Raw genomic sequence first — 57,671 nt, forward strand, 5'->3', positions numbered from 1 at the left:
CCCCCAATGGCAAACACGCCACATTTGCACGGCTTCGCCAAACGATGGGAACGTGCTACTATGATTCATGGATATTTCATACTCCATTGGAATTACGGGACGAAAACCGCAATAATAAATTCTGTATAAATGTTTATGACAGAATTAATACAGGCGAAATTTACCCACGTCAGAAGCTAATCCCTGAACTCAAAAGAACAGGCTATAAAAATAGATTTTACAGACAAAAGCCCTTAGAGCTATTTCGTATCCTACTAACCGACAGCAGAGCCGAAACCTTGATAAAAGCAGGATATAAAAAGCTACTCCAACGAATCATGGACAGCGGTTGGACACTAAGTATTGACAACTATTTCCAATCCATCCGCATTTGCATCCGTAACGGATACAAAATTAAAGATGCGATTATGTGGTGCGATTATGTAGATATGCTTCGCTTTTTTGGAAAAGACCTGCATAATGCAAAATATGTATGCCCCACCGACTTAAAAGCCGAACACGACCGCTATGTGATCAAGAAAGCAAAAGCGAATGCACGTTTGGCAATCGAAAAGCAATTGGAGAAAGAAGCCGATTACAGACAAGCCAAGGAGAAGTTTTTCGGACTGATGTTTTCGGATGGACTTATCAGCGTCCGTGTACTTGAAAGCGTAGCTGAGATTGTAGCTGAGGGTAGAGCCATGAAGCACTGCGTGGCAAGCTATCACTCAAAAGCCGATTCACTTATTCTAACGGCTTGCATCGATGGGAAAAAGATTGAAACCATTGAACTCTCGTTATCTCAATTGCGAGTTATTCAAAGCAGAGGGAAATGTAATAAATGTACCGAATACCACAGTCAAATTATCAACCTTGTAGAGAGCAATATATCTCAGATTCAGGAACGATTAGCAGCATAAATCAATTAAATAGACCATAATATGAAAACAACAAAATCAATCAACAGCAACGGCTGTTCCGTTTGTGCAAAAGGTAAAGAGAATTACACAACCTTTATCGCAGGTGCATTTCGGGGAACACTATACTACCAATATGATTATCGCCACCCAGATGACAAATTGTTTACCTGCATTGGTAAATCACTCGAAGAATGCTGACAGAAGCGAGACGTATGGCTAACTGAAAATGCAGAAAAATAACAAGGTAACGGCGGAGAGAAATTTCCGCCGCTTCTTTTTTCGGTGAGCCTGATGCGGAAGAAAAAGAAGCAAAAAACCAGATTCTCTTTTCCTGTTTTAAAAAAGTATTTGAAACAACAAATAAAAAATGAAGAATAGAAATAGTTTTATTATTTCCTTTATTCCTTCTTTAATAAGGTCTATTATTGATGCTTTAATAAGATTCAATATAATACTAACCAAAGTCCTTCTTTAGATTTTTGCGATGCGTACAGCCTTTTTTACTACGATTTCGTTTCTTCTTAGACATAATTATTCAATAAAAAAATGAAATCGAAAGCCCTGCCTCGCCCTGCGAAAGTCAGAAAAGAATTTTAATTGTCAAAGGACAAAAAACAACACTTATTTTTATGTAAATAAAAATTCATAACTACTTATTATTTAATGCTTTGCTGAAAAATATTTAAATGTATAATAGTTTGATTTTTAGTAACTTATTGATAATTAGCAAAAAGATTCTTCAAAAAAGGACAAGAACACGACCTTTGTCGTCTTTTTTCATGTGAAGTTGTCCTTTTTTCGGACAATGTTTCCAAAAAAGAAAAACACATTGTCCTAAATTTAGGCAATGTGTTCATAGCTAAATTGAGTTATAGTTCAACACTCCATTTAGTTATATTTTAGATAATTCTATTTATCTCATATTTTTACTACGGCTTATTTGTGGATTTGTAAAATATCCCAATTCTTGTTGTACTATTTCAATTCTACGTTTTGCTTCTTCATTAAGTTCTGGAAGATAAAAATAAGCTAAATCAAACATATCATTTCCATTCTCATCTATTCCAAAAGTCAAACCGATTATTTTAGTAACGTTTGGATTATCTTTTTTAGCTATAAAACATCTTAGTTGCAATTCGCTTTCCTTTGATTCCCAATTTTTTTTATCAGCACGGAGTAGTACATATGTATGATTTGTATGAGGCTGTTCTTTTAACATCCTTGCTCTAATATTCCTTTTTAGCATATCTTCTAGAACTATGCCTAATTCTATCCTATTCATCCTTGATTCTAAGTTTATAGCTCTAGTTGCAATTTCAAGTTCAGAATGTTTTTCAGAGTTGGCTTTTCCTTCGATATGCAATTTATAAAGGGTTGTTATTATTTCATCCCAAATATAGCTTGGTTTTATATCTTTTTTCCATTTAATATATTCGTCAGACTTGGTATATTCATTCCACAAACCTTCGTCTATTATTATTGTATCGGGAGTATAATCAAATTCAAGAGAAGTTTTTATATATAGGGCTAAGAAATCAACTTCCTTAGGAACTTTTACAATTTTACCCTTGGTGAATTGTTCTTTAGCTTTTAAATAGTTTATAAAATCTGGAAATGTATCCAATTCATTTATGACTGTGAAAGTTGAATCTTCGTCAAAAACATGGACATATCCATTACCAAAATCTCCAGTATTTAATGGAAAATCCTTTTTACTTCCGAAAGCTACAGCTACCCGAAAAATTACTCGATCCTTTTTTTCGGGTAGCTTTATTTTAGTTATTCTATTATTGAGAGTAATCTCTTCTACACTTTCTATAAATCTTTCAGCTCCGTATATTTGACTTAATGATCCATCTATTGCTTTGCTATGCCAACGATTATATTGAACCGATGGGTCTGGATGATCTGAAACTTTAATATCCTTTATGGAAATAATTACAATATCATTTTCACAAATTAATAATACGTCACATAATTCTTTATTATTTTTTCCTAATGGACTTAGATAGCTCCAAAATGGGAGAAAAGATTTTTCACACAATTCAGATACATATTTTTCAGATGGTGTCATATTGTATTTTATTCTTTTGATGAATCTGAAAGAACTTTTCTTATAAAGTCAGAGAAGAAAACTCTATTATAATGATATCTTCCAAATGATATTATATGATTAATGAGTTTTTGTTTTAATGTTTCTGTTATAGTAAAAGATAAAGGTACAAATATTTCATCTTTATAAAGTAACTTATCATATCTGTGTTTCTTGCCAAAATTACTATAATTATCCTCAATCAAAATTCGGCAATAAGAACTTAGGCTTCTCCTATTTTTCTGGGAATATTTCACTAAGTCCTCTCTCAAATTTTTAGGGACTCTAATAGATATCGGTTTTAATTTTTCTAAAGTATTTTTAATCATAGTATTATCATTAAATTGTATTAATTATTATACAAAGATACTGTTTTGTCCTTTAATTTTTATCATTCTGAACTTACATTTGAGCTGTGGCAGTAGCGTATTGAAAATTTTAATTTTTAAATACGTGAAGCCATGACTAAAAAGAATAAAAAAAGAGAAAAAAAATTATTGAAAAAAGCAAATAGATTTTATAATACTATTCTATTATTACAAATTTGCTATTCATTCATTGAATTTATTATTGTCTTAAAGAATGAAACAGCCATATCAAATATTATTCTAAAAATGATGTCAATAATTATCATATTGGTTATTTCAATTTTAGAGAAACAAAAAAGCAAATAGAAACCTCAACAGGCTATCCCGATAAGGAATAGCCTGTCTTAAATAATTTCATTCAACTTTTTTGTCCCACAACTCGACATCATTTTTTGCAGTCAGATACGAGTAAATAATACTACCCCAAGTGGAAATATACGAAATAACAAACAGTGTCATCATGGCTCACCCTCCGTTGAATTATCCGGATTAAACGAGAACTGAAGCGTGTAGTTATTGCCTGCCTTATCGAAGAAATATACATCCAAACTTTGGGCATCACTACTCAGAGATGTATAATACAATCGAAACGTCTCCTCAGTCAGATCATAATAATCATTGGGCAGGAGAACCACTTCATTATCCATTTTCAGCTCACCAACCCCATCGAATTGGAAAAACCGAAAACTGTACCTCGCCTGATCAAACCTGCCCGAACGCTCCAACTGACAGCGAATCTCAATTGTTTCCCCTTTCTTTACCTTTTTGGGAACAGGCAAGTGAGTAACCTTGAATTTATAATCTTGGCGAATATCAATATCGCTAGAACAGGCACATGCGATACAGGCAATCAGTATCGCGTAGATTAAATAAGATGCAAATTTCTTCATGTTTGTTTTATGCTTTTAATTTATAAATATTCTGACTCCAACGTTTATTTGCGTATGGAATTTACTAATCGAAGAACCGAACAAGACCCGTTCCCTGACGTTTGCCAGCAATACAAGCCTATCCGTGATATACGTCTCCACCTCAAAAGACACTGCACCACCATAGATCGCATTATCTTTACTTTCAATTGTTGCTCCATCGAATAAAAGCTGTTTCCCCCAATTGATAGTCTCGTAGCCAGCAACCGCCGAAGCACCTACCGAAAAGGCTACTGTTTTTGAGGGATCGGATAAGACCTGTTTGTAATATCCCCCTTCCCCTGTTATCTGCGAAACAGGGATCAATATATCCCGATACAAATGCTGTTTTTGCAGATACTCTGCTCCGAATACCCACCGATTACCTCCTTTAGTGTAAGTAGAATGAGCAATACCCAAACAAAAAGCCTGCTTGTCTCCTTTTTTCAGATTGAAGCCATCCACTGCTCCGACAGTTACCTGTATGCCTCTCTGTCCCGGTAAGCATCGTTGAGCCTGAGCCTGCCCGACAAGGACAAGGCACAGTGTTATACTCAGATAGATTTGTTTCATCTTACTTGATCTTTAGCTCGTTAATTACTCTAGCACGAATCAAATCTTCATTTTCAATCACAAAAGACTGATTTCGTCCACCGTTCTTTTCAAAAAGTTCGATCAGCAGTTGCTTGTCATCGGGAATGGTAATCTTATCAATTGTAAAGACGGTTTGTTCAGCCTTATTGCCACCAACCTGAGAAACGAAATTATAAGCTCTCAGCGGATAGATAACCGTCTCCTGTATGGCAGTCTGTTTGCTCATTTTCTTATCCACTATTTTAATTCGCACAAAATCTATATCGAAAGGCACATTCGATGCGTTCTTTATCTGTGTATGCAGATACAGTAAGCCGTTATGCGTATAAATACCTTTGAGTAAGTATTGAACACCAAAACGCTTACTCCCGATATGCTTTACCAATCGCTTATCGTTCTGATAAATGGAACGGTTAATCAGGTAAACCAGGCGGGGCGATTCACTTCCCAATTCTTTGAGATAAATCTCCATCGAATTATTCGGTTTATTAATGGCTATACCATCGTGCATAAAATCCTTCATCTCCACATTTAGTTTCTCGGGTTCATCCGCATACTTGATATTGAAAGTATAATAGCTACCTTCTTCGGTAATAACCGCCATATTGGTCTCCGTCTCAAAGTTTCGAATAGCAGCCTTTATCCGGATTACATTCTCCGAAGTTCCGGCTTTGCCTGCTACAATAGTATTCGAACCCAGATCGACATACCTGATGGCAGAAGGAAAAATAACATGCACTGTTTTCTCAAAAGTTACCTCCAAGCCATAAGGCGGAATCATTCGGTCGAAGGTTATTTTCTTGGATAACCCTTCATAATAATCTCCCGATGACGGTTTAAGAACTTGCTGCAATTCTTCTTGAAGAAGTTCATTTGTAGAATCTTCTGTTTGTGCATCTATCGAAACAGTTCCGATAATCAATGCGAATAGAATTAGATATTTTTTCATTTGAATTGAAATTTTAGTTGAATTAAAGACTTGTTGTTCATTGATTTATTTAATTGGCACATTTGCTAATCTGCTAATTAATTTGCTTTCGGCATCAGCATTATCTTATACCCCGCCTTTAGCGTAACTTTAATCTGTTTGATCTTCTTCTGCATATAAGCCGAAGCTCCCTGAATAACACCTTTGGTCAGGTCGGATGCAATCTGCTGGCTCGCACTCTGCGTCATCGTAAAACTTGTACCTGCACTACTGCCCATATTGGCAGCAATCTCTTTGACAGCATTCATTTCCAGAGACCCCGGAATGTAAATACCCTTTTGCCCGTCCGAATCAAAAACCGTCATTTCCACAGGAATAATTGTCCCCTGATGCTCCATATTGGAAATCAGAATATCCAGCCGTTCGCCTTGGATCTGCGCCATGCCCGTAATAATCGTATTCTCAGGAATAATAGTACTGCCTGCCATCAAAGGTTCAGTCAAACGAAGCCGGACACTTTGCCCGTCAACAACCGTTTGGTCATTATCGACAATGGCGGAGATGGTATTCTTTTCAGAGACTCCCATTCTGGCATCCATGGTATTAAATCCGACATTGCGTGCCTGGTCGTATTGTACAAATAATTCTTCATTGCTGATATTCTGAGCCAATGCCGATACCGTTTGCTGTTGAAGCTGACGCACAGGGCTAATCTTTGTTTTACCATTATTCGAATTATTGGAAGTTCCTTTGACAATCTTCTTACTCAGGCTTTCATTACCTGTACTCATAGGTTGGTCTTGAAACGGCTCTCCCTGATTCTGTCTCTGCGGCATATACTTAGCTGCCAGTTGATAGGATTTCTCCATCAATGCGAGTTGTTCGTCCATAGCCGATTGCTTATCGTTTTTTTCATTTTGCTTCGCTTCCAATTCATCCAGTCTCTTTTTCAATTCAGCTTTCTCAGGATCATCTTTCGGTTTTTCATAGAAATTACCGAGTGTCTTGTTGATGTCCTGATAGGCAGCTACCGAATTGTTGATAGGAGCTTTTTGATTTTTCTGCTCTTTCCCCGATGTTGCGGTATTTCTTTCAGGTTCATCGGCTAATGAAATGCTGACAGCTTTATTATTGGCTTCCGCTCCCAAGATGTCGGCATATCCCTCTAACGACTGCATCCTGTCTTTTTGTTTCTGCTGCATCTGCTCCTGCTCATAGGCATCTTTCTTGTCTCCGATGATACCGTTTGCTTTCGGATCGGGTATATCCGAGTTGAAGCCCATACCCACCTGTTCTTTGGCTTTATCGGATGCTGACGGTTTAAAGATCAGCCAAAGGGAGCCTACACAGATAATTGCCATTAAGACAAAAACAGTGTACTTTTTCAGTTTCTGTTTTATGAGTGTATTATCTTTCGTTTGTTCGTCCATAATCGTAATTGTTTTGTTGATTAATACTATCAGAAGCATTATTGATATCCGGTATTGTCAAATCCGAATCAATCAAGTCTTTCCGTTTTAAATCTAAATTTCGGATATGTTCTATTTTCAATTGCTCCTGTCTCTCTGATTCCCTGCCCCAGTTATAAATGGAACTGATGGTAAAATACAGATTGCCGAGGGTGAAAATCAGAAGCATAATCAGAATAACAGTCAACCGTTTATCGGGAGTAATTTCTCCGCACAGGTCTTTGAGCCTGTCTTCAAACCAATAACCCAGTTCTTTGATTCTCTCTTTCATAATTCTTTCGTTATGAGTAATAAATTTGATTTTATTTCTCGAGGTTTACTCTTTTCTCCCCTTTGGGGAGATCAAGAGGGGCTATCGGTTAAGAACCCGTATATCCTTATTCTCCTTAATTTCAAAACCTTCAATCGTAAATCCATGCGGATTGTTATCGGATCTGACGGAGTTCAAGAGTTTGGAGTGTGTAATAAGACTGCGTTCAGTGATATTACTTTCCCGGATGATCATTTGTCTGGAGTAGGTTGCCACATCGTATGGGTACACATCGAAATTGCAGATAACGCTATCTACCAGAATAGTTTGATTGATGTTTCCCGAAATTATACGATTGTAGTAACCTTTCTCCGATAAATCCTTATAGTAGTTGAAAGCACTGCGATCCGACAGCAACAATGCTCGCTCTATATTGCTTTCAATGGCTAATTTATCGGGAGAGAGCGTAAAGAACAGTTCATGAAACCGCTTGATATGTTCCCGGGCTTCCACAGGTCTGTTTTGCGACAGGTCTTGAGATAAAGCCAGCATAAGCGACTTTCCACCATCCAGTACATAGATCTTTTGCCGTTGAGCCTCCGCAAAATCATAGGCACTCCACATGGAGTACCCTGTTATGGCAGCACACAAGCATAGAAAGACAATCCCGAACAGACGGATTTGCTTAAAGCTCGATTCGATATTTTTTAATGATTTAAATTCCATAGATTTATTATTACATTTGTATTACTATCGTTAATTATGAAAGAATTTATCAGACTTGGTTTTTGGTTCTCTATCACAAGCATTTCTGTCAATATGTTTGCCATTATACTTGCATTCATTTTTGCAGATACATTACAATTCTTGATGTACTTTTTCACTTATTCATGTTTTCTGACTCCCATACTAAGCTTTATGCTAATCTTCTTTAGTCTCTTTGCTGCTTTTCTCAATAAAGAAGTCAGAAAGCCACTATTGATAAATTGCCTGATCTTACTGCTTGGTAGTTCTATCCCAATAATTCTGATGTTTCATATTATGTTCTCCGGTGGTTGGAGCTAGTTATTTCCCCAACAATCGTCCGCCGATATTCCCTGCGGCAGCACCCGCAGCCCCTCCTGCGACAGCACCTGCTTTAGTAGCTGTATTATTGATGTTCTTACCCATATTGCCCATGCCTCCTGCTTGAATAATCCAGCCTGCAACAGTCGGAATCGTGAAATAGCCGATGATGCCGATAATGAGAAACACAATATAAATTGCATCTGAACTGTCCAGCGAGAAATTCGGATCGGCCTGCATCCGCTCTATGTCCGCCTGCAACATCAGCGACTGTAAGCGTGCGATAATCGTACTGAACAAGTCCGATACAGGCAACCACAGATAGACCGAAATATATCTGGTTATCCATTGAGTAAGTGTTGACTGAAACCCATCCCATACCGATATGGCAAACGCCAATGGTCCGAGAATGGAAAGAACAATCAGAAAGAAAGTTCGTATCACATCGATAACCAAAGCCGCCGCCTTGAAAATCAGTTCCAGTATATCCCTGAATGCTTCCTGAATTGCTTTCTTGGCATTGTATAATCCCCGTTCGATATACATTCCCGCTATCTGCCCCGCATCGGTAATTCCCAGTTCATCAAGTTGTGCCTCAAAGACAGCATTGTCTACCAGATAAGCTGTTTCGGGATTACGCCGCAGGGCTTCATACTCCAGCCTGTCTTTCTGCTCGGCATATCTTTGCATATCGAAGGTTTCGGATTCCAACATTCCATGTGTACCCTGCACTACAGGACTCATAATGCTGTTAATCGTTCCCAGAACAACAGTCGGAAAGAACATGATACACAAACCAATGGCAAAAGGACGTAGAAGAGGGAACACATCGATAGGTTCGGCACGGGCTAAGGACTGCCAAACCCGAAAAGCCACATAAAATAAGGCTCCCAGACCTGCAATCCCTTTGGATACACCGATCATGTTACCACATAGTGGCATCATCTGTTCGTAGAGTGTCCGTAATGTTTCGTGAAATTGATCGAAATTCATATTCTTTTTTTAATTTGAAAATGAGTTAATTTGAAAATTAGCAAATGATAGCTTCGCTTTACACCATTGTTGGTAAATTGGCACATTTTCATATTTGCTAATTTTTACATTTGCTAATTGAAAGTTTTACCAGTAACGCTCACTCGGATTCCCATACAAAGCCGTAACCCGTGCCGTTTCGCCTTTCTTCTTAGCTCTGAGATAAGATATACCGATGTTCTTATTGGTATAATACTGTACCAGGTTGCGGTAGTTGAGCATGGATTCGTAGGACTTATCCACAATATCCAGCCGTTCCTTATCCGAAAGAGACAGCGTGCTGATATTGACCACTCCTCTGAGTTCGTTCAGCACATCGTTGCTTTGTTCCAACAATCGGGCATATCCCGAAGCGATGGCATTGAGTTCCTCGATCGAGTAGTTGGGGTCGGACATCATCTTTTGAAAACTGATGACATAGATATCCGAGATTTCGCCTACCATCAGGATCGTGCGTTGCACTTTACGGGCATCTTTTACTAAATTATTGACAGCTTTGAGTGCATCGTAGTACTCTTTGCCTTGATTATAAACCTTTTGAACCTCCTTGAAATTATTGACCATATTTGTTGCGGTCGTTGTCGTCTGTACCACCTGACGAGTCGTATTAACTATACCCTGAGCTAAATTACTCGGGTCAAAAACAGCCCATTGAGCCTTGATTTGCGTTGCGATAAGCGTAAGGCTTATACACAACATGAAAATTCTTGTTTTCATATTGCTAAAGTTTTAGATAAATAATTCTGATTACTTGTGTTCTCTATGCCCGGAGAACTTTTTAGAAAATAGTACTGTGTTTTTAATTGTCAAGTAATTTACTTAGACGGATGTAAATACATAAATCGAGCTTCGAGCTGCATATCCGATGTGATCGGTAGTTCAAAAACAGGATTAGGAAATGCTATTTGATTGCCGTCTTTATAGAACCAACCGATGAATTTCCACCAGGTATTCGGCTCAGCTATAAATATGCATCTTTCTCCATGTTTATAGCGATCACCTTTGAGAGTATAAGCCACGCCACCCTGAGTCGCAAAAACTACAACCTTATAATATTGTTCATTTGAAAAGCGTGCTTCCAGTTTTCGGTCATTATCAACATTGAAGTTATAGTATTCATGATCGCAGACAGATATATTTTTTTCAAACCAGCCTTCAAACTTAAATCCGGGAAATGGAGTAGCGACTAATTGCACATTTTGACCATAATTATATATCCCGCCTTCGCTAACATATCCATTACCTGTTGCAAAAGTTTCAATTTTATATTGCAAGGAAAAATCGAAGATGTTTTTTTCTCCCGCAACAAGATTGACTTCCTTTAAAGCCTTATACTTTCGTATGCCATTATCCATTTCAATTTCAAATAGAAGATCATCCTTTTTAATGGTTTGACTTGGAACTAATGCCCTAAATTTAATAGTCTTACTCCCCCAGCCACCCCATAAGTGCATGCTGATATCTTTTCTTTCAAAATCAAGGACGCTTATAGTATCTCCGCTCATTAAATTAAAAAGGCTTATCATTTTTGGGTTAAGCATCTTGACACTTCTTACCTCATTTTCAATATCAACGCTGACATTAAACTCAATAAGTGCCATTTTATGTTCAAATACTAGGTATACCGTTTCGTTACTTTTACCGGTCACGTTTTTTGCAATAAGAAAGTCACTTAGCATATACTCATTTAAGTTATCCTGATACGCTGAAACTTTATGATGTAAAGAATGAGGATTTTCTAAATCTTTATTAAAAGGGTAGTATGCGTAAAATTCCAATGCTTTACCCGCAGGAAAAAAGATTTTGTCTTCTTCACTAGCTGCTTCTAATGTTGACCCGTTGAAGATGAATTCCTTATTGTGAGCATAATTACCTGATTCAGTAAGCCCTGGGCTTTGACCTTCCGAAGTTTCTACTACATAAATACCGATTCGGTCACCCACATCAAAATAGGTGTCGGTTGATTTTAATTTTGAAGAGCCGGGAGCAGCCAGGCTAAACCTTACTTCACACGCAGTAAGAGGTTTTGTGTCGGTATCTTCCAATTGTTCGTTTTGACAAGAGCAACAAAACAAGCAGATTATACACATTACAATTAATTGTATGTTCATTAATTTTGTCATAATATTCATTTTTCAAAATCAAGAAGAAAAATCAAGTAAAGAGCATAAAAGAATATGCTCTTTACTTTTTTAATTTTACTTTAGTCTGCCAAGCCGACATTTCCGACGACACCACCCGTCCAATCAGTTATTTTAACGTCTCCGATAGTGAGAGCTGATCCTGTTATTGTTACCGTATAGGTATTTTTTGTTCCTGAACTCCATTTTGTATTAGCTGGAACTTTCCACGAGTAAATACGATCATCGATAGTAAATTTGAATACCACATCGCCCTCAGCACCTGTTGTAGCAACAGGTAAAACAAATAGTTTCAGGTAATCCGCTTCATCACTCAAAAGCTTCTCTGAAATGGTCAGAAGCGGATAGATATCTGAATAGGTCTGAATAGTTGCCGCATAATTTTTACCCGCTGTATTTTTGATAATACCTGTTGAAATGTCCAAAGTACCTTCACTGTAAATGACTGTTTTTGAAACAGAGTTTGCGATTTCAATCTTAGTTAACCTGCCTTCCCACGGATAATTGGATTTACAGATATTAAATTGCACCATAGCCATTGCATGCTTCATGGTCAGGTTTACCGTCGGATTGTTTTTATTAATTACAGCCTGTCCGATTGTATGTGTGCCATACATATAATCCTGTTGCGTTCCATGATCTACCGATATCGCCTTACCGTCAGTGTTAAGGCTGCTGTACGGGTAATACGCATAAACCGTGGCGTTTTCATTCGTAAGCCTAACCACAGGGGTTTGATTCCATACTCCGTTTAAGAAAACTGAACGTACATTGGCATTGGCAGCAAAAGAATCGTACATATTATCCAAAGTACCCGATGTCACGAATAAACCGAGATTCGAACTGTTTGAAAATTCAGAGACAGGTGTGGCACGAGTTCCTGCAACATTTATCGCCGCAATATCGGTACGGATTTTTAACTCCGTTCCATCCGTTTTAACCTGAGAATCGGGCAGTTCATCGTTGTTGCAACTGCTGAAAGTAAATACACAGGCAGCCAGTACCGCCATAAAAAATAATTTTTTCATAACTTTAAAATTTAAATTGTTTAAAATTGGATTAGTTTATAATTCAGACTTTTATATCATGCATTATATAAAGTCACGAGTTATCAGTTGATTATAGTTCGATAATTCCCTGATCGATGGTATACCAGTCGGTAATCGAGATTTTCATTCCCATTGCTGTTAATCTGATCTCCAGTGTCAGGTACATGGATGCCGCAGTAAAATCGCTAAACAGCCCTGTTAAATCCAAGATGTCATTGAATATCCTCCCATCCGATAATTGCAGGGAGAGGTACATTTCCTTTTGGATTTCACTTTGCCCTTCCTGTGAAGGATTTAAACCGAATACACGCAGGTTGGATAAGAAATTCCCGTTGGATAACTTGATAGAGGAAAAAGGCAGAATTGCCGTAGAGCGTATCGCTTCCATTTCAGCAAAGCTGTATCCCGTTGCCACACCGCTTAATTCTCCCGAAATATTTTCTACCTCTGCAAATCCTTCATTGATGACAATGAAATTCACAAAAAGCTGACGTATACAGGATTTAGGGATTAATTCACAAACAGTCGAAGTGTATGGCTGAACCTGAATATCCGTTTTAGCGGCATACAACAAAGGAGCTTGCACCGTATAGAGTTTTCCGTCTTTCTCACTGATAGGAGGTTGTGCTATTGCTGTTTCAATATTATCCAATCCTATAAAATCGATTCCTTTAATAGGATTATAGGCAAGAACCTGATAATGTCCTGTTACAATTTCGGTTAAGAGCGTATCTCCACGTAACATAAAGGATCGGACAGGCAAAGCGGGAGTATAAAACCTCGTATCCATCCATTCGGGTACTTTGTCTCCTTCCGACAAATTCGACCAGTCGAACCTGACTTCAACATTTCCGGTATAAGTGCAATCCTCCGAGAAGTCGATCATACTGCAACTATGAATCAGAAGCAATCCACAAAGGATTATACAGGTTATTTTCATTCTCTTTTTCATTGATTTTCAGTTTTAAAAATTATTCGACATCTTCATCCTCTTGGTGTAAGCCGTAAGCTTTAATCAGCTTGTTGATCTCAGGATCTAAAGCACCCCGCCAGCGTTTAGTAGCATCCAGTTCACAGGCATGGAGGAAACGCTTTACCGCTTCGTCCTCCTTACCCAATCGGGAAGCCAGTATTGCCAACAAATATTCGCAGTCGGCACTTTCTTTTTCATTCAGAAAAATAGTGTACGCTCCCTGATCGTAACCCAATGACATCAAACAAATCCCTGTATTCCAGTCATTGTAATCTGAGAGTATTTGTAGAGCCAGAGAGTATTTACGTTTCTCCATCAACTGGATGGCATCCGCATACATCAGATCGGGTTCAGTGGTATGAATCGTATCTTTTATCATTCCCTTTCGGTGTATATGAAATGTAAAATCTACGGCTCGTAATTTCGGGTACAATTCATTTCGGATTTGATTGTAATCTTCGGGATAACGATTCCTGATTTCAATCTCCTTTTTGTCTGGATCAGTGTTATCCCCGATAATATCCAGTATCGCTTGCTGATTCAGGATATCGGTAGAATCCCGAATCAGGTGGCTCAGCGATTCCCAATCTTCGCCTTTAGGTCGTGCAAATAACATTTTGTCGATACCCTCAATGTCAGAGAGCGAAGTCAATAGGAATTTCTTAATGGATTCCGCTCGTGATTTCGAGAGTAAAAGATTGGAACGATACGAACCTTCGGGCGAACTACTTGCTACCAATGAGATACTGTCCATCACAAATTCACCTGTCTCGGTCAAAGCTTCTACCATTTCCTGCACTTTGTCGATCTCAATCCGATTATTATCGAGGTTTAAATCCAGATCCGATTTCCCGACTTTAAATGTGATATAGGCTTTCAGGGAAGAACTGGCTTTACGTTCGATGATTTTTCGCATATAGCGGGGCGACATATCTAGGAATTGAATCATAGACGAAACCGAATAAATCAAGGTATCCGAAGTGGGTAACAAATAACTCTCTCCCCGTATCGTCTGAGCCGTACCGTCCATATACAACCGCATCCGCTTGGTATCTTCATCCGTTGCGATCTCCTGATGGTAGTAGTACTCAAATTTGCCTTTATTGAATATGACCGTATCCAGCCGTGCGTTCAGGTTCTTCGGAAATTTGACCAGCTTGGCAAACATCAGCTCTTTTTCTGCGATCAGCTTGTCGTTGCGTTCGATTTGCTTGTTGCGGTAAAACTTCGTTAGAAGCACAGTAGAATCAGCAGAGGTAAGGAATCGGTAACTATTTACGAACTCATACCTGTACTTCTCTTTTCTGTATTTGCTGATAATTGTCGAATCGGTAACCTCTCTGAGTAAGTGAAACTGAGGAATGAGGTTTACCAATTGCTCATAGCGTTTATTGTAAAATCGGCTGACATAAGTAGTATCCCGATGAAAAACCTCGTAGCGTTCTTTGATATCTTCAAAACCCAATTGTTTGGCAAGCCACGCCCTGCTGTTATACATCTTACGGTTGAAGATTTCGTAACGGGTGTTCAATCGGTCGATGTACCGTTTATACTTCACATAGTCCATCGAGTCTTTGTTTACACGCCTGAGTTCCGACTTCTCATAATCGGATAGGTATTTATAATACTTTCTCATGTTCACAAAGCGGTCATTAAAAAGGCTGTCGGGTACAATACCTGATAAGTACTTGGCATACTTAGTATATCCTTTCATCCGTTCTTTGTCAAACTCCACACCTGTAATAACTAAGTCGTCAAAAGGGATATGCTCGTCTTTCTTAATCAACAGAGGTGTTAGGTTTAACTGCCAGTACTTATCAATTAATACTTCAGGTACGGAGACTATAAAGTCGATGTCCACTTTTCCGAATCGTTCGGGTACGGATTTGAGCTTTGCCGTAACGGTCACTTCATTGAGTTGAACCGATAGTTGCTGTTTACCTTTCTTGTCCCTTTCGGTTTGCACATAAGTGGTTACATTACCCAAATGGTCTTTCATTTCGATAACTGTTTGCTTTGCTGCTTTTTGTTGCTTTGGAGTTTCAGGTTGCACAGGCAAACTGATATTTGCCCGTGTGTCACCATCGACACGTTTCACCCCGCAAGAATAAAGCAGAACTGCACATAGGATATAGAATAGTATCTTTTTCATAGGGCAGCAGTTTTAAAATAAATAGACCAGTGAAAGGGCAATCTTATTAGGAATAGCATACCAGCGGTTTTCATCCCCGACTTTTTTACCGCACTCTTCACACCTGTATTTGGTGTAATCCGCCCAGACAAGTCCGATACCGCCCTCCAGTTCCAAGTTCCATCGGGGAGAAAGCAGATACGCATAACCTGCACTGATACCTGCTCCAAAGGCTAAGCCTTCATACCGATAGTCTTTCCAAGTGAAATGATACTTGGAACCGATGGTATTGACTCCGACAAAACCGCTGACATAGGATTCAAGCAGCCAATACCTGACTCCCGGCATGACCGTGAAATTCTGTATTTTCCTATTGCCGGAAAACACAAAGGGATTGTAATAGACAGGCAGATGAACGGAGACTTTTCGGTTCAGCGTCATGCTTAATTCCATGTTCAGGGTGGTAGTCGCCAGTGCAGGGATATTGGTGTTTACCGAGTAGAATTGTGCCTGTGATACCCTTGAACAAAGGCAAAAGGCGGTCATTAGAGCATATGTTAATATGATCTTTTTCATACGTTTTATTTGTTATTTAATAAATTCTGAGTGATTCTATAGTCCTCCCTTGGGGAGGATTTAGGAGGGCTTCCTTTTCTTCTCAGCTAGTTGCTTTATCGCCATTTCAATATTCCCATCCAGCTTCTTAGCCAGCTGCATCACTTCCAGTTTCTCAGTCTCTTCGGTGGTGTAACATAGATATTCTTCCATCGAAACTTCTGTGGCATACACAGCCGATTGCATACCACCTAAGCCGATCCACACTTCTTTGTATAGCCGACTCGGGTTATTCGACATATTAATAGACAGAATTTGTGCCTTCTCCTTATCTGTCAGTCCTAACAAAGCCTGTATCGAATCGAACTTATTCATATACTTTCGCTGGTCGAGTAGTATCTTACAATCCGAGTTATTGATAATAGCCTCTTTGACAATGGAGGATGAAATAATATCGTCTACCTCTTGCGTTACCACAATAGCTTCACCGAAGTATTTCCGAACGGTTTTGTACATATATTGAAGATACTCAGCCATATTGGGCGAAGAAAGAGCCTTCCATGCCTCTTCCACAATCAATTGTTTTCGGATACCTTTGAGACGGCGTAACTTATTGATAAATGCCTCCATAATGATAATCGTTACCACAGGGAAAAGTTCTTTATTTTCCTTTATCTGATCTATCTCAAAGACAATAAACCGCTTGGATAACAAATCTATATTCTGATCGGAGTTCAATAAAAAATCATACCGTCCACCTTGATAGTACTGTTTGAGCGTGGTCAGAAAATTGTCGATATTAAAATCGTTTTTTTCGACTCTGATTTTTCTATTTTCCAACTCATCTTTATAATCGTCACGCATAAACTCGTAAAAGGTATTGAAGCATGGTCTGATAGTGTTGTCCGCTTTTAGTCTCTGAATATATTCATTAACGGCACTTCCCAATTCTCCCGATTCTGTTTTCGTAATCTTATCATCATCACTTTTCCATAGCGTCAACAGTAAGGTTTTGAGACTGTCCTTTTTCTCGACATCAAACTGATTGTCATCTGTATAGAACGGATTAAAAGAAATCGGTTTTTCTTCAGTATACGTAAAATAGATACCGTCTAATCCTTTCGTTTTGTTATGGATCATTTCACACAAGCCCTGATACGAGTTTCCCGTATCGACAAGAACCACATGCGTTCCCTGTTCCCAATACTGGCGGACAAGGTGGTTCATAAAAAAGGATTTCCCGCTACCCGAAGGTCCTAACACGAACTTATTCCGGTTGGTAATAATCCCTTTCTTCATGGGTAAATCCGATATATCCACATGAAGCGGTTTTCCCGTTACCCGATCCACCATCTTGATACCGAAAGGCGATGGCGAAGATTTGTAGTTGGTTTCTCCGATAAAGAAACACAAAGCCTGTTCGATAAAGGTGTAATAACTTTCCTCACTGGGAAAATCGCCTGCATTACCCGGAATGCCTGCCCAAAACAAGGTTGGCGTATCCACTGTGTTGTGCCTCGGCTTGCATTCCATTAATGCCAATTGACTACCCACATCGTTTTTAATCCGTTTGAGTTCCTCTTTATCCTCTGCCCATGCCATCACATTGCAATGGCTACGGATAGAGGTTAATCCGAAACTATGAGCTTCGTTCAGGTATTCTTCTATCCAGGCTTTGTTGATCTGGTTCGATCGGCTGTAACGGGAAAGTGAGTGCATGTTACGTGCCTGTTTTTCAAACTTCTTTAAGTTTTCCGAATGGTCATCAATAAAAAGATACTGATTAACCATGTGGTTACAGGATAAAAGCACACCTATGGGAGCGGCAAAGGACAAGCGACAATCGCTCCGGTCAGTCGACAAACGTTCGTAACGGGTATCTGTGGCTACTTTTCCCGGTAAGTCTTCAGTATCCGAAAGTGTATGCAAACACAGATATTTGTCCCCGATCTTCATTTCGCCTGCACCGAGGGTAATATCTTGCAGGCAAGTGGTATCTTGTTGCGAAAGGGAGAAATACTTTTCAACGATACCCGCTTCTTTTTCAGTACCCACTATTTCATCGGTGGTGATACGGGTGAGTTTGATAAATCCGCTGTCATTGATAATGCGTTCGAACTGATCCGCTGATTCGAGAAACTTCAAAGCCGCTTCCTTATCCTGCATTTCCTTGGGTACCATAAATCCACGAGTCAGAGCATTGAAATTGCTTTGCTGTCTGGCTCTGTCTTTGGTCGTTTTAGTTATGAACAGGTAAGAAGTATGGTTCAAAAACGGACGCTCATTGAAATGACGTTCAAACGAACGTGATAAAAAGCTCATATCCTCTTTATCTAACTCCGGTTTGTAGTTTTCTTCGATAAACCAGTCCTGGCGATGCACTATAGAGTAGTTAGGCAATACTTTGATAGCTTTGAGCCACGAGGCGTGCATGGCTTCATACTCTCCCGATGTAACGGTAAACAACTCGGGCAAGTCCACACGATAAGCAACCGACAGGTCTGCGTCTTTACTCAGGATGCAATCGTGTTCGACCGTCAATAGCGGAAACTTACTCTCCAGTGTTGCTGCTTTGGCTGTATTTCTCATGGGTTGACTTCCTTTCTTTTTGTTTGGAATAACCGTTCGATGCGTAGCCGGCTGATAATGTATTTAGGGTGATTGGCTAGGGACTGTACTTTCATCAATCCGTATTCTCCGTATTTGTCGTTCAGGTAAAATGTTCCCCAAACGAGTGTGCCGGCGGTAACGATGCCGAAAACGATACAGACCGCCTGACTGATGCCGATCATATACATAATCACAAATACGATAAAGACGGATAACAAGCCTCCGGCGAAGATGAACAGGTACTGAGATTTTAGTCCGTAGAATTCTGCGGGTTTGCCGATTCCTTTGTTGATTGAATATGCTGCCATTTTTTTCGTTATTAAAAGTAAAATAAAAGGGTCTGTGACCCCTTACAGGAAGAATGATCTGAGGATAGTAGCCGCTACAATCAGAAAGATACAGGCTCCAAACCAGCTGGCGGCTGTTTTTGAGGTGTCGGGGTCGCCGGAACTGAACTTCGAGTACACTTTTACGCCGCCGATCAGCCCTACGACTGCTCCGATAGCATAAATCAATTTCGTGGCAGGATCGAAATAACCGGTTACCATGTTGGTGGCATCGGTAATCCCTTGAATACCGTTACCTTGGGCGAAGAGTGATGTACCGGTTGCTAGTATAGCAAATAGAAATAATAATTTTTTACTCATAAAATTAATTTGAAGAACTATGGGGATTGGATCGTCCCCGTAGTTGGGTTAAACTTGTTAAATTGGAAATTAGTGGACGGTCTCAGACCGTTTTGTTTTTACTACTTCTGCATAGGCGACCTCCTTTCTTTATTTTCCATTGTGCATATCATTAGAAATAATCACTCGCATTAAAATTCTTATACTCTTCCGAATCATTTAGATGAGAAGCGAGACCTGACCCAACATACACCGCATTTTCCTCTGCGTGTTGTTGAAGACGAAGTCCGATCAATGATGTTATTCTGACAGATAGTTCGCCTTGAGCCGAAACCATCTTATCTACCAATTCTGTATTACGGTTCTCATGCAAAACCTTTCCTGCCTTTTGCTCCTCTTCTTTAGATGCGGTCTTGCTGTTTATAACCTCAACAGTATTCATCATTACATCGTAGTCCATCCCTCCGGCGGTATAAATGTCCTCTCCTCCTGTATAAGCAGCAATATCCTCTTCCTCATCAATTACTGTTTCTGTCGGGTCGGCATCTATGACCAAATCTTTTGGTTCAGGCTCGCTTTCATCCTTTGACGGATCAAATGTATGTTCTTTTTCTTTCGCTTTATCAGATTCTAAGTAACTGTCATTCAATGTCATCATTTGTCTGAGATCGGGCATACTTAGACCTACTCGCCCAACTCGTTTTCCCGTATTTTTAGATTTCACTTCGTCTGATTTGGGTAAAACCGTTTTCTTTCGGATGGATATTTTGTATTCCGATAGTTTAATCAGGAGAATAACCACAACACATAGTATAATCACACATTCTACCATAGCCTTATTCAATTAGATCTGTTCTATCTTGCTTATATAAAGCATTTATCTCATCCTTATATTTCTCCAAATGATGTTTCAGTACGTTATCTATATACCCACCAACAGACACATCATTGCTCGCAATCTGTTTTACAATGAGCATAACGGTTTGATGCACCGATTGGCTGATATAGACACTTTGTCGTTGTCGTATCTCATTGCGGCATAAGAAAGCAGCTTCGTAGTCTCCCGTATTGTTGTTGCGCTTATGGCGTTTGTTGCTAACAAAATCTTTTGTTTTTATCGGTTCATCACTCTCTGATTTTTCTTCTTTCACGAGTGGAGCTTTTCCTTCTTTACGATCTCCTATGGAAGCCAGTAAGAAATCCTCATCGATTTCGTGTTCGATTTCTTTTTTAGCCATTGCCGCCTCCCTTTACAATTTTAAGAAACTCGTCCGCCACTTCATCCAAATTACTGCCCTTGATTAAACGTTTGTCCGCAGGCAATAAGGTGGAACGAAAAATAGGTTTGTGCTCCGTTGTTATCTCATGGCGAAAACGTTTGGTGTCGGGTAAATAAGATTTCATAATTTGCAAACCCAATTCAGCTATCACTTGCTCATAGACATCATACAAATGATTATTTTCCCGTGCATCAACCAAATTCCAAAGTAGATGTAAACCTTTGATATTCCCTTTCCCTGTTGTGATGATCTGCTCATTGATAAGTCCTGCATATTCCAGGGAGCTTTCCAAAACCATTCGGTCTGCTGTAATGGGTGTGAAAATATAATCCATCTGAGCAAGAGTACTCAATACGCCTTTGGCATTCATTGTTCCGGGCAAGTCGAAGAAGATAAAATCCAAAGGGATTTCTGATTCTCGGATAATCTTCTTTGCTGTTTCAATGGCTTCGGGTGCTCGGCTTACTTCAATGGGATAAGCTCTTTTGTTCAGGCTTTTGCTTTGCTTGTAGAATAGTGACTTGTAATAGGAGTCTTCTGTAACAGCTTGCTTGTCACGCAATCGCATGCCGTTGATACTATACTGCGGATAATCACAATCAATAACAGCTACATTGTAGCCTTGTGAGTAGTGCAGATAACTGGATAGTAATACGGTTAAAGCTGTTTTACCAATTCCTCCCTTTTGGGTAGAGACGGCAATGAATAATGTTTTTTCTTTCATACAATACTGTTTTAAATAAGTAATTCGACCACTTGTTAATTCTATCAATCACGAGTTAGCTATAGCATTCTTTCATGTATTCCATCAGACATTCATGTATGATATAACTCAATCATTCTCTAATGTTCTAATGAATTAGTGAAGTCATGAGACCATGAATTCATGGGTTAGTTCATTCATTCGGTCATTCAATAAATCAGTATCTATTGTTTATTCTCATTCTTGATTTAAAACATTCACTAATGAAAAAATGAGTGAATGGCTTAGCTCACTAACTCAATGATTAATTCACACAAAACAACATAGAAAACAGAGAGTATTTAGCAGTTTTAAATTAACTGTCATCTAATGACATCTGCTGTCACTATTTGTCCGATAAGTGAATGATAAACATCTGATTAATGGACTCTACCTTTGTAGTGTGATTATAATCTCTCAATTTTTGGAGGGCTAATTCCGTTCCGAAATCAGCTTTTGAGGCAATCCATCAAAGGATGGATTTTGGTATTCGTCAGAATACAGCAAGGTATGTTTTGAGCCGCCCGAAATACTTTCCAGCTGCTCAAAACCCTTGCCCCTTGCGGGGAGAAAATTATTCCGAAGTCATAATTTTTATTCACTAATCTTTTATGTAGTTATGAGTCCAAGCAATGAATTTAAAAGGCGAAAAGGTGGCAGGAATCCAAAGGATAAGCCAGCCGTGTTTCGCTACTCCATCAGAATGAATGTAGATGAGAATGATAAGTTTTTGTCTTTATTTGAGCAGTCGGGAGAAAGTATAAAAGCTCATTTTATAACCTCCTGCATTTTCAATAAGCCCGTTAAAGTTATCAAGATTGACAAGGGGGTGCAGGATTATTATATGCGGATGACGACTTTCTTTGGTCAATATCGGGCGATTGGGACGAACTATAATCAGGTGGTAAAAGCATTGAAATCGAATTTCGCAGAGAAAAAAGCTCTGGCTTTTCTCTACAAATTGGAAAAAGCAACCCTCGAATTAGTTTTATTACAAAAAGAAATGATACAGTTAACGGATGAGTTTGAACGGAAATACGGACACTTATGGTTGCAAAAATAAATAAGGGAAGTTCCTTACATGGAGCATTATCTTACAACCAAGAGAAGGTAAAAGAGGGACAAGCAAAGGTGCTTTTCAGTAATCGAATTATGCTTAATCGTGATGGTTCACTTAATATGTATCTAGCCAATCAGTCTTTTGAACCATACCTCAATGCGAATAAAAATACCGAAAAGCCAGTGCTACATATATCTATAAATCCTCATCCTAATGACGAGGTATCGGATGATGTGTATAGTGACATTGCACAAACCTATATGCAAAAGATGGGATATGGCGACCAACCATACATTGTATATAAGCATGAAGATTTGGACAGACAACACATTCACATCGTAACAGTAAATATTGATGAAACAGGTAAGAAGATTAATGATTCCAACGATTATTACCAGTCTAAAAAAATCACTCGTGAATTGGAGCAAACTTATAATCTGCATACTGCTGAGAAGAAAACTCAATCGGAAGAACTACACAAACTTAAACGAGTGGATTACCAATCGGGAGATATAAAAAAGCAAATAGGCAATACGGCAAAAGCCCTTATCAAAGGTTATCGTTTTCAATCGGTCAATGAATATCGAGCCTTGTTCTCGCTCTATGGTGTTACGGTAGAAGAGATAAAAGGAGAAGCAAAGGGTAAAGCCTATAATGGTTTGGTGTATTCGGCTATAAATGACAATGGAGAAAAAATAGGCAATCCAATCAAAGCATCGGTTATTGGTAAAAGCGTTGGTTACGATGCACTACAAAGGCGATTGGAATATTCCACAAAATATATGAAAGAAAATAAAGTATTCGATTCGCCAAAACTGATTGTCCGTTCAGCGTTTGATAACTACACAGATAAACAAAATTTTCTAAGTGATTTAGCCAAGAATGGAATGAGTGTTATATTTCGGGGGAATGCCGAAGGTCGCATCTATGGGGCAATTTTTATTGACCATCAAAACAGAACGGTTTTCAATGGCTCGAAGATGGGTAAGGAGTTTTCGGCTAATATATTTAACGACCTCTTCAAAAATGATAGTCAAGAGCAGCAGCAAGCTACTACAAGACATTCGGATACTTCTGATAAAGAAACTTTTACTGATATACAAAAAGACAGCTTTGTTGAGAGTGCTGAGCATGAAAATAATAATAACTCAACTCTTATACCTTCTTTATTGGAACAGCACGGAACAGACTATGAAGCAGAAGCTTTTGCCAGACAAAAAGAAGCGGAATATAAGAGACGAAAAAGAAGTTGGTAGGTTTTATTCAATATTCTTAAATCACAAATACAAAAACCTAAATAACTCACAATGCTGACAAATTTATTATATTTGAGTTTTCAATTATAATAAATTTCATATAAATTAAAGATGAAAACACGCACACTTGTTCTGATATTGATTTCTGTATTGACAGTAACTGATTTATACGCTCAATATTTTAAAGAAAAAGATATCAAATGGGCAAAATCTCAATTTATGGCTCGCAGGCAAGATGTTTTAGCTAACCATGAGTTATTGTGGCAAAAAGGAAACAACTTTATTATCCTTTACAATACCAAGCCTGCCTATGAATACAATGGTGATGAGATAGGCGATGTTTATTTTGTACAAATGAATCTTGAAACAGAAGAAGCTACACATCTGAAATTGAAGTTGAAAGATGAGAATGGGGAACGCCACTGGCATCGTCTGCATACAATAGGCGACACGATTTATATGTTCTCTACGGCACAAAACAAAAAAAATAGCACCTTTGATATTTTTGTAGAAACAATAAATAAAGAACCGCTAGAATATAGCAACGATATACGCAAAATTGGGGATATCAGCTACGGAGGCAATGTGGCAGGCGATGAGCTAACCAATTTTATTGTTACCTCATCGCCTAACAAAGAATTTCTACTGCTCAGTTATGCCATTATAGATGGAAACAAAAGAATAAACTTTGGAATTCAAGTGTTGAATAAAAACCTTGAAGTGGTTTGGAAAAGAGAGGGAGATTTTCCTCAGATAGAGGGAAAAGATATCAGACTCGAAAATTATTATATCGACAATGATGCTAATGTGTATTTTACTCAAAATAGATTTGATGGCTCAAACAAGATAGAAGAGTCATACCTAAACTGTTTTCCGGCTAATAGTCAAAACCCTGTTGTGAAAAAAATAGAGTTGCAAGGTGGCTTTCATCCCTTATCCTCATTAATTTTCTCCAACTCCAAAGGCAATGTTATTTATAGTGGCTTCTACTCGTTTTCAAAACTTGAAAGTGCCTTAGGTGTGTACTCCATAGCCTATTCTCTCGGATTAAAGGAAGTATTGGAACAAGATATTAGACCCTTTGACGACAGTTTTATTACCAAAGGGCTTAGCGAGAAAGAGGCTAAAAATGTATTGGAAAACAAAGCTAAGAATAAAGACTTCAACGATAACTTTGCCTACCAGATGGGCAGACCCATACTTCGCAACGATGGAGGGTATAGCATTGTGGCTGAAAATAAAAAGATCGCCATTCAGAAGTCTAAATCGTCAAGTATGAGTGCTATGGGCAATATCATCCACTACCACTTCAACGACATAATTGTACTTACGTATGATGAAAAAGGGAAGCTAAAATGGATGCAGAAAATCCCGAAAATTCAAAAACTAACAGGCCATGATGCACTTTTTGGTTCATTCTCTGCCAATATTGACTCGCACGACAATATCTACATTGTATTTAAAGAACACTCTGGCAGCAGTATGTCTGCAAAGGCACTACCCAAACTTTTTACGCTAGATAGTAGTGGCAATAACAGTTCTCAAAATTTGTTTGAAGATAATCAAGACCTTAGAAAAGAGTTTGCACCATTGCTCATACACAAGCTATCCGAATCTAAATATTTGTTGGGGTGTATTCGTCCTTCACGAAGAGGGACTCCCATCGAATGGGGAACAATTGATATTGAATAACTTTATTAAAAATACATTGACATCAGTTTGTAATTTAAGTCATATCAAATTATGGGAGCATTTTTCAATAATATTCAAGTCAAATCTATCGATGAAGATACTAATGCATTAAGAGAACGAATTATAAAGGCAATCACACTTCTGCATATCCAGAATGATTATGAATTGATAGAGAATGAAGATGATGCTGATAAATCCGTTATTGTAGCTTTTTCTAATGAAACGCCATGGATAGCTGTTTATGATGAAGAGACTATCATGAATTTTGATGTGCTGAATAATTTAGGACTAGAACTTTCTAAAGAGCAGGAAACTATAGCCTTGACAGTTTTGGTTAGTGATAGTGATTATGTTAGCCTTGGATATAATAAAAGTGGTAAATTGGAGGACAATATCTCTAATTTGAATGATTTAGTGAGCTTAGAAACAAGCAAACCCGAGATATGGGCTGACTTAACTTGCAGAAAGTCGTTTGGAGATATAGAGTCTGCGTGGAATAATAAAACAGTTTTCATAGAGAGCTTCTTAGAAGAATTTGGCAAATTGCTCAACATCTCTTCCAATCGTTTACTTGCGGGCTACTATGACATCAATGAGGATATTTCGTCTTTTGGAACTATTTTTCATTTTGCAAAGAAGAAAGATAAAGAGCAAAGCACAAATGCTGAACCGGTTAATCTTAATATGCTAGCCAGAGAGGGCTTTACCGATTTTAAGATAAATTCAACGATGAAAATAAAATGGATGATAACCAATTTTGGGGAATCTTCTATTGGTATGAACATAATGTTTGCTGGAGATGCTGTAGAACATTTATGTGTCAAACCCTTAACTGCTAAGATAAGTCACTACAAGCAAGATGAAAACCGAAAAGAATATCTTTGTGAATTTACAGAAACTACTGCAACCACTGGAGAAAGGTTATTCCATATTAATATAGAAGACTTTTATATTCCTAAAGGAGCACGTCCGGTTCCTGCCATCAAAATAAAAAAATGGCAAGATGATGTTGATATATTATACAATGCGGCAATAAATATGGAAATTGAGTTTCTAGCATTAAAAGCCTGTAAAACAGAATTGAGATTGTTTGTTGTTCCTCTTACTAATCGGCAGGGAGGTTCGTATTCTGAATCCTTAGAACTTACTATTCAAGAATGAACACATAACTAAAGCCTTATTTTAAGTTGTCCATTATTGGCAGTAAAATGTCACATCATTATATTGTTATAGATCATATTTTTGAGTTTAAAATTCAAAAATAAGTATTATGCAGAATGAAGATGATTTGAGAGGCCTCGCCAAAGTGATGGAATTCATGCGAGCCATTAGTATTTTATTTGTGGTCATCCACATCTATTGGTTTTGTTACCAAGCAATACTGGAAGGAGGTGTCAACATTGGAGTAGTGGACCGAATACTCCTGAATTTTCAACGTACAGCAGGATTATTTTCTCATATACTTTGGACAAAACTGTTTGCTGTTGTGTTCTTAGCCTTATCCTGTTTGGGTACAAAAGGAGTAAAAGAAGAGAAAATAACATGGAGTAAGATTTATATATTTCTATTCTTTGGGTTTATCTTTTTCTTTTTCAACTGGTGGATATTAGACCTACCGTTGCCATTAGTTGCTAATACAGCCTTGTATATATTTACTATGACTATTGGCTATATATTGTTATTAATGGGTGGTTTATGGATGAGCAGATTATTGAAAACCAACCTCATGGATGATGTTTTTAATATGGAGAACGAAAGCTTTATGCAGGAAACTCAGCTCATGGAGAACGAATATTCGGTTAATTTACCGATACTGTTTCAGTATCAGAAGAGACAACACAAAGGTTGGATCAATGTTGTCAATCCATTTCGGGCAACTATTGTATTAGGAACACCGGGTAGTGGTAAATCTTTTGCAGTAGTAAATAATTACATAGACCAACAAATTAGCAAAGGATTTGCCCTATATTGCTATGATTTCAAATATCCTGATCTATCAACGATTGCCTACAACAAGATGTTGCAGTATGCAGACAGATACGATGTTGACCCACAGTTTTACGTTATCAATTTCGACAATCCCGAACGTAGCCATCGATGCAATCCCATTGCACCTGAATTTATGACAGACATCTCAGATGCCTATGAATCAGCCTATACAATTATGCTAAATTTGAATAAAACATGGATACAGAAACAGGGCGACTTCTTTGTAGAATCTCCGATAATTCTACTGGCTGCTATCATTTGGTTTTTGAAATTGTATAATAATGGCAAGTATTGTACTTTTCCTCATGCTATTGAGTTTTTGAACAAACCTTACAAAGAAATATTTCCTATTCTTACATCCTACCCACAATTGGAAAACTACCTCTCTCCCTTTATGGATGCGTGGCACGGCAATGCACAAGAACAGTTACAAGGTCAAATAGCCAGTGCGAAAATACCCTTATCAAGAATGATCTCGCCACAATTGTATTGGGTAATGTCGGGCAATGATTTTACTTTAGATATAAACAATCCCGAAGCACCTAAAATACTATGTGTTGGTAATAACCCCGACAGGCAAAATATCTATGGTGCGGCTCTTGGTTTGTATAACTCTCGGATTGTAAAGCTGATAAACAAGAAAGGATTGCTAAAATCGTCTGTCATTATTGATGAGCTGCCAACTATCTATTTTCGTGGATTGGATAATCTGATAGCAACCGCTCGAAGCAACAAAGTGGCTGTTTGTCTTGGATTTCAGGATATATCGCAGTTAACAAGGGATTATGGCAGAGAGGAAGCGGATGTAGTTATGAATACAGTTGGTAATATATTTTCGGGGCAAGTGGTTGGCGACACCGCTAAAAATCTTTCGGATCGCTTTGGTAAAGTATTGCAGAAACGACAGTCGATGACTATCAATAAACAGGATAAGTCCACCACAATCAATACCCAATTGGACTCCTTAATTCCTGCTTCTAAAATATCCACACTCACACAGGGTATGTTTGTTGGCTCTATTTCCGATAATTTTGATGAACGGATTGAGCAAAAGATGTTTCATGCTCAAATTGTTGTTGATACAGACAAAGTGGCTGCTGAAAACAAAAAGTTTAAGCAAATCCCTGTTATTATGGACTTTCAGCAAACTTTCAAAAAAGAAATGAAAGAGGTTATCGAAAATAATTATTATAACATCAAAAAAGATGTAGCACAGATTGTCGAAGTTGAGATGGTGCGGATTATGAAAGATCCGGTGTTGAGTAAGTTGGTAAAGAAGTAAGAAGATTTTTACAATATTGAGAATTGGTTAATCCTCATTTAAAACTTCATCTAATGCATTAATAAATATGGGCAAATTCTCTACATCAACACCTAACTTTTTATCTATCATAATGTCAATTATAGTAGTTCCATCAATCATTATTATTGGAACTGCTCCTTTCTTGGTTGTCGCTTGCATTGCCTCTTTTGAGAATTTTGAAGTCGTAAAAAAAATTCCTTGCTCAAAATCACCTTGGATTGCACCTCTAAATTTATCGATTTCTGTTCTACCTACAGATGTTTTATTCCATCTTTTACATTGAACAGCTACATTTAAGTAAGAAATTCCAACCTTTAATTTACCATATCCATCTATACCCCCATCTTTAGATTTGCGAGTAACTTTCAAGTCTTTAAATCCATAGGTAGAGAGGAGTTTTTTACAAAAAATCTCAAAGACGTCTGATTCTATCGATTTTAATTGGTTTAACATTTGTTCTTTGAAAGTAAGAATATACTCTGTATGTCCTTTTTTCAAATCAATCAAAATATTTTTTTTTATCTTTTCTGTTATTTTAGTAGTCTGAGATTGACTCTCTATTTTTAGTAAGTCATATGTTCCATCATTTAAAATTTTGAAATGCTTTTTTGTGGAAGATGAAGCAAACTCAATACCTTGACAATGTCTCCTCAATTCAACCCTTAATACGTTATATGGATTCTGAGCTTTAAATTTATAATAACCTTTATCAAGAATTGTATTATAGATGGTCTTAATAGTTAAAGGTCCATTATTTTCTTCTAATACTTTTGAAATTGCTCCAATTATAGTCAAATTCATAGTTGTCAATCATTGATCGGTTGTATATGATTATTATAAACAATCCCATATGTCTCGTATATATTCCTAATCTCTTCTTGTAATCGATCTACATTTCCGTTATATTTCCCTAAAATATAGAGAAATATATTTCTTTTTAATGCGTCATTCTTAGCTAATATACGGTTGTTCCAAAAGATATATTTACAATTAGGTCCATTGAGATTAAAATCAATTAAGGATAATTTTCTAGAAAGAATTTCGAGTTCTCCTGATGCTAAAAACATCATATAGATTTTCACAAAAAGAACTTGCCCCACTGGTCTCAAAAATAAACTACCTCCAGTTTCGTTATTTCGATTATATTTTTCACCATTTTCAAAATATACAATTTCCTCGTTAATGCATCGTTGTATTTGAGAAAAATTACTGAAAAAATAATTCCAGAAATTAAATATATCTCTCGAATAACCTTCTAATACTTCGTCAGATGGACGTTTTGTATAATCAATATTATATGGCTTTAAAATTTCCTTATTTATACGATTTATAGTAACAAGAGTCGTAAAACTGACCAAATCATTGGCTCCAATATTAGCCGAATTAGAATCAGATACAGCATTTGTTAATTTTAAAATACTATGTGTTTCAACTAATCTGCGTGTTATAATCGCTGCAGCATCATCTTCATCTAATATTATTAACTCCGCTTCTTTCGGCTTTTCAGCATATTTGTTTAGAACAGTAAATAGTCTTCTAGTCTTTTCTTTTAAATTGTTATTATGTACTACATAGATTAGCGATACTTCTTCATTTCCAATATCATTGCTTTCCGCATACGCTGCTCTAAGTCCAATAAGTCGATGTTGCCCATCCAATGCGAAAATTTCTTCATCTCCAGATAAAGTTAATATGCCAACTTTGTTTTCAATAAAGTTTAATTCTTCATCATCAACTACCTCATTTTCGATACGAAAATGGTGTTCAATATCAAAATCTGACCAAACAGGATTTCCATTATGTATAGCTACAATAATGCTACTGAAAAAATGGTCATTATTGTTCAATAAATAATCTTTAATCTTTTCTATTCGTTTAAGATTAATTTCTCGTTGAAGTATATGATTTATATTTTCAGAATACAGTTCTTCAGATTCTGCTACAGTAATTATTCTATTATCTTCAACAATATCCTTAATTTTCATTATTGTACTAAAGTATGACCAATTCCCAATAACGCCACGAAGACTTGGTAAATTAATTTTTCTCATATCTTCTTAATTATATATACTTCTACTATTCACAGCTTCTTTTATTTTAAATTTATTATTCATTGGAGGAATCACATTATCAATTAGATTATCTTCAATTGCTGTAATTTCGTCATCAGATAAATGATCTAACTCATAATAATATACCCAAGTTTTATTTGGCCATAGGTTGGTTAACAGTTGTATATTTCTTCTTTTATTCCTATTGCCAATTGCATTTACATAATCGTAAAATCGTTTTTTAAAGGTATTATCACTTATCACTCTTCCAACATACATTAAGTAACGAGCCTCAGGAGTAAACGGGAAATTAGGCTCTACAAAAAACATATATATTCCCTTCCTTGAACTCAAATGTGCCTGAATGTTTGAATCGAATCTTACTTTAATTGGATTCTGTAAAATAACATTCAAATCATTTCTAATGTTTAACCATGAAGAAAGATTTAAAACAAAAGTTTTGATATTGTATATTTTTTCTGGGTTTAGATTGTTTAAGTCACTAATACTTAATGCAGTCATATTGTCCTAATTATCAGATTATGCTTTGTAAAACTGTTTTATTTCAAAAAGTTCTGCCCTAAGGCATTCTTTTATATTTGTGATAGCTTCTCCTGTTTTTATATTTTCGAGACTTCGAGCTGCTTTTACTCCCTCTTTATCACTAAATCCCATAAATTTACTGATCGCTTTTATATTACCAATATCATTTATTTTTAAAAGAAAAGATGTTTCACATTCTTGCGAAAAATCAAAATTACCTTGACTATATTCAGTTATACCTTGAGATAATAGAAATACAGAAACTCCATAAGATCTTATTTTTCTTAATACAACTTCCAGAATTTCCAACGATTTCTTTTCTCTAAATAAATCATGAGCTTCATCAATTAACAAAACATATCTCATCCCTCTATATTTATCTTCGACAGGTGTTCCTCCCATATTAGTGAACACATTAAATATATAATTAATTATTAGAAATACAGATGTAAATCGTACTGTATTATCTAATTCACCAGAAAGAGACAAATAATAATTATTATTCAAAAAAGAACTTTGATTTCCGTTTTTCTTTTCAAATAATTCATATTCGCTCAAACGTTCCATTAATTCGGTTAAAGTGTCTCTTTTATCACCCATTTTCTCAAGAATAATTTCATATATATCTTGTAAAGTAGGGTATTCCGCAACAGGTTTATCTATAAAGGATTCTTTGGTAGAATCTTTCAATATTTGTTGTTGTTTTTTACCAATATTAGAGTATTTAGCAATAATATCTACGAATTTATTGATACCAATAAGTTTATTTTTTTCATTTATATTATCGATGAAAGTCAGTGGGTTTAGAGGAAATGGATGTGCTGGTGCCTCTATGAAGGTAGTTTGAGTTTCTTTGAAAAACTTATCGTATTTAGGCAATTCACTCTCCTTCAGCCCCTTAAAGTCTAAAAAAAGGAAATTAACCTGTCCTTGAGTTTTAATAGATAATTGACGTAAAAATTCTAATGCAAATTGTGTCTTTCCTGTACCTGACCCTCCTGCTACAGCGATATGTTGATTATTATACAGTTCTGTATTATTGAAAGTAAAATAGACTGGTTCTTCAGTTTTTAAGTCTTTACCTATTTCTATAGGAATAGCTCCTGTAAAAATACTCTTGACTATATTTTGACTAAAATTATCCACAGGATCTAATGATACTGGAGCATCATCAATTAAATTAATACCTTTATCAATATGCTCCACCAAGAAATCAATAAATGTATAATCTTTATTGTTCTCAAAGAGATAATCTAATTGTTCGAGTCCATGGTCTAAATGTAATTTGACATATTTAGCAATATTCTCGTTATCTTTATTTATTCCATAGCATTGACATATTAATGCTATGTAAAAATCTTTATGTTTAGGTTCAAATAGAATATGATCTTTGTATTCTTTTCCTTGAGAATCAGAAATGCCAAACTCGCTCATAGAGAATCTCTTCCCAGATGATAATGAATATGTCAATGCAATTCTAGCAATCACATTTTCCTTACTCCCTTTAGGTAACTTTTGAGTAAGTTTTATGACAACAGCTTGATTTTGACGGGATGTACTTATATTAATTAACATTATGTATTTCGTTATATTTTTTGAATAATAAAGCAGGATTTACTACATCTATGAAAGAGGAATTATCTGGACTATTATTTTCTATAAGGTATGCTTTGTTTACTTTATTAAGTAATAATTCGTATTCCTTCTCTGTAAGTTCTTTATTCAAAAGAGGAAAAATTATGACTTGATTAGACACATTTGGGTAGAAATGTGTGATAATGTTTTCAGAATGAGTTTCGTCGAATTTCTGCATTGGACTATCAATAAAAACAGGAAAATCTATTTCAGATTCATCAACTAAAGCACTTAGTAAAGCTGATGCATACATTTGTCTTTCTCCCATTGACATTATTCCTTTGTCTATTTTTTCATCTCTATAATCATATAAGTTAATATCTACATCATCTCCAGAGATATTAATATCGACAAGTACTTTTTTTACAAATTCCTTTTTATGAAGCAATGTTTGAAGTCGCTCCATCATTTTCTTTTCCAATGATAATTTCTTTTCTTCTTTAAATCGAATCAAGAATCTTTTTATAGATGAAATTAATGATTTTGCCTCATCATCAACTTGTTTATTTTGTTTTGAGACATCTATTTTCTGAGATAGTAATTCTTTTTTCTGTTTAGCAGCCTTATTTTCGCCAGATAATTCTCCTTTTTGTTCACTTATAGACTTGATATCTTGTTCAATCTTTTTAATATCCTTATCTAGTTCATCTTTCTTTATTCTTAAAGAATGGATGTATTCATTCTCTGATTTTTTTTCAGCCTCCCTTATTCGTTTTTCAATAGCATAGAGTTCAAGTTTAGCTTTACTATGTTCCGCATTAATTTTCTCGAAAGACTCTTTAAAAGAAACTTGTAAGGTATGTATCAATTCATTAAAAGATCGAGTATCAGATTCTGAAAAATCGTGCAGTAAAGTAAAATTTTGCGGAATTTCATTGACCTCACTATAAAAATGCTTTTTTATAAGTATCTCAAATTGGGATTCATAAAATTTTTTAATTTCAATATTATCAAATATGATCTTTGTAGTTGATTTAGCTCTTTCAAGATCACTAAATATTGAATTTACTTTCTCCTCCACACCATCTAATCTTATTTTGTCTCGTTTAAATTTGATCTCATTATCTAATTGGGTTGCAACATCAGATAATAAATTACCAGCCAAACTAAATGGAATCAGATCATACAATCCCTTAAGCTCATTTTGCAATTCTTTAAGCCTTTCATCTAAAATAGTTCTATTAGAACGTAACTCTTCAAGTTGCTCTATTGTAAGTAAATTCCCTTCACGAATTAGCTTTTCTTGAATAATCCCTGACTCGTGTTTTTTCTCGACTTTCTCTGCTTCTAAATTTTTTTCTTGCTCTTCTAAATCTTCGAGTTTTACAGCAATACTATCAATTTTAGCTATTAAGTTAATGAACTCCTCTTTTTCTTTTGGTTTTGCAGATTCTCGTCTATAATCATCTTGAATACGTTCTAGGTTTTGACGTAAATCTTCATATTTTTGAATACCTAATACTTCAGAGTATGCAATGCTTAAATTTTTACGTTGTTCCAATGAATTTATTTCTGCTAAAGAAACAATCTTTTCAGCGTCGAAAAAGAAGAATTTAGCTACCTCAATTGGTAAAATAAAATCCCTTATGAATATTTCTTCTCCAGTATTTTTATCATCTCCAAGAGTAGCGATTAATTCATTAGGATAACCATCTATAAGAATTTCTAGAACATCTGATGTGTTAGTTGCTGTATCATAAGAACGTTTTATAGTAACTTCGCTACAAGTTATATCTGGAATTTTCACATTTGAGAAAGTCGTAGAAACGGAAAATTTAGTTTTTCCTTGAACTTTAGCTAATCTATTAAGACTATTTCCAATATATTTTCCATATCCACCTTTATCTTCTATTTCTTTTTTATATAACTCATCTACTTTATCCATATGACTACCATATAAACACCATACCAGAGACATAAGAAAGGTTGTTTTTCCATAACCATTACGCCCACTAATAATGATGATATTCTTATCCCCATCTGGCAGCAAATCTATAGTATTTTTACCTTCATATATACGAAAGTTTGTCAGCTCAATTTTTTTTATTAGCATTTTTTTTCGCTTTAATATGATCCTCAATTCTTCTTTCTATATCATTTTTCAATCCCCATCTTTTTTTCAGAAGTGATTTGTTTTTTTGCAGAATGAGAAGCTGTTGAATTAATTCAATATTATCAGGACAATCACTACAAACTTCTTTAAGAAGCTTGGATTCTAGCTCGAATTTTTCATTTTGGTCTTTCATATCTAGAGTTTTGTTATAAACTGTATTATAAATAAAGGAGACACTATTTTCAAAATTAAAATCTCGATACCAATTTACTTGAATCGCAATAAGTTCTTGGTCTGTTATTAGTTCTATTTTTGAATCAATATCTTGTAAATCTCTTTGAATAATTAATAGTCGTTCAAGAATACTTGTTCTATACTCATATGTATATGTTCCCATGTCATTAATTGCAGGACTACCATCACGACGAGTAGGCATTCTGTTATTTAGAGTATTGCGCTCATTCACTAAAGCTTCTCTAAAGTCATAGAGAGGCCTCATCCATTCTCGTCCGTTATTTATAAGTGATCTCATAGATTTGTCATCTTTCACTACTGTACAAGTCCAACAACCAAATCTACTTTGTCCACAAGAACCATGACTTTTGTCTGTAACAACTGTAGGGCACTCATAATCATCAGCACTTGCATCCATATATATGCCAAATAATTTAGAATTATCTGCACCCCAAGGAGACGGCATTGCATTAATTATATACCAAATCTCTTCAAGGAGTAATTCTTTTATTGGAGCATAAACATATGTGTTTTTATGTAATGTATGTTTTGTTAATCTTTTGCCTCGTATCTCATGTTTCTTTATTGATCTAGCTCGACTTGCACTCTCATCACTACGAGTTCCAATTAAAATTATAGCTTCACCATTCTCATCAACCTGTTCTATGATAAAACGAGAAGTGGGTTTAATTTTTAATTTTTCAGTACACCATCTAAAGGCGTTATTTGGAACTGGATAACCTTTACCTATGATGTTTACCCAAAAAGAATCTTCTAATCGAGGAATTGTTTTTCTAACGAAGATCGGAAGATCTTGTTCTCTTGCTGCTATCTCTATTTTGTCTAAGACTTCATTTACATATGATGCAATAATGGGGTTCTCAACCATTGTATCATTGCAGATAACATAAATAGGTCTTCTCAACTGAAAAGGAAGAGGGATCTCTTCTTTTATTCTTAATAAAGCCTTCCAAACTAAAGTCAAAAGAACAGTTGAATCCTTTCCTCCACTAAAACCTATAATCCAAGGTTTATAGCTAGTATCAGCATAAAGATATTGATCTAAAATTTCGTTAGTTATATATTCTATTCTTTTTGACATTATTATATGATCATTTCTTGATATTAACGAACAAAAATAACAAAACTAATTCAAATGGAGACCATTAAATGTACTATTACTGTAAAAGGTTATCATTGTAATTCCTTATAATATAATCCCAGACATCAGATGACACCAGATGTCATCTGATGACAGTTGTCTAAAAACTAACGATCTACACATCTTTTCATTCTAATTTTAGTGAAGCATTACTATTGATGCACCACTAATTTCCTATTTTATGAATGAAAAAGTAAACGACCAAGAAATTCTGCTGGTCACAGAAAAAGACAATAATGAAGTAAAAGCTGTAACGGGTCTCAACGAAGACGGAACACCCAAGACCGTCAAGCCCACCAAGGAGAATGAACCCGATTTCTTAAAAATCGACAAGAATGCCGATGTCCTAGAAAACTTCTTCAAAAACTTCCTGAGCCAGTGTAAAGATCCAACACACTTCAACTTCTTCAAGATTCCTTCGGATATGATTGAGAGCATTACACCCGTTCTCAAAGAGATGCTAAACAATCCCGAAAGCCCATCCAACAAAGAGTTTATCGATCAGTATAAAGTATTACCCGAAGCTTTTGCACCCCAAGCATATCAGGCATTAGACGAATCCCGTATCAATTGGGATCAGTTAGCCCAACTCGGAATCACGAAAGAGAAACTAGAAAAATCGGGCAGCTTGGAACCTATGCTCAATTGGCAGAAATCCCCAGTACTTGTAACCATCAAAACCGAAGCATTGGGCGAGTCTGTTTATTCAGATGCCCGTTTGTCTTTTCGGGAAGATGCAGAGGGTAATCTCAAATTGCGTATTCATAACATCCGCAATGCACCCGAACTCAACTATCCTTTTATGGGAGCAACCTTTACACAACAGGATAAAGACAATCTTCGCCAAACTGGCAACGCAGGACGATTGATTGAAATCGAACCTAAAGAGGGCATGAAGATGCAGGCGTTTGTCTCCGTTGATAAACTGACCAACGAATTGGTTGCTCTTCGAGCCGATAAGATAAAAATACCCGATGATTACAAAGGGGTGGTTTTGAGCAATGAGCAAAAGAAAGATTTAGCCGAAGGCAAAGGCGTGTATCTGGAGGATATGAAATCGAAAAAAGACACCTTGTTCAGTGCCACCATACAAGTGAATGCAGATCGAAGGAGTCTTGAGATACTTTTTCTCAACAATCCCAAGCAAAGCCAGTCCCAAAAACAAGCAGAAGAACAGAATGATGTACCTAAAACTTTTCGCAAGAAAGAATTAACCGAAGATCAGCGGGCAAGTTTAACCGAAGGTAAAACTGTTTATGTGAGCGACCTAAAAGACCGAAACGGTAAAAACTACAATGGCTATATCACTTGGAAGCCAGATGACCGCAAAACTGATTTCATGTTTCCGACAGACTATAAGAAAGCCTTAGAACAAGGAATTGTAAAACCTGACGACAGACATCAAGTACAAGTCGCCGTTAATTCGGAAGGGAAGACTAACGAAGCGACAAAGAAAGTGAAAGAACCATTAGTACAAGGGCAAACTGCTCCAACCGAGAAACAAAAAGAGAAGCAGGAGAATAAGCAAGAACAGGAAGAATCCCAACAACAATCCCGAGGGGTCAGAAGATAAAATCTGTATATTTACCACTGATTTCTACAATTTTACTATCATAGGCAACTATCTGTATCGGGAGGTACTTTGGTGGACTTGTAAAATTGGAAATTTAGTGGAGGCACTTGGGATGGAAAACCCAAGTGCCGTTCTGCTTTCTATAAGCAATTTTTCTATACCACAGTACAAAAAACGGTCTTTCGACCTCCACTAATTTCCGCAATAATGAAATCTAAGAATAACCTAAAGGAGTTGTCCTATTATGGACTATTGCTCCGTTCATACCTCAAAGAAAGCCATCCTGAGAAGGCTGATGATTTTCAATATATTAAATCTCGCTCCGACATTGCTGCGGAAACTTACTCTAATGCCATAAAGGACGGATATTCACACGACAGAGCCGCAGAAATGGCCAGTCAATCTTTATATTCCGGATTACTGTTTTCCAAATTCGATACTATCCGCAATATTCTTTGGGAGGAATTTTCCTATATCCCCGAAAACGAAGTCGATCAAAAAGTTTTAGCCTTATTACCGCTATGCGAAGAGGTCTTTGCCGGATACAATCTACATGATGAGTTTGCCTATTCTTCCGAATACGATCAACTCTATACAGAACTGGTTGGACTAATTGATATTTGGGAGGAAGAAAATGAGCTATAATAAAAAGGCTCATCTCAGAGCCAATATTGATGCCATTCAAGTGGTATTTACTCTTGACAGAGAACAAAGATCAGCCACAGAGATAGAACAAGACTTACTATTCAATTATTCAGGATTTGGAGGACTCAAATGTGTTCTCAATCCTGTAAATAGTCTAGCCGATACCGTTCACTGGGCAAAATCAGAGTTAGAACTGTTTCCAATGGTTGCCGAACTGCATCGGGTTATCAAAGATAATACGAGTTCAGAACCAGAGTATAAACAATATATGAACAGCATAAAGAACTCTGTGCTAACCGCTTTCTATACACCACCCTTGGTTGTGCAAACTCTAGCCGATGCTTTCAAGGATAACGATGTGCAGATAAATAGCCTATTGGACCCATCGGCAGGCATGGGCGAGTTTTCCTCTGCATTCTCCTTTCGTTATCTCAAGGCTGATATTATGAATTTTGAAAAAGATTTGCTTACAGGTAAAATGTTATCTCATATCAATCCTGACGACAAAGTTATAATTGATGGTTTTGAAACGATCGAAAGTCGTTACAACAATCATTTCGATGTTGTTACATCCAATATACCTTTTGGCGAAATGAGCGTTTTCGATGCGGAGTTTATGAAAACAGATAAGCTGCATCGGGATTCCACACGAGCGATTCACAATTATTTCTTTATCAAAGGTGTAGAAACACTTCGGGAAGGAGGAGTTATGGCATTCATAACTTCACAGGGAGTATTGAATTCGCCGAATAACCAAGCCGTCAGAAAATGGCTGATGGATAATACAAGCCTTGTATCTGCAATCCGCCTGCCGAATAACTTGTTTGTCGAAAATGCAGGAACAGAAGTGGGCAGTGATTTAATTATTCTACAAAAGAACACAGCAAAACAAGAACTTACCAAAAACGAGAAACTATTTCTTACCACTTATAATCTTTCATCCGGAGTAACTATTAACAGCAGTTTTGAAAATCTACAACGGATTGTTCATACCAAAGGCTTTACCGATACTGATCCATACGGAAAACCTGCACAAATATTTATTCACGATGGAGGAGTAGAAGGTATTGCGACAGATATGAAAAAGATGCTGAATGCAGACTTCTCTCAGAATCTTGATTTGAATCTATACTATAAACATTCAGCTCAGAATCAAAAAGCGAATCAAAATACACCTACATTGAATAGAGGTTCAGAACCAGTAGAGAATAAATCCAAAGCGATCGAACTTAATGTGTCGCAACCAACCATGTCGTTATACGATTTGTTTGGATTTTCCGAGCAAGAGCGGACACAGATTAAACCAGGCAGAGGCAAAAAGCAGATACCATCACCCAATCAGAAACCTGTTCAATTAAGCTTATTCTCTAATAATAGAGAAGAGAAAAAGGTCGAACCCCAAGTTCAACAGCCAAAAGTAGAGATACCCAAACCATCTATGGAGCTTCGTCCATTCACAGGGAAATTGGAAAGCTACAATAAACAAGGTTCTTTGGTCAAGGACAATGAACAAATTGGTTATCTAAAAGAACGCTACCGATCTGATGCGATGTTTCAGCCTCTGGATTTACCTAGTATGCAACAAGCAAAGATTGGCAGATATATTGAGTTACGATATGCTTACCACAATCTATACGATTATGAAGCGAAACACTTAGAGGAAGAGCCGACCTTGCGTAAGAATCTAAATAATTCCTATGACTCTTTTGTCAGGTTATATGGTAATCTGAATGACAAGAAAAATATTGACATTGCCAAAATGGATACAGCAGGCGATGCTATTCTTGCTTTGGAACGCCGAATAGATGGCAAACTCAAAAAGGCGGATATATTTCAAAAGCCTGTAACCTTTAATCCCGATGAGATAAAACACGCCGAAACTTCTCGTGAAGCCTTAGTCGCTTCCCTCAACAAATATGGAGAGATTCGATTGGAATATATGACTTCACTCTTGGATAATAAGGACAGAGAGGAGGTTCTTAAAGACTTGGAGGGACAAATCTACTTCAACCCCATGTTGCAAAACTATGAAATACGTGACAAGTTTATTGCAGGTAATGTGATCGAAAAGTCAACCCAAGTGAAGCAGTATGCCGATAATCATCCCGATGATTTACCCACACAAGCATCTCTCAAAGCCTTACAGGAATCCATTCCCGAACCAATACGTTTTGCCGAATTAGATTTCAACTTCGGAGAACGATGGATACCGATGCAAATCTATCGGGATTATGCAGCCCAACTCTTTGATACCAATGTTGATATCGAATATTATGCTTCCCGTGATGATTTCACCGTCAAAGCAGATAGGAGTAATCTCATTATCAATGAAAAATTTGCCGTGCAAAGCGAAAAGCAACTCTTTACGGGTATTCATCTGATGAAGCATGCTTTGCTAAATACTTCTCCCAATATCACAAAAACTGTTCAAATGACAGATAAGGAGGGAGAGACTAAAAATGTAAAGGTTGCCGATCCCGAAGCCATACAGTTAGCCAATTCTAAAATTGATGAGATACGAAACGGATTTACCGATTGGCTGAATGACCAATCGCCCGACTTCCAAAACAAGTTAGCAGACCGATACAATCAGAAGTTCAATTGTTATGTGCGTCCACAATATGATGGATCTCATCAAACTTTTCCCGGACTGGATTTAAAAGCATTGGGTATTGTCGATTTATATCCCAGTCAAAAAGATTGTATCTGGATGCAGAAACTGATGGGTGGCGGAATTGCGGACCATGAAGTAGGAGGAGGGAAGACTCTCATTATGTGTATTGCTGCGTACGAAATGAAACGGTTGGGGTTGGCAAACAAACCGATGATTCTCGGACTCAAAGCCAATGTACACGAAATAGCAGCTACATTTAAAACAGCTTATCCCAATGCTAAGATTCTATATCCCGGCAAAGAAGACTTTACTCCAAGCAAGCGGATCAAGATTTTCAATGATATAAAGAATAACAATTGGGACGCTGTTATTCTTACTCACGACCAATTCGGCAAACTGCCACAATCTCCCGAAATGCAACAGAAAATCTTTCGTGCCGAATTGGATTCAGTAGAAGAAAATCTGAGAGTATTGGAGATGACAACAGGCAAATCTGCATCTAAACGTATGTTGCGAGGCTTGGAGGTACGCAAACAAAATTTAGAAGTAAAACTAAGTGTGCTTGCTGATACTATAAAGAACCGCACAGACGATGTGGTAGATTTTAAGATGATGGGCATAGATCACTTATTTGTAGACGAGAGTCATCAATTTAAAAACTTAACATTTACCACACGCCACGACCGTGTAGCAGGATTAGGCAATCCCGAAGGCAGCCAAAGAGCTTTGAATATGCTCTTTGCTGTTCGTACGATACAAGAACGTACAGGCAAAGATTTAGGTGCAACATTTCTTTCAGGTACAACCATATCCAATTCATTAACTGAGCTTTATTTACTATTTAAATACTTGCGACCGAAAGAACTCGAGAATCAGGGTATTAATTCGTTTGATGCGTGGGCAGCTATCTATGCGAAGAAAACAACCGATTATGAGTTCTCGGTTACAAACCAAATTGTACAGAAAGAACGTTTCCGTTATTTTATCAAAGTCCCCGAGTTGGCGAACTTCTATGCAGAGATTACCGATTTTCGTACAGCTAGGGATATTGGTATTGACAGACCCGAGAAAAACGAAATACTGTATAATATACCACCTACGCCACAACAGGAGATATTTATTCAAAAGCTAATGGAGTTTGCCAAAACGGGTGATGCAACTTTGTTGGGAAGAGAACCATTGTCCGAAAGTGAGGAAAAAGCAAAGATGCTTATTGCGACGGACTATGCCCGGAAAATGTCATTGGATATGCGGATGATTAGTCAGCATTATGGCGACCATATCGACAACAAAGCATCGCACTGTGCAGCTAATATCGCAGCGTATTATAAAAAATACAACGAAGATAAAGGTACTCAGTTTGTATTCTCTGATTTGGGAACATACAAGCCAAACGAATGGAACCCATATTCCGAGATAAAGCGAAAGTTGGTAGAGGATCATAATATACCTGCTCACGAAATACGTTTTATTCAGGAAGCCAAGACAGATAATGCCCGTAAAGCAATGATTGACGGAATGAACGAAGGGCGTATTCGTATTATCTTCGGTTCTACATCTATGTTGGGAACAGGCGTTAATGCTCAGAAACGTGCTGTTGCCGTTCATCATTTGGACACGCCGTGGCGACCCTCTGATTTACAGCAGCGGGATGGTAGAGCGATACGAAAAGGCAATGAAATAGCTAAAGAGTTTGCCGGAAACAAGGTGGATGTGATCATTTATGCGGTAGAGAAAAGTCTGGATTCGTACAAGTTCAATCTGTTGCAGAATAAACAGACTTTTATTAATCAGTTAAAGAATAACAGCTTAGGTAGCCGTACCATTGATGAGGGCAGTATGGATGAAAGTTCGGGCATGAATTTCTCGGAATATGTTGCTATTCTCTCCGGTAATACCGATTTGTTGGAGAAAGCCAAACTAGAGAAGAAAATCAATGCTTTGGAGAGTGAGAAAAAAGGTTTTGTCAAAAGCAAGTCTTCAGCTACATTCAAGTTTGAAGATAGTACCCGAACCATTGACGGAAATACACAGCTGATTAATAAAATGACAAAAGATTTAGATGCTTTCAATGGGCGTGTGCAAGTGGATAAGGAGGGTAATAAACTCAACCCTATAAAATTGGATGGTGTAAATTCTTCTGACCCTAAAATTATTGGCGAGAAACTGAACAAGCTGTCTGATAATGCCCGAACCAATAACGAATACTTTGTTATTGGCGAATTGTATGGTTTTAAGTTGATTGTCAAAACCGAAGAAAGCCAAAAGGAAGGATCGTTGTTTAAAGACAATCGATTCTTTATAGAAGGGGAGGGAGGTATTAAATACAACTACAACAATGGTCATATTGCTACTGATCCGAAGTTGGCATCAATGAATTTTCTGAATGCCCTGGAACGTATACCCAAATTGATTGAGAAATACCAAACGGATAATGAACGTTTATCGAAGGATCTGCCTATTCTCAAGGAGGTTCTTGATTCTACTTTCCGAAAAGAGCCGGAGCTAAAGGACTTGAAAACTCAATTGATTGCTTTGGATAGGCAAATTCTGTTGACTCTTACAACTAAAGATGAGCCGAAACAAGATGCACAGGTAGTAGAGTCTACTCCCAAACCTCTTGTCTCAAATAATATCCTTCGCTCTGGTCAGCCTATGAGTATTAAGGAGATTATTGATAGTAATCGGGAGCGGATATTAATTGGAAGGGTTGATACTAATCTAAAGAAAGATGAAGATGATAAGCCCTATAGAGGAATGAGAATGTAATATTATTTGTACCTTTCGAGAACTTAATAAAACTAAAGCATATGAATAACATTATACAAAATCTAAAAGGATTAGATCTCTCAAAAAAACCTCAAGATAAGATTAAGGAAGAACTTAATAAAATAGGTGGACTTGGATTTATTAACACCACATATCATAAAGGTAAAGAAATAGAAAGAGCAGTAAATAATACTACAAAAGAACCTATTTTCAACACAAAAGATCGTATTTCATATACTCCTCTTGATTGTATTAAGACTTATCAAAGAGCTACCATCCCAAATTCTAAAGAAGAAGTAAGTGATGGGCTAACAGTGTTTTACGGAGGGGTGTTACCAGAAGATGCTTCAGGATCGGATTTAACTCTTGCCAGAATAATTGCCGCAGCAGAGGCTTGCCCTTTAATTAGAGATTCCACTTCTGAAGAGAAGGAGAGTTTGCTTACTTTTGGGAAGTGGAGGGTCAAAGAAGATTTAAACTTACTAACCATTGTAGATCCTGCCAAAACATATAAACTAGAGAAATTAAATGAGTTAGTAACCCATTATAAGAAAAAACTAGAAAAGGAAGATAAAGATGTTAGTGAAAAAACTAAAAAATTTCTCTCTTTCATTTCTAGTGAATTTTCTAAGTATGTAAATGCAGAAGAACCCTATAATTATATGATCTCAGCACTTTTTACAGAGATGGTTCTATGTAATGAAAGGAATAAAGAGAGAATTGAGGGGATAGTCTATCCAAGCGTCCAAACCGCTGGAGATGGTTTATGTGTTGCAATATTACCTTCATCAATGCATAAATTAGAATTAATTAAGGTTCTGCAATCTAAGGTTATTAAAAAGGGAATGAGTATTAGATTAGAAGATATTAAATTTTGTAATGTAACTCCCCCAAATTCTGATTTCGACCTAAAGGATATATAATATGGAGATTATTAATAACCTTGCCAACACTCATAGGAATAAGATATATTCCTTGTTAACTCAATGTGAAGAAATCATAATTGTTAGTCCTTTCTTGCTAGAAGATTTCAAGATTATCTTCAACAATCCAATTAATTTTCCATTATTGAGAAAAATAAAATTAGTAACTACTCTAAAACCTAATGATTTAGATCAAATACGTAAGATTAGGTCATTCGAGTCATTATTGTCTGTAAATAAGAGTTTTGGAATCGATATTGAAATATCCATAGACAACAAATTGCATGGAAAAATATATATCTTTAAATATGTAAATTCAAAAAAGGGAATTATAACATCAGCCAATTTTACCAATCAGGGACTAAATAATAATCATGAGTGGGGAGTATTAATTTCAGATATTACACATATAGAATTTCTAGAAAGTGAGATTTGGGATTGTGTAGAATACAATAAGTTAGCAAGAAAAGAGATTGAAGCCATTATTGAAGAAATTAATAAATATTCTTTTCCAGAAAATCCACAAGAAACACCACTGATAGATATAGATCTTACTACATTGCTAGAATCAAAAAGGAAAAATAAAATTGAAATTTTAGAAAATCCAACCTTCTGGATAAAGCCCATAGGAACATCTCAAGACCCAGTCCATTCTGATTGGGTTTTTTCTGAAATAAATACGCATCTAACTTTTGCAAAATATCCAGCAAGTGTGAATATTGGCGATATTCTTCTTGCGTATGGTGTTGGTGACAGGCGAATTGTTTCCATATATAAAATATCAGATCGTTCTTTTAGAATTTCTCAAGAAGAAATAGAGAAAGAACCTTGGCGAGAACGTTGGCCATGGTGTATGCCTTGCGAAAATCTGAGTCCTAAATATGGTGTTGAGTGGAGTAACTTTAACTTATATATAGGTAGTCTTGCCAGTGAATTTATTCATACAAATCCGACTGAAAATTTAACCTCTAGAAGTCAATCATTGGGTGGATTGAATTATGGACATGATAAACTTAGATTAAATAAAAAATTCGCGAAATTTATAATTTCGAAGATAGAGAATACAGTTTAATGTATAGAAAACAAATCCCTTCTTATCATCACGACAGAAAGGGATTCAAAAAACCCAATAAAAATAACAAAACACCAATTAAACTACTATATCTTCCGTATCATCGTCTTGACGCTTATTCTTTCTCTGATATTTATCCTTATCAGTTAATACAGATTTTCCACCAAAATATTTACCTACGAAAATATTTACGTCTGACTCTTTGTAATAATTCCGCTTACAGATAGTCATAAATGGGATCAATCCTAAATTTCGATACCGCTGTAAGGTACGAGGAGCTATTTTCAGAAAAAGGCATAAATCCTGATTATCAAATAGTTTTTCATCCATCACGGTACTATTCGAGACCAATAGTTTATCAATTTTAGTATCAATATTTTTCATCAATTTGGCTAGACCTTTGATGTTAGCTTCGAATATGTCATCATCTATTCTCATATCAATAACTATTTTTCGGTTTATTCTTTTTTCTACTTTCGGTATACTCTTGATGACTTTTAATCAAGTCTGCCAAGGAGTCTTCTCCCGACCGAACCAACCGTTCTTCCAAAATTCGCTTGATTTCAGCCAGACTGTAATATGTTTTGCCTGATAACACAGAGTAGGAGATAAGGTTGTTGGAGCGTAGACGCTGTAAGGTGCGTTCACTTATTCTCAAAAAGGTACATACCTCATAGCTATCAACCCATACTTCGTTCAACTCTTCCGAAGTATTCGAGGTATCTTTATTCATAATGTAGTCGGCAATAGAATCAATCTTTTTGATTAAATCCTTGTATGCTTCCAAGTCAATTGTAATAACTTCCATATCAATTTTGTTTGATACAAATGTCTGATATATTGATATGTATCTTTCCCAAGTTGGGATAACTATTTTGAAATAAAGTTTTAATTATCTGGTGTTTAGCAAGAAAAATTGAGGGGTTTTTCCGAATAGAGATTGGAATCTGTGGAATTGTGTTTTTAAAGGTAGAAAGTTTGATAAACAGTCTAATTTAAGGGTATTTGACTCTAAAAAAACAGCAAATAAAAACTCCCAAACTGGGGCACAACTTGGGAGTTTGTTCTGATGGGAATAAGTGTATGTGCTACTTTATCTTTTGATAATCAATACATAAAACACCATTGTTATAAGACTGGCTATTGAGTAGTTGCCATTGAGATTCTTTTTTCATCTTGGGAAATAGAGGAATTCCATCTCCCAGTATTATCGGGATATAGGTAATAATCATATTATCAATTATATCACTGTTCAGGAACATGGAAACTAATTCCCCGCCACCAACGAGCCAAATGTCTTTGCCTTGTTTACTCTTTAGTTCAGAGATTGTTTCGATGATATTTTCATTCAGAAAATGAATATTTGGTTCTGTTTTACTTCCTGCATGGCGAGTGACAATGTATGTTTCTTTATCCTTATATGGCCAAACAACATCCATCGCTAAAATATCTCGATAAGTTTTTCCTCCCATGATTACAGTATCGATGGACTCAAAGAAATCTTTATAACCATAATCTAGTTGTTGAGGGTTCGGAAATTCAGTTAGCCAATCTAAATCGCCATCCAGACTGGCAATATATCCATCTATGGATGAGGCAATATATAATTTTATTTTTCTCATGGTTGTAATGTTTTAGATGTACAATATACAAAAAAGAAGTGTGGAACATGTACTGTTCCGCTACGAGGTACTGGTATACCCGAAGGACGAAACAGACATGTCCACACCATACTTTCGTATAGCATGAACATTGCTCTGCTAGTCTCGTCCTTCTAAAATTACCAGTTTTCGTAGCGAGACGTTCAGTGAACGTTATGTTATATCTTTAAGGAGAGTTACCCCTCCATATTTCTTTATTCTTCATACAAAGATATTATAATTTGTTTATTTGTTATCAGCTTCGTCCATTCTACCATTTAGATATTTTATCAATTTATCTAAGAAGATGGTTCGGCTACCTTTTCGATCTCGCATTTCAAGGAATGTGTGATAGTAATCTCCCAGATTGATATTGAACACATACTCTATATATTCTGTTAATTCTTTTATGTTTACATTCCCATTATTGAAACAACTAGTTCCTTCCCACCCATAAATCTGTTCAACTAATTCCGCTTTTTTACCTGTCCATGTCAACTTTACCATAGGAGAATAAGGCTCGGCAGAATAGGGCTGAATCGAATATGTCTCTAGTTTTACCAACTCCCCGTTGAGGTAGATGGAAAGCATTTCATTAGCCAATATTTTAGCTATTTTAAAATCGAAGCTAGTTGAAAAAGTAGGATCTCTTTCAAAATAAAAAGAATCTAAGTTCAGTTGGATATCAGGCTTCCCTCTGACAAAATAATACTTATCGAAGTGTGTGCATCCTGTTCGATAATACTTGTAGAAATCTAAATTCCTGTCAAAAAATGTTTTAATGTGATCCAACTCTTTTTTAAAATGAGCTTTTTGAGACTCTAGACTACCATTAGGGCGTATAGTCTCAATATTATATATCTTCCGATAGTAAATTAACTTGCTGAACAATTGAGGTTTAATATCTTTAAAAAAATAGATCTCTTCCTCTAAGCCCTTGAATGAATAAGTGAAAACAAATGACTTTAGTTCTACAAATGTACCTTCTAATAATTCAATTGCTTTGGGGGCTTTGACAAAAATATTTTCTTCTTCCAAATCAATAATCTTAAGCTGATAGTTTAGCTTTTCTATTAATTCGCATGTGTATTTTTTCATAATTGTGATATATTAGAATTTTCAATTCTTCTTTCATTTTTCGAGAGTGTTCTTACACCAACTATGTATTATTTCCACTAGCATATCAGGAATGAGCAATGCCAAACTAATCAATACTCCTATAATAATCAACACAATCATTAGATACTTCATGTAACTATCCTCCCATCTTTTAGATGAATAATCCGATCCGATCTATCAGCAAAGTCTTCATCATGCGTCACTGTCAGTATCGTTTGACCCTTTTCTTTACATAATTCTTTAAATAGATCAAGCACAATTGCTGTATTTTGGCTATCTAAATTACCCGTAGGCTCATCTCCAATTATTAATGTTGGTTGATTTATCAATGCTCTGGCTATAGCTACACGCTGTTGTTCTCCACCGGAGAGAAGGGATGCTTTCTTCTTTCCTTGATCAGCTACATCGAGCAAACAAAGCAGTTCGAAGGCATTATTCTCTATTTCTTCTTTAGATAACTTTCCTAATTTGAGTGCAGGAAGCATTACATTGTCAAAGACCGAAAATTCGGGTAATAAAAAATGAAATTGGAAAATGAATCCTATATGCTCATTTCTGAAATTGGCTAACCAGTTATTATCTTTACCTTTTATTTCGTTCTCACTTATATTTATACTTCCGTCAAAATCAGTATCCATTGTTGAGAGTAAATATAATAATGTGGATTTCCCACTGCCCGATTTTCCTGTTATAGAGGTCAGTTTCCCTTTTTCAACATTGAAATTCAAATCTTTTAAGACATGAAATTCTGTTGGTTGCCGAAAGTACTTATTCAGATTATTTACTTCTAAAATATTCATAGCCTAACCTCTTAATATTGTTATGGGATCTAATCGGGATGCTTTACGAGAAGGAAGATAACCAGCTAATGAAGTCGTTAACAATCCAAAGAGCAGACCTAATATATAGTATAAGATATTGAAGCACATCGGTAAATGGTCCAAGGATAGAAAATATTCACTTTCGAATGGAATAAATGTTGCGAGCCAAGAAAGTATCAAGCCAATCAGTAATCCGAGAATTGCACCAATGAAACCAATTGTTAAAGCCTGTATCATAAATATCATTCGAACATCATTATCGGAAAATCCAAGAGCTTTGATGATTGCAATATCTTTCATTTTTTCATATATCATCATATTTAGAATGTTGAATATCCCAAATCCGGCAACGAGCAAAATGCTGGCTGCGATACATTTAAAAACAATATCGTTCAATTCATCTCCTTCAAATAAAAGAGGATTATCCTTTAACCAGTCAGAACTACTGCATGAATGTTGTTCCACCAAAGACTGAGCCATTGCGGGTGCAAGTGATCTATCATATAATTTTATGTTTATATCTGTAATATAGGATGATGGCACACTTAGTATCGTTTGAACTGTTTTAGTGTTAACATAGCAAATTGTTTTATCTTGATCGGGTATACCTATTTTTATTATTCCTGATAAAGTTGCTATAAAATCAAACCCTTTATCGGTGGTAACGACTATTTTATCTCCAATATTCAAGTTTAATCTAGCAGCTAATTTCTTGCCCATAACTAAACTATTAGGGATATGAGATAGGGCTTTGGAATCTCCTGCTACGAATTTACTTTCCAGATCTAAGAGTTTATTTTCATCTTCATAATTTATGCCTGTTATCTCACCATTAATTTTAGAAGAACCAAAGTTATAGTAGACTTGGGATTTGACTATCCCCGAAACAGCTTTCACCGCCGGATTACTATTAAGTTTTTCAATGGTCTTTTGGGCATCTCTCAGATTTAGAAGGATATTCTTGGGTTTAGGATGGTGTACAATATTATTTTCTCCAATATGTACCCTATCTAATACTGCATCTTCACTTATATTAGTTTCATTAAATAACCTGATGTCAGGGCACTGCTCCAAAGATAGTTCTGTTATATACTGATTAACGCCTTTAACACAACCTAATAAAAAAATAAAGACAGCGATTCCAAATGTAACTCCTGCAATGGCTACAATTGTTTGTGTCTTCTTTGCCCATAACTGCGTGAAGCCAATATAAGAGGTCAGTTTAATACGATTGATATAGTTCATTGCGATCTGTATTTATATATGATGTCTCCTATTTTCAGGCCATTAGTTATCTCAATGAAATTATCATTTCTAATACCAGTAAGTACTTTTATTTTCTTTGTTACGCCCTCTGATGAATGGCGTAACAAGCTATCTCCTTCTAATAAGTAGTCAAAAGGAATAAGGATAGATTTTTCTTTTTCCCGAATCATAATATTTGCCTCTACTGTGGATTGAGGAAAGAATGATGAGTTGCTTGTAATAGAAGCTTCAACCTTGAAACTACGGGAATCTTTTTGTAGTAATGGGTCAATTTTCGAAATAGCACCTTCAAAAACATGATCTTTCGAAATATCTGTTTCAAAATAAACTTTTTGTCCGATTCTAATTTTTATCATATCCTTCTCATCAACTAATAATTCTAACTTATATTTGTTCTCAGAACCGATAAGCAATATTGTTTCGCCACTAATGACAACCTCACCTACTTTCTTTTGAATGGAATATACTTTTCCCGAAACTTTGCTCTGCAATACTTTACTTTCATTCGTTTCAGACACTCGTGCCAATACCATCTCTGCATCAAGAACCTTATTCGCTAATTCATTTCTTTTAGCCGTGTATTGCTGCTGTAAATTAGTATATACAGTATAGCTCGATTCAGCTATTAAGCTATATTGTTCTGCTTCTTTTGCTGAAACGGCTTTGTCTTTCAATAAGAAATTATAACGTTCAGCATTCTTTTTATCCAAGGCATATTTCTGATTTGCTAACTCAATTTTCAATCTGAACTCATCAAGTATGGCTGATCTTTCCAATGCTTCTTTCTTTGCGAAAGTCAGTTGCTCTTCAGCAATACCAACTTGTTTTACCTCTTTTGATGTACCGAGATATACTAAGATATCCCCTTCTTCTACAAAGTCGCCCTCTTTTACCATTATCTGTGCAATACGTTCTGTTGATGCCCCCTTCAATAAAAAAGATTGCTCGGGGAATATTTCTCCCGAAGCATAAACTGCTTCATTTATAGTTTCTTCTTTCACTGCGTAAGATTCCATATCTCCATTGCAGGATGAAACAAAAAGAACAAGAGTGGCTATAATTGTGCATAACAATATTCTTTTAGGCTTTACTAGCCATCCTATATATCCATATACCTGTAATATCAGAGCAAATGTTCTCATTTTTCGATTCTGTTACTTTGTAAATAATTCAGTTCAACATAATTTTTAAGATAATTCAGCTTTGCTGTATTTAGTCGTTCTTGAGATTCGATTAAGTCTTGCTGAATTTGTTTCAGTTGGAGCATGTCAATAATTCCTTGCTCTATTTTTTGTTGGCATAATCTCTCATTCTCCTCAGCAAGTTTTACCACTTCGTTTAATTTATCCAATACTTTCAATGTTTTATTGGTTTCCAAAACAATTTGCCGAAAGTTTTTTGTTTCTCGTTCCTCATAATCTGACAACTCCATAGATGCTTGCTTTGCAATAGCCTTTTGTCTTTTAGCAGAATTTATGTCTGCTAGAGAGAAGAGAGGTATTTGCAACCGTAGACCTACAAACCCACTGGTATACCAAGAAGATGATCTTTTGAAATCATTGAACTTGTCGCCGAATCCCATTTGCCCCAAATTACTTGTAAATGACAGCTTGGGATAGAATGATGATCTGAGTGATTTATATTTGTATTCTTCAATATTCACTTTATGTTGTTGTTCTTCATAATTAGGCAAATTGTGAACACTGAAACTTTCATTTGTCAATGAAGGTATATTTTCTATATCTGATATGCTTAACAATTCGTCCAATGGATAACTCATCCAGAATTTCAAATCCAATAGGCTTTTTTGAAAATCTGTTTCCACTTTTATCTGATTCTCGACATATTGATTTAAAATACTTTGCGATTGGTTTAATGATATTTTATCTATAATACCTGCATCAAATTGCTTGAACAATAGTGAATTAATATGTCTATACATACGCAATCGTTCGTCAGCTGTTTCAACATTTATTCTTTGTATCTGCACAGAATAGTAGGCTGCCGTAACATTCCTATCTAATAGTTTCGATAATGATTGATAATTATATTTAGACGCTTGACTTTTCAAATTTTGCACCTTTATCTCTTGCCATGCCTCCATATTCAATATCTTCCAATTCACATTCACGCCATAGTTACCCATCCAAGGAGTTCCTATAGGAATTGCTACAGTTGTTCCTTCCTCTTTGCCGACTAGCTCTCCCGGATAGGATTGTACAGGTATCTTCCAATAATAATCCATTTCTGCCGAAAGAGATACTTCTGGGACAAATTGTGATAAAGCCACTTTCTTATCGAATCCTGCGACTCTTATATTTTGAGAATTTGCCAGTAACTCCTTGTTGTTCTCTTTGGCATACACTAGGCAACGATCAAGTTGCCACCCTTGTCCATAAACGAGTGGAAAGAATGAGTAAAAAGTTACCAGTAGAGTATATATTTTTACTTGTCCCATAGGTGTTTTGATAATTAAAATCCAATTTGAAGCCCTGCTGATGCATAAGGAGATATCTGAAAATAATAGCTTCTATCCTGAAACATTCCTTTAAAACTTCTGTCACTAAATTCGGCTAAACGCATTGCATTGATACCGGCGGTTAATGGTATTGACAAGTTTTTCCCAATCTTTATCTCGGGGCGAAGACCTCCCACGATGTATTGATGAGAAAACATTTTATCTTTACCATCTTTTTCCACTAAAGCTAATTGCCCATTAACCTCTGCAATAAGACTAAGACTAAAATATTTACTAAAATTATGTTTAGCAGATATTTCAAGACCTTCCAGCATGGAGACTTTAAACGCAAAGTTCCCCTGTGTAGTCCAATTAAGATATAAAGCAGGAAACACCATCGGAAAACCGAATGAGTTATTCACAGCTATTCCACCTCCAAGGTCCAGATTTGGTTTAAGATGCCTGATAAAAATAACGCCTCCACTTGCTAAAACATTTTTAAAACCTATTTGAGAGAAGCGTGTAGTAGGGGCATATATTCCTGCACCGATACTTGCCATTAACGACCATTTGTCATTCAATGGCCTCATGTGATAAATACTTAAGCCAAGATTCATAATTTCATCTAAGACCAGATCTTCTGTAAAATTCTTATTGTTAAGCGAGGCATATGCCCCTCCTGCATTTATTCCCCAAACTGTAGGGCGGTTATTCTCATTTATTTTTATGGATAGCGGTAGGTTGATTCCCCCTTGATAGACCATTGCCGAACCCTTACTATCACCTACTTTCTCATCCGTATCCCCTTCCATTATACGGTAGTTTGATTTTCCGAAATATTCGGTTTTAAATGAAATTTGTGCATCCACTTGTATGCAAACAACACTTATAAAAACATAAATCAATAATAATTTCATAGCTTTAATCGTTTTAATTAGACAATCTGTTTTAAGTTTACTGAGACAAATATCAATAGGATTGGGATGAGATGAAAATCGTTTTGACCGATGGTCGCTCAGTTTTGATGCTTGGTAATTGTTCTATGGATTTATACCTCTAACTTTGTGATATGAAGAATAATCTTTTGAAAAACTATGATCGGTTTGTTATCCTGATATGGATATTTCTAACCATTATCTTTGCACTTCAATATATACCACCTTCATCGGTGGTCGAGGGCGGTTTACTGGCTTTGAGTATGATGCTATGTGCATATCCATTTACAACCTATCTGAGTAGGAATTTATTAAAAAAAGCAATGAGACAAAAGAGAATGCTTTTGTTTATAGGACAGTTTTTTCTTATTTCTGCCTTGTTTGCCGTACTTATCCCTATAATCCTTTATGGGTTTTCATATTTAGAAAAAAGTGGAATATTTCCTCCTTCAGAGTTACTCTCTGTTGACGATTATGCGATATACGGCTATCTCAATGCTTTTGTTATAACGTTGTTTATAAATTTTGGATTTTGCGGATTGCGATTTTATGAGGAGAATATGAAGTTGCATGAAGCTTTGGTTGAATCACAGTTGCAAGTACTCCATCAACAAATTAATCCTCATTTCATGTTTAATGTACTGAATCACATTAATATATTAATGCAGGAAGATGTAAACTTAGCGTCTTCACTATTAGTAAAATACGCTAAAATACTCCGCTATCAACTTAATAGCGAGAAAAATAGAAGTATAAGTATAGAGCAGGAGGTTCAGTTTTTGAAGGACTTTGTTGATATAGAAAAAATTAGATGGGGAGATGAATTACAGATTAATTGTTTGTGGAAAGTTGAAAATAACGAAAAAGAATTTCCGTCTTTATTACTGATTACATTTATAGAGAATGCTTTTAAGTATGTATCACGAGGGATATCTGATAGTGCATATGTAACTATAAATTTTGAGCAAAAGGCTAACTTAATTTGTTTGGAAGTCGAAAACTCCAAATCAAATATTCAGCTAGAGAAGGACAGTGTTTCGGGATTAGGACTGGAGAATATAAAAAAACGCTTAGACATCCTCTATGCTGATAATTATCGTTTGACAATAAAAAATTCCGAAACGACTTATTATACTAAACTCGTCATTAAACTATAAATTATTATGGCAGAATTACTATCAAAACAGCCAAATGGTCAACCTCTAAGATGTCTAATAGTGGATGATGAGCCTGTAGCCATTAAAGGAGTTGTTAATTTCATTAACCAGTTAGATTTTCTTGAGGTTTCAGGCACTTGTACCTCTGCAATGAAAGCAACAGAAATTTTAAAAGTGAAGGATATTGATTTGATGTTTTTAGATATTAATATGCCTATGTTATCGGGGCTTGAATTTTTGGAATCATTGGATAAATCTCCTCTCACAATAATGACTACTGCTTATTCGGCACATGCACTGGAGGGTTTTAGGTTGAATGTTGTCGATTATCTATTGAAACCGATCGAATTTCAACGCTTTTTTCAGGCAGCAAACAAAGCATTAGACTTATTTCAATCTCGAATTATATTGCAAAATAATAAGGAGGAATCTGAATCTGACATGTATATCCGACAAGGCGATACCTTTCAGCGAATACTTTGGGAAGATATTCTATTTGTGGAAGGAATGCAGAACTATCTAAAATTGCACTTCAAGGATAAAACCTTTGTTATCCATCAAACAATGACTTCTTTGGAAGAGATGCTACCTAAAGATTCATTTTTCAGGATACACCAATCTTATTTAATTAACATATCTAAAATCGATTCTATCTCAGGTGGAAGAGTTTTTATTGATGGGAAGCAACTTCCTGTTTCACGCCATCGGAAAGAAGATTTACTTAAAACGATAGTGTATAAGAAATTGATAAGTAAGTGAAATTTAATAGCCAATATACTCACGTTTTCAAAAGTTTCATGTATATTTGAACCTAGAAGTTAGGCTCACAGCGGTCTGCCAAAACAGGACAAAAAGGCATCTTTTTAATCGTTACGAATTCGTTACGAACTTGCTTTTTTGAAAACTTAAATAATTGATTACTAAATCTATTACGAGATAAAAACGTGTTCCTAGCCGGATCACAAGATTAAAATATTGATATTTAAGCGATTACGATAAAAAGTAGTCGCTTTTTTGTGTTTATAATTATTGATTAGCATGAAAAAAACATACTTTTCTAAGACGATTTTACACGGGTTACGACCAAATGTTTACAAATAGTTTACAGTAAAATTTAAAGAAATTATGCCAACTTTTAAAGCAGTAGTAAGGTCTAAACGTGCAGACGGGTTATTTTTAGTTTATATCCGAGTAATCCACAATCGTAAAACGGACTATATCAAAACTGATAGGTATGTTCATCAAGGGAACATCAGGAAAGGCGAAATAGCCGACCAGTTAGTTCTAAATCAATGTGCATACAAAATCAAAACCTATTATGATAAGCTGAATAAAGAGGATATTGAAGACTGGACGGCAAAACAGATTGTCGAGTTTTTGACTAAAGGGAATGAAAAAATACCCTTTTATCCCTTTTGTGAACAGTTTATAGCAAAGATGATAAACAATAACAGGGAACGTACCACAAAGAACTATACTACGGCTTTAAACTCGTTTCGTGTGTTCTATTGATATGAATGAATTAGGTAATGTCCAATAGCTTCGAATATAGTCATAAGCGTAAGTCTTATTGAGATAAGAAATATAGTTACTCAACTCGTCTAAGTCATCAAAGAATATATGGGAAGCATTGCAGGTGTTGTTCTTGTCAAAGGTGCAGGACAGGGTTGCTTTCTGGTCTTCGAACAGAAGGTCTATGATGTTCTCTTTAACTTCATTTTCAATATATTCGGCTACATACATGGGATTATCTGAGTAGCTTTCTTTGATTTCGTCATGGGATAGCTTTAATACTAGGGAAGAACAATTTATCAGTATTGCACAATATTCCTGAGCTTGTTTGTTTTATTGTCATACATACGTCTGTTTAGAGCCTGATAAAATACATAATGCTATCAGACAGATTATTAATCTAAAAAAACAGATATATTTACGACTGTAAGCTTGGCTTATGGAACTGCAAAGGTTACAGACCCATAAAAATAGCAG

Annotated in this window: 53 protein-coding genes; 16 read left to right on the forward strand and 37 right to left on the reverse strand. The window is 36.2% G+C overall.

The window, feature by feature from the left end; translation table 11 throughout:
• Window positions 1-899 (forward strand): PcfJ domain-containing protein (locus tag CLV62_RS16485; RefSeq protein ID WP_110311878.1); only part of this gene is annotated, 899 nt, incomplete at its 5' end.
• Between the two features lie 21 nt (window positions 900-920).
• Window positions 921-1,097, forward strand: coding sequence for a DUF3873 family protein (locus CLV62_RS16490; protein WP_110311879.1), 177 nt, complete (start codon window positions 921-923; stop codon window positions 1,095-1,097).
• 715 nt (window positions 1,098-1,812) lie between these two features.
• Here CLV62_RS16490 and CLV62_RS16495 read toward each other — a convergent pair.
• The 8 genes from CLV62_RS16495 to traK all read right to left on the reverse strand — a co-directional run bounded on the left by CLV62_RS16495 (window position 1,813) and on the right by traK (window position 8,234).
• Complete coding sequence (locus CLV62_RS16495; RefSeq protein WP_110311880.1) at window positions 1,813-2,973, reverse strand: hypothetical protein; 1,161 nt, start codon at window positions 2,971-2,973, stop codon at window positions 1,813-1,815.
• 8 nt (window positions 2,974-2,981) lie between these two features.
• Window positions 2,982-3,320 carry a hypothetical protein gene (locus tag CLV62_RS16500; protein WP_110311881.1) on the reverse strand — a complete coding sequence of 113 codons (339 nt, stop codon included), beginning with the start codon at window positions 3,318-3,320 and terminating at the stop codon, window positions 2,982-2,984.
• A gap of 497 nt (window positions 3,321-3,817) precedes the next feature.
• Window positions 3,818-4,249 carry a DUF3872 domain-containing protein gene (locus CLV62_RS16510; RefSeq protein ID WP_110311883.1) on the reverse strand — a complete coding sequence of 144 codons (432 nt, stop codon included), beginning with the start codon at window positions 4,247-4,249 and terminating at the stop codon, window positions 3,818-3,820.
• A 15-nt stretch (window positions 4,250-4,264) separates the two neighbouring features.
• A complete protein-coding gene (locus CLV62_RS16515; RefSeq protein WP_110311884.1) occupies window positions 4,265-4,840 on the reverse strand; it encodes a conjugal transfer protein TraO in 576 nt (191 codons plus the stop codon).
• A 1-nt stretch (window position 4,841) separates the two neighbouring features.
• The gene (traN, locus tag CLV62_RS16520) at window positions 4,842-5,810 is read right to left on the reverse strand and encodes a conjugative transposon protein TraN (protein ID WP_110311885.1); all 969 of its coding nucleotides are present in this window, start codon (window positions 5,808-5,810) and stop codon (window positions 4,842-4,844) included.
• Between the two features lie 77 nt (window positions 5,811-5,887).
• The gene (traM, locus tag CLV62_RS16525) at window positions 5,888-7,219 is read right to left on the reverse strand and encodes a conjugative transposon protein TraM (protein ID WP_110311886.1); all 1,332 of its coding nucleotides are present in this window, start codon (window positions 7,217-7,219) and stop codon (window positions 5,888-5,890) included.
• Window positions 7,197-7,529 (reverse strand): TraL conjugative transposon family protein, encoded by a 333-nt coding sequence (locus CLV62_RS16530; RefSeq protein ID WP_110311887.1) that lies wholly within the window; start codon window positions 7,527-7,529, stop codon window positions 7,197-7,199. The genes traM and CLV62_RS16530 overlap by 23 nt, the downstream gene beginning before the upstream one ends.
• A gap of 81 nt (window positions 7,530-7,610) precedes the next feature.
• Window positions 7,611-8,234 (reverse strand): conjugative transposon protein TraK, encoded by a 624-nt coding sequence (gene traK, locus CLV62_RS16535; protein WP_110311888.1) that lies wholly within the window; start codon window positions 8,232-8,234, stop codon window positions 7,611-7,613.
• A 36-nt stretch (window positions 8,235-8,270) separates the two neighbouring features.
• On the opposite strand from traK, the gene CLV62_RS16540 reads away from it, so the two are divergent.
• Entirely contained in the window at window positions 8,271-8,573 is a 303-nt protein-coding gene (locus CLV62_RS16540; RefSeq protein WP_110311889.1) for a hypothetical protein, read from the forward strand.
• Here the strand turns inward: CLV62_RS16540 and traJ are convergent, their stop codons facing one another.
• From traJ to CLV62_RS16605, 13 genes are all read right to left on the reverse strand, one after another.
• Window positions 8,574-9,566, reverse strand: coding sequence for a conjugative transposon protein TraJ (gene traJ / locus CLV62_RS16545; RefSeq protein WP_110311890.1), 993 nt, complete (start codon window positions 9,564-9,566; stop codon window positions 8,574-8,576).
• 126 nt (window positions 9,567-9,692) lie between these two features.
• A complete protein-coding gene (locus CLV62_RS16550) occupies window positions 9,693-10,322 on the reverse strand; it encodes a DUF4141 domain-containing protein (RefSeq protein WP_110311891.1) in 630 nt (209 codons plus the stop codon).
• Between the two features lie 98 nt (window positions 10,323-10,420).
• A complete protein-coding gene (locus CLV62_RS16555; RefSeq protein WP_170120085.1) occupies window positions 10,421-11,728 on the reverse strand; it encodes a fimbrillin family protein in 1,308 nt (435 codons plus the stop codon).
• 80 nt (window positions 11,729-11,808) lie between these two features.
• Window positions 11,809-12,774: a fimbrillin family protein gene (locus CLV62_RS16560; RefSeq protein ID WP_110311893.1), complete on the reverse strand. Its 966-nt coding sequence runs from the start codon at window positions 12,772-12,774 to the stop codon at window positions 11,809-11,811.
• A gap of 91 nt (window positions 12,775-12,865) precedes the next feature.
• Entirely contained in the window at window positions 12,866-13,747 is an 882-nt protein-coding gene (locus CLV62_RS16565) for a DUF5119 domain-containing protein (RefSeq protein WP_110311894.1), read from the reverse strand.
• A 19-nt stretch (window positions 13,748-13,766) separates the two neighbouring features.
• A complete protein-coding gene (locus tag CLV62_RS16570) occupies window positions 13,767-15,920 on the reverse strand; it encodes an OmpA family protein (RefSeq protein WP_110311895.1) in 2,154 nt (717 codons plus the stop codon).
• Window positions 15,921-15,932: 12 nt separating this feature from the next.
• Window positions 15,933-16,475: a DUF3575 domain-containing protein gene (locus CLV62_RS16575; RefSeq protein ID WP_317048088.1), complete on the reverse strand. Its 543-nt coding sequence runs from the start codon at window positions 16,473-16,475 to the stop codon at window positions 15,933-15,935.
• Window positions 16,476-16,535: 60 nt separating this feature from the next.
• On the reverse strand, window positions 16,536-19,043 hold the full coding sequence (locus CLV62_RS16580) for a TraG family conjugative transposon ATPase (RefSeq protein ID WP_110311896.1): 2,508 nt from the start codon (window positions 19,041-19,043) through the stop codon (window positions 16,536-16,538).
• A complete protein-coding gene (locus CLV62_RS16585) occupies window positions 19,040-19,372 on the reverse strand; it encodes a DUF4133 domain-containing protein (RefSeq protein WP_110311897.1) in 333 nt (110 codons plus the stop codon). The genes CLV62_RS16580 and CLV62_RS16585 overlap by 4 nt, the downstream gene beginning before the upstream one ends.
• A 42-nt stretch (window positions 19,373-19,414) precedes the next feature.
• On the reverse strand, window positions 19,415-19,711 hold the full coding sequence (locus CLV62_RS16590) for a DUF4134 domain-containing protein (protein ID WP_110311898.1): 297 nt from the start codon (window positions 19,709-19,711) through the stop codon (window positions 19,415-19,417).
• A 151-nt stretch (window positions 19,712-19,862) separates the two neighbouring features.
• Entirely contained in the window at window positions 19,863-20,522 is a 660-nt protein-coding gene (locus CLV62_RS16595; RefSeq protein WP_110311937.1) for a hypothetical protein, read from the reverse strand.
• A 4-nt stretch (window positions 20,523-20,526) separates the two neighbouring features.
• Complete coding sequence (locus CLV62_RS16600) at window positions 20,527-20,928, reverse strand: DUF3408 domain-containing protein (RefSeq protein WP_110311899.1); 402 nt, start codon at window positions 20,926-20,928, stop codon at window positions 20,527-20,529.
• Complete coding sequence (locus CLV62_RS16605; protein WP_110311900.1) at window positions 20,921-21,694, reverse strand: ParA family protein; 774 nt, start codon at window positions 21,692-21,694, stop codon at window positions 20,921-20,923. The genes CLV62_RS16600 and CLV62_RS16605 overlap by 8 nt, the downstream gene beginning before the upstream one ends.
• A gap of 637 nt (window positions 21,695-22,331) precedes the next feature.
• On the opposite strand from CLV62_RS16605, the gene mobA reads away from it, so the two are divergent.
• The 5 genes from mobA (at window position 22,332) to mobC (ending at window position 28,991) form a co-directional block, all read left to right on the forward strand.
• A complete protein-coding gene (gene mobA / locus CLV62_RS16610) occupies window positions 22,332-22,775 on the forward strand; it encodes a conjugal transfer protein MobA (RefSeq protein ID WP_110311901.1) in 444 nt (147 codons plus the stop codon).
• Window positions 22,760-24,028 carry a conjugal transfer protein MobB gene (gene mobB, locus CLV62_RS16615; protein ID WP_110311902.1) on the forward strand — a complete coding sequence of 423 codons (1,269 nt, stop codon included), beginning with the start codon at window positions 22,760-22,762 and terminating at the stop codon, window positions 24,026-24,028. Before mobA ends, mobB begins: the two co-directional genes overlap by 16 nt.
• Window positions 24,029-24,139: 111 nt before the next feature.
• Window positions 24,140-25,720, forward strand: a complete 1,581-nt coding sequence (locus CLV62_RS16620) for a hypothetical protein (protein ID WP_110311903.1) — start codon at window positions 24,140-24,142, stop codon at window positions 25,718-25,720.
• Between the two features lie 51 nt (window positions 25,721-25,771).
• A complete protein-coding gene (locus tag CLV62_RS16625) occupies window positions 25,772-26,881 on the forward strand; it encodes a hypothetical protein (RefSeq protein WP_110311904.1) in 1,110 nt (369 codons plus the stop codon).
• Window positions 26,882-26,990: 109 nt separating this feature from the next.
• Entirely contained in the window at window positions 26,991-28,991 is a 2,001-nt protein-coding gene (gene mobC / locus CLV62_RS16630) for a conjugal transfer protein MobC (protein ID WP_110311905.1), read from the forward strand.
• 27 nt (window positions 28,992-29,018) lie between these two features.
• Here mobC and CLV62_RS16635 read toward each other — a convergent pair whose 3' ends face one another.
• The 6 genes from CLV62_RS16635 to dndC are packed head-to-tail and all read right to left on the reverse strand — an operon-like array spanning window position 29,019 to window position 36,633.
• Entirely contained in the window at window positions 29,019-29,813 is a 795-nt protein-coding gene (locus CLV62_RS16635; RefSeq protein WP_110311906.1) for a restriction endonuclease, read from the reverse strand.
• 5 nt (window positions 29,814-29,818) lie between these two features.
• Window positions 29,819-31,063, reverse strand: a complete 1,245-nt coding sequence (locus CLV62_RS16640) for a DGQHR domain-containing protein (RefSeq protein WP_110311907.1) — start codon at window positions 31,061-31,063, stop codon at window positions 29,819-29,821.
• A gap of 6 nt (window positions 31,064-31,069) precedes the next feature.
• Window positions 31,070-31,585, reverse strand: a complete 516-nt coding sequence (locus CLV62_RS16645; protein WP_110311908.1) for a hypothetical protein — start codon at window positions 31,583-31,585, stop codon at window positions 31,070-31,072.
• Window positions 31,586-31,603: 18 nt separating this feature from the next.
• The gene (locus CLV62_RS16650) at window positions 31,604-33,181 is read right to left on the reverse strand and encodes a DndE family protein (protein WP_110311909.1); all 1,578 of its coding nucleotides are present in this window, start codon (window positions 33,179-33,181) and stop codon (window positions 31,604-31,606) included.
• Window positions 33,171-35,294: a DNA sulfur modification protein DndD gene (dndD, locus tag CLV62_RS16655; RefSeq protein WP_110311910.1), complete on the reverse strand. Its 2,124-nt coding sequence runs from the start codon at window positions 35,292-35,294 to the stop codon at window positions 33,171-33,173. Before dndD ends, CLV62_RS16650 begins: the two co-directional genes overlap by 11 nt.
• On the reverse strand, window positions 35,275-36,633 hold the full coding sequence (gene dndC / locus CLV62_RS16660; protein WP_110311911.1) for a DNA phosphorothioation system sulfurtransferase DndC: 1,359 nt from the start codon (window positions 36,631-36,633) through the stop codon (window positions 35,275-35,277). The genes dndD and dndC overlap by 20 nt, the downstream gene beginning before the upstream one ends.
• A gap of 238 nt (window positions 36,634-36,871) precedes the next feature.
• On the opposite strand from dndC, the gene CLV62_RS16665 reads away from it, so the two are divergent.
• From CLV62_RS16665 to CLV62_RS16685, 5 genes are all read left to right on the forward strand, one after another.
• Window positions 36,872-38,263, forward strand: coding sequence for a DUF4099 domain-containing protein (locus CLV62_RS16665; RefSeq protein WP_110311912.1), 1,392 nt, complete (start codon window positions 36,872-36,874; stop codon window positions 38,261-38,263).
• 207 nt (window positions 38,264-38,470) lie between these two features.
• The gene (locus CLV62_RS16670; protein ID WP_110311914.1) at window positions 38,471-38,908 is read left to right on the forward strand and encodes a DUF1896 family protein; all 438 of its coding nucleotides are present in this window, start codon (window positions 38,471-38,473) and stop codon (window positions 38,906-38,908) included.
• Window positions 38,898-44,291: an N-6 DNA methylase gene (locus CLV62_RS16675; protein WP_110311915.1), complete on the forward strand. Its 5,394-nt coding sequence runs from the start codon at window positions 38,898-38,900 to the stop codon at window positions 44,289-44,291. The genes CLV62_RS16670 and CLV62_RS16675 overlap by 11 nt, the downstream gene beginning before the upstream one ends.
• Before the next feature lie 41 nt (window positions 44,292-44,332).
• Complete coding sequence (locus CLV62_RS16680; RefSeq protein ID WP_110311916.1) at window positions 44,333-45,214, forward strand: hypothetical protein; 882 nt, start codon at window positions 44,333-44,335, stop codon at window positions 45,212-45,214.
• Between the two features lies 1 nt (window position 45,215).
• Window positions 45,216-46,286 carry a restriction endonuclease PLD domain-containing protein gene (locus CLV62_RS16685; protein ID WP_110311917.1) on the forward strand — a complete coding sequence of 357 codons (1,071 nt, stop codon included), beginning with the start codon at window positions 45,216-45,218 and terminating at the stop codon, window positions 46,284-46,286.
• 78 nt (window positions 46,287-46,364) lie between these two features.
• Here the strand turns inward: CLV62_RS16685 and CLV62_RS16690 are convergent, their stop codons facing one another.
• From CLV62_RS16690 to CLV62_RS16730, 9 genes are all read right to left on the reverse strand, one after another.
• Window positions 46,365-46,724 carry a helix-turn-helix domain-containing protein gene (locus CLV62_RS16690; protein ID WP_110311918.1) on the reverse strand — a complete coding sequence of 120 codons (360 nt, stop codon included), beginning with the start codon at window positions 46,722-46,724 and terminating at the stop codon, window positions 46,365-46,367.
• A gap of 1 nt (window position 46,725) precedes the next feature.
• Window positions 46,726-47,094, reverse strand: coding sequence for a helix-turn-helix domain-containing protein (locus CLV62_RS16695; RefSeq protein WP_110311919.1), 369 nt, complete (start codon window positions 47,092-47,094; stop codon window positions 46,726-46,728).
• 280 nt (window positions 47,095-47,374) lie between these two features.
• Window positions 47,375-47,908, reverse strand: coding sequence for a dihydrofolate reductase family protein (locus CLV62_RS16700; protein WP_110311920.1), 534 nt, complete (start codon window positions 47,906-47,908; stop codon window positions 47,375-47,377).
• Between the two features lie 264 nt (window positions 47,909-48,172).
• Window positions 48,173-49,024, reverse strand: a complete 852-nt coding sequence (locus CLV62_RS16705; protein WP_110311921.1) for an RteC domain-containing protein — start codon at window positions 49,022-49,024, stop codon at window positions 48,173-48,175.
• Window positions 49,025-49,173: 149 nt separating this feature from the next.
• Complete coding sequence (locus CLV62_RS16710) at window positions 49,174-49,845, reverse strand: ABC transporter ATP-binding protein (RefSeq protein ID WP_110311922.1); 672 nt, start codon at window positions 49,843-49,845, stop codon at window positions 49,174-49,176.
• Between the two features lie 3 nt (window positions 49,846-49,848).
• Window positions 49,849-51,111: an ABC transporter permease gene (locus CLV62_RS16715; RefSeq protein WP_110311923.1), complete on the reverse strand. Its 1,263-nt coding sequence runs from the start codon at window positions 51,109-51,111 to the stop codon at window positions 49,849-49,851.
• Window positions 51,108-52,274: an efflux RND transporter periplasmic adaptor subunit gene (locus CLV62_RS16720; RefSeq protein ID WP_110311924.1), complete on the reverse strand. Its 1,167-nt coding sequence runs from the start codon at window positions 52,272-52,274 to the stop codon at window positions 51,108-51,110. Before CLV62_RS16720 ends, CLV62_RS16715 begins: the two co-directional genes overlap by 4 nt.
• Entirely contained in the window at window positions 52,271-53,590 is a 1,320-nt protein-coding gene (locus CLV62_RS16725) for a TolC family protein (protein WP_110311926.1), read from the reverse strand. Before CLV62_RS16725 ends, CLV62_RS16720 begins: the two co-directional genes overlap by 4 nt.
• 14 nt (window positions 53,591-53,604) lie before the next feature.
• Window positions 53,605-54,507 carry a DUF6268 family outer membrane beta-barrel protein gene (locus CLV62_RS16730; RefSeq protein WP_110311927.1) on the reverse strand — a complete coding sequence of 301 codons (903 nt, stop codon included), beginning with the start codon at window positions 54,505-54,507 and terminating at the stop codon, window positions 53,605-53,607.
• Window positions 54,508-54,659: 152 nt separating this feature from the next.
• On the opposite strand from CLV62_RS16730, the gene CLV62_RS16735 reads away from it, so the two are divergent.
• From CLV62_RS16735 to CLV62_RS16745, 3 genes are all read left to right on the forward strand, one after another.
• Window positions 54,660-55,682 carry a sensor histidine kinase gene (locus tag CLV62_RS16735; RefSeq protein WP_110311928.1) on the forward strand — a complete coding sequence of 341 codons (1,023 nt, stop codon included), beginning with the start codon at window positions 54,660-54,662 and terminating at the stop codon, window positions 55,680-55,682.
• Between the two features lie 6 nt (window positions 55,683-55,688).
• Window positions 55,689-56,441, forward strand: a complete 753-nt coding sequence (locus tag CLV62_RS16740; RefSeq protein WP_110311929.1) for a LytR/AlgR family response regulator transcription factor — start codon at window positions 55,689-55,691, stop codon at window positions 56,439-56,441.
• Between the two features lie 366 nt (window positions 56,442-56,807).
• Window positions 56,808-57,194: a hypothetical protein gene (locus CLV62_RS16745; RefSeq protein ID WP_110311930.1), complete on the forward strand. Its 387-nt coding sequence runs from the start codon at window positions 56,808-56,810 to the stop codon at window positions 57,192-57,194.
• Here CLV62_RS16745 and CLV62_RS21560 read toward each other — a convergent pair.
• On the reverse strand, window positions 57,168-57,425 hold the full coding sequence (locus CLV62_RS21560) for a hypothetical protein (protein ID WP_146212773.1): 258 nt from the start codon (window positions 57,423-57,425) through the stop codon (window positions 57,168-57,170). The genes CLV62_RS16745 and CLV62_RS21560 overlap by 27 nt on opposite strands.
• Window positions 57,426-57,671 lie beyond the last annotated feature (246 nt).

The sequence above is a fragment of the Indolivaga alginatilytica genome (assembly GCF_003201355.1).
GTDB lineage: Bacteria > Bacteroidota > Bacteroidia > Bacteroidales > Dysgonomonadaceae > Dysgonomonas_A > Dysgonomonas_A alginatilytica.

Excerpts from the sequence above, each read along its gene's own strand:
- CLV62_RS16490 (WP_110311879.1), top strand. The coding sequence starts at position 921 with ATGAAAACAACAAAATCAATCAACAGCAACGGCTGTTCCGTTTGTGCA.
- CLV62_RS16495 (WP_110311880.1), bottom strand. The coding sequence starts at position 2,973 with ATGACACCATCTGAAAAATATGTATCTGAATTGTGTGAAAAATCTTTT.
- CLV62_RS16500 (WP_110311881.1), bottom strand. The coding sequence starts at position 3,320 with ATGATTAAAAATACTTTAGAAAAATTAAAACCGATATCTATTAGAGTC.
- CLV62_RS16510 (WP_110311883.1), bottom strand. The coding sequence starts at position 4,249 with ATGAAGAAATTTGCATCTTATTTAATCTACGCGATACTGATTGCCTGT.
- CLV62_RS16515 (WP_110311884.1), bottom strand. The coding sequence starts at position 4,840 with ATGAAACAAATCTATCTGAGTATAACACTGTGCCTTGTCCTTGTCGGG.
- traN (WP_110311885.1), bottom strand. The coding sequence starts at position 5,810 with ATGAAAAAATATCTAATTCTATTCGCATTGATTATCGGAACTGTTTCG.
- traM (WP_110311886.1), bottom strand. The coding sequence starts at position 7,219 with ATGGACGAACAAACGAAAGATAATACACTCATAAAACAGAAACTGAAA.
- CLV62_RS16530 (WP_110311887.1), bottom strand. The coding sequence starts at position 7,529 with ATGAAAGAGAGAATCAAAGAACTGGGTTATTGGTTTGAAGACAGGCTC.
- traK (WP_110311888.1), bottom strand. The coding sequence starts at position 8,234 with ATGGAATTTAAATCATTAAAAAATATCGAATCGAGCTTTAAGCAAATC.
- CLV62_RS16540 (WP_110311889.1), top strand. The coding sequence starts at position 8,271 with ATGAAAGAATTTATCAGACTTGGTTTTTGGTTCTCTATCACAAGCATT.
- traJ (WP_110311890.1), bottom strand. The coding sequence starts at position 9,566 with ATGAATTTCGATCAATTTCACGAAACATTACGGACACTCTACGAACAG.
- CLV62_RS16550 (WP_110311891.1), bottom strand. The coding sequence starts at position 10,322 with ATGAAAACAAGAATTTTCATGTTGTGTATAAGCCTTACGCTTATCGCA.
- CLV62_RS16555 (WP_170120085.1), bottom strand. The coding sequence starts at position 11,728 with ATGACAAAATTAATGAACATACAATTAATTGTAATGTGTATAATCTGC.
- CLV62_RS16560 (WP_110311893.1), bottom strand. The coding sequence starts at position 12,774 with ATGAAAAAATTATTTTTTATGGCGGTACTGGCTGCCTGTGTATTTACT.
- CLV62_RS16565 (WP_110311894.1), bottom strand. The coding sequence starts at position 13,747 with ATGAAAAAGAGAATGAAAATAACCTGTATAATCCTTTGTGGATTGCTT.
- CLV62_RS16570 (WP_110311895.1), bottom strand. The coding sequence starts at position 15,920 with ATGAAAAAGATACTATTCTATATCCTATGTGCAGTTCTGCTTTATTCT.
- CLV62_RS16575 (WP_317048088.1), bottom strand. The coding sequence starts at position 16,475 with ATGAAAAAGATCATATTAACATATGCTCTAATGACCGCCTTTTGCCTT.
- CLV62_RS16580 (WP_110311896.1), bottom strand. The coding sequence starts at position 19,043 with ATGAGAAATACAGCCAAAGCAGCAACACTGGAGAGTAAGTTTCCGCTA.
- CLV62_RS16585 (WP_110311897.1), bottom strand. The coding sequence starts at position 19,372 with ATGGCAGCATATTCAATCAACAAAGGAATCGGCAAACCCGCAGAATTC.
- CLV62_RS16590 (WP_110311898.1), bottom strand. The coding sequence starts at position 19,711 with ATGAGTAAAAAATTATTATTTCTATTTGCTATACTAGCAACCGGTACA.
- CLV62_RS16595 (WP_110311937.1), bottom strand. The coding sequence starts at position 20,522 with ATGGTAGAATGTGTGATTATACTATGTGTTGTGGTTATTCTCCTGATT.
- CLV62_RS16600 (WP_110311899.1), bottom strand. The coding sequence starts at position 20,928 with ATGGCTAAAAAAGAAATCGAACACGAAATCGATGAGGATTTCTTACTG.
- CLV62_RS16605 (WP_110311900.1), bottom strand. The coding sequence starts at position 21,694 with ATGAAAGAAAAAACATTATTCATTGCCGTCTCTACCCAAAAGGGAGGA.
- mobA (WP_110311901.1), top strand. The coding sequence starts at position 22,332 with ATGAGTCCAAGCAATGAATTTAAAAGGCGAAAAGGTGGCAGGAATCCA.
- mobB (WP_110311902.1), top strand. The coding sequence starts at position 22,760 with ATGGTTGCAAAAATAAATAAGGGAAGTTCCTTACATGGAGCATTATCT.
- CLV62_RS16620 (WP_110311903.1), top strand. The coding sequence starts at position 24,140 with ATGAAAACACGCACACTTGTTCTGATATTGATTTCTGTATTGACAGTA.
- CLV62_RS16625 (WP_110311904.1), top strand. The coding sequence starts at position 25,772 with ATGGGAGCATTTTTCAATAATATTCAAGTCAAATCTATCGATGAAGAT.
- mobC (WP_110311905.1), top strand. The coding sequence starts at position 26,991 with ATGCAGAATGAAGATGATTTGAGAGGCCTCGCCAAAGTGATGGAATTC.
- CLV62_RS16635 (WP_110311906.1), bottom strand. The coding sequence starts at position 29,813 with ATGAATTTGACTATAATTGGAGCAATTTCAAAAGTATTAGAAGAAAAT.
- CLV62_RS16640 (WP_110311907.1), bottom strand. The coding sequence starts at position 31,063 with ATGAGAAAAATTAATTTACCAAGTCTTCGTGGCGTTATTGGGAATTGG.
- CLV62_RS16645 (WP_110311908.1), bottom strand. The coding sequence starts at position 31,585 with ATGACTGCATTAAGTATTAGTGACTTAAACAATCTAAACCCAGAAAAA.
- CLV62_RS16650 (WP_110311909.1), bottom strand. The coding sequence starts at position 33,181 with ATGTTAATTAATATAAGTACATCCCGTCAAAATCAAGCTGTTGTCATA.
- dndD (WP_110311910.1), bottom strand. The coding sequence starts at position 35,294 with ATGCTAATAAAAAAAATTGAGCTGACAAACTTTCGTATATATGAAGGT.
- CLV62_RS16665 (WP_110311912.1), top strand. The coding sequence starts at position 36,872 with ATGAATGAAAAAGTAAACGACCAAGAAATTCTGCTGGTCACAGAAAAA.
- CLV62_RS16670 (WP_110311914.1), top strand. The coding sequence starts at position 38,471 with ATGAAATCTAAGAATAACCTAAAGGAGTTGTCCTATTATGGACTATTG.
- CLV62_RS16675 (WP_110311915.1), top strand. The coding sequence starts at position 38,898 with ATGAGCTATAATAAAAAGGCTCATCTCAGAGCCAATATTGATGCCATT.
- CLV62_RS16680 (WP_110311916.1), top strand. The coding sequence starts at position 44,333 with ATGAATAACATTATACAAAATCTAAAAGGATTAGATCTCTCAAAAAAA.
- CLV62_RS16685 (WP_110311917.1), top strand. The coding sequence starts at position 45,216 with ATGGAGATTATTAATAACCTTGCCAACACTCATAGGAATAAGATATAT.
- CLV62_RS16690 (WP_110311918.1), bottom strand. The coding sequence starts at position 46,724 with ATGAGAATAGATGATGACATATTCGAAGCTAACATCAAAGGTCTAGCC.
- CLV62_RS16695 (WP_110311919.1), bottom strand. The coding sequence starts at position 47,094 with ATGGAAGTTATTACAATTGACTTGGAAGCATACAAGGATTTAATCAAA.
- CLV62_RS16700 (WP_110311920.1), bottom strand. The coding sequence starts at position 47,908 with ATGAGAAAAATAAAATTATATATTGCCTCATCCATAGATGGATATATT.
- CLV62_RS16705 (WP_110311921.1), bottom strand. The coding sequence starts at position 49,024 with ATGAAAAAATACACATGCGAATTAATAGAAAAGCTAAACTATCAGCTT.
- CLV62_RS16710 (WP_110311922.1), bottom strand. The coding sequence starts at position 49,845 with ATGAATATTTTAGAAGTAAATAATCTGAATAAGTACTTTCGGCAACCA.
- CLV62_RS16715 (WP_110311923.1), bottom strand. The coding sequence starts at position 51,111 with ATGAACTATATCAATCGTATTAAACTGACCTCTTATATTGGCTTCACG.
- CLV62_RS16720 (WP_110311924.1), bottom strand. The coding sequence starts at position 52,274 with ATGAGAACATTTGCTCTGATATTACAGGTATATGGATATATAGGATGG.
- CLV62_RS16725 (WP_110311926.1), bottom strand. The coding sequence starts at position 53,590 with ATGGGACAAGTAAAAATATATACTCTACTGGTAACTTTTTACTCATTC.
- CLV62_RS16730 (WP_110311927.1), bottom strand. The coding sequence starts at position 54,507 with ATGAAATTATTATTGATTTATGTTTTTATAAGTGTTGTTTGCATACAA.
- CLV62_RS16735 (WP_110311928.1), top strand. The coding sequence starts at position 54,660 with ATGAAGAATAATCTTTTGAAAAACTATGATCGGTTTGTTATCCTGATA.
- CLV62_RS16740 (WP_110311929.1), top strand. The coding sequence starts at position 55,689 with ATGGCAGAATTACTATCAAAACAGCCAAATGGTCAACCTCTAAGATGT.
- CLV62_RS16745 (WP_110311930.1), top strand. The coding sequence starts at position 56,808 with ATGCCAACTTTTAAAGCAGTAGTAAGGTCTAAACGTGCAGACGGGTTA.
- CLV62_RS21560 (WP_146212773.1), bottom strand. The coding sequence starts at position 57,425 with ATGTATGTAGCCGAATATATTGAAAATGAAGTTAAAGAGAACATCATA.